This is a genomic window from Peribacillus glennii (genome assembly GCF_003429105.1).
In the GTDB taxonomy this organism is placed as follows: Bacteria; Bacillota; Bacilli; order Bacillales; family DSM-1321; genus Peribacillus; species Peribacillus glennii.
Genome location: NZ_QVTD01000003.1, coordinates 749,727 through 807,397 on the forward strand (window position 1 = coordinate 749,727; position 57,671 = coordinate 807,397).

Sequence of the window (57,671 nt, forward strand, 5' to 3'; positions counted from 1 at the left end):
CGATGAGTGGCTGTATGGGCAGCTTCATTCAAAAGGGGCCAAAAACTGGTATGGAATAAAAAACCCTGAGCTCGATAAAATGCTCGAAGAACAAAGAACGGTCATGGATGAAGACAAGCGGCTTGCCAAAATTCTCGATATCCAAAGATACGCCCTCAAGGAGGTCGTTAATCCAATTCCATTGGTCACTCATATAACCGCCTCGCCAACACAACCATATCTTAAAAATTGGAATACCCATGCTTCCTATGGAATGATTCATATGAAAGAGGTATGGCTGGATAAAAAATAAACAGCTTTCTCGGTCACGATAAAAAATACAGAGACCCCCCGGCCTTGCCTGGGGGTTCTTTCATTCTAATTTTTACCGGCTTCTGTCGATTGAACACTCGTTCAATTTAAGCGAAATAATAAATAACCCCATCCTCCTGCTCGGAAAATATGTCCCCCCTCTCTAATAAATAGTCCAATAAACCAATCGTATCGGATGCGAGCAAGATCAAGGCTCCTTCGTACCTGCCAGGGTACAATTCCCGGACTAATTCGTAGCCGCTCATTCTGCCTTTTTCCAATTTCCCTTTGACCCTCAGCGCCCTTTTATCGATTTTTTTTAATGTTTCGCTTATGAGCTCATGAGGCTTTTCGATGGGTTCGCCATGGCCTGAAAGCGCTATGGCAACCGGGTATTCCAGGCACTTCTTCAAATTATGGACATACTGATTCAGCGGCTTAGAACGTTCTGTTTCCGGATGGATTGGCGCCTCCAGAAAAACCCCTGCCGGTGTATGCTTGATAAGGTGGTCGCCACAAAGCAAAACCTGGTCACTTGCACGGTACAGGGCAATATGGCTTTGCGCGTGTCCTTTTGTCTCAATCACCTGCCAATCCGGCAGCCCGGGAATAGCTATGCCTTCATCTATTTCCCCGGTGATGTATATTTTATTCTTTAAACCCTGATTCCAGTCTTTTAAATTTGCCAGGTCTTGAGATAGCTCCTCCGGTATCCCGAACTCCTTATAAAATTCAGTGAAGAACCGGGTTCCACTAGTAAAATGGCCTTCATCCTGAGTCAAATAAGGGCGGCAATTCACATGGGCATAGATTGGTACGGGGTTTAAGTACACCAATCTATCCAAAAAACCAACGTGGTCATCATGATGATGTGTGAGCACGATTTGTTCGATGTCCATTATCGTCAACCCGCGTTCGTTAAACGCTAAATTGAATTCCTCCCAGGCAGCCTCGATATTCCTCCCACAATCCACCAACGTCAACTTCTCCCCATAAACCAGAAAAACATTAACCGGACCTACCGGCCATTCAGTAGGCAGCTCAATCAAATCAACACCGGTTATCTTTTGAGATGTTCTCAATTAAACCACACCCATCTTATTAAGCTTCTTACATTATTATTATTCTATTATACAACAGAATATTAATTTGTTCCTCTTAAAGAAAACAATGGGTAACATTTTGTAAATGAACTTAAATGGCTGATATAATACAGAAAAAATAATAAGGCATGCATCGAAGAGCGTGAAAGGATTTCACTTTCATACGGAGACAGTGTAACGTTTAAAAGCATCTTTTCCATTATATAAACCGGGAACTCAAACTATCCATTTTGTCAAAAAAGCAGTAATACTTCAATAAGGTCTTCCCTTCACTGGCTCAGACTGCCAGCAATAAATAGTGATGCCTTGAAGAAATATGATAAGTTTGCTAAAAATTAGCGTGTACTGCCTTATTCGAAAGGAGTCTTCACCGTTGATTAAATATCAAGAACTTCACCATGTTGGACTTAATGTCACCAATTTAGAAAAAGCAAAGCGGTTTTACAGTGACATACTTTGTTTGCAAGAATTAGAGCGACCGAATTTTGATTTCGATGGAGCTTGGTATCAAATCGGTCGGCATCAACAGCTCCACTTGATTGTGCTGCCACATTCTGAAACCATTCGCTCTAACAAACAATTAAATACAAAAGAAGGCCATCTTGCGTTAAGAGTGGAAAGCTTTGAGGAAACTTTGCGCTGGTTGAAGGAAAATGATGTCGAAGTGCTGGAAAATACTAAAAGTGTAAGCGGCTTTGCGCAAATATTCTGTGCCGATCCTGATGGGAATTTGATTGAACTTCATGTGAAACAAAGTAACCTAAACTTAGGGTGAACTTTAGGCGATCTGCGGAATAAACTGAATATTGGTTATGAATCAGCCCGTATTTAAGATTGACAATATCAAAAAGGCGGTAAGTCATGATTAAAATTAATCAGCAATGGGTGGATGCCAGCCAGATTCAGTTTGGTTTTTCATCTGGCAGAGCCTCTGAAATCCTCCGGTTCATGAGCAAGTACAGTAATGTGTACGAATTTAAGAATATGGAGCAGCTTGAATTCGAGGTGGCGATTCGGCTTCAAGTGATCGAGGCAGCTCTTGTGCTGCATAAAAGCGGGATCCAATTTTCAACAATTGCCGATACCAAATGCAATCCGGCGTTTTGGAGGCTTACCGCGGAAGGTGCGTGCATCCTCCAGCCTTTCGCTCTGCCGCATGCTGCCATTGAAGATGTTTTCCTAAATGGCAGACTCTACGCTTTTGAATGTGCCACAGCCATCGTAATCATTTTTTACAAAGCAGTTTTGAAACTGATTGGACGTGAACAATTTGATGAACTTTTTAGGGGTCTATATCTTTTTGACTGGGAATACCATCAAAATTTAGCGCTCCGTTTTCATCAAGGAACAGATTACTTGCCTGGTGACTGCTTATACTTCAAAAATCCAGAACATCATCCTAAAACACCGGAGTGGCAAGGAGAAAATGCGATTATGCTTCAGGAAAATCTTTTTTATGGCCACGGCATTGGAATCACTACAAAAGAAGGAATCATCACTGTATTAAATACGAAAAGGAGGCCGAATCCTACCCAATCTGCCTACCTAACCAGGCATATTATCAATCTGGATAGTTCATACTTCAGCAAATACACTATGGTGATGCCCCGAAAAAATTCTATTCCGTCCGAGGAGATTCTCCGGCAATCCAACATGATTGTTTCAAAAATCGGCTCAGCCACATATTTACTTTAAGGGGGTCAGTCCCCCGCCACGTTAATGCATTAACGAACTGGGGGACTGACCCCAAATCGCCCAAATCTATTAAATCGGTCTAAAGTACCTTTTTAAATTTATTGAATGTTCCATCTTTTCAAACATTTATAAAACATTTACAATAGCTATAAGCACCAAATCAATCCTACCCGGGAGGCATGCACTATGAAAATCATGAGTAATGAATTGTTGGTTGTTTCGTATCGTGATGCTGTATCATCGAATAAGGACCAGGATTTGATTAAATACTTAAAGGATGAAATTCAAAGACGCGGATTGAGGCCATTTAAAAACAAATAGTTAAACAACCACCGTCCAAAATGTTGGACGGTGGTTTTATATTCTTAAGGCCCGATAAAAGATCACCCTAAAAAAAGAAAACAGTAGCCCCATACAAAACAGCTGTAATTGCGGCTGCAATCAAGGCAGGCTTCAATTTGAACCTTGCATATTCAATGACAGATAAATTTAATATCCTGGCAATTGTATTTGTATCATCGCTCAAAGGGGATGCAAAGGCACCGAAGGTTCCGCTTGCAAAAACTGCACCTATTACAAGCGGGAGGGAAACGCCCGCTGCCTGGGACATCGAAATTCCAAGCGGCATCAGAATGCCCCAAGTTCCCCACGCCGACCCAATAAAATAAGAAACGGCTGCTCCAAATAGAAACAAGAGCGGCACAACAATTGATGATGGAATCCATCCTGAATGGTCTGTTATGAAACTGGAAAAGCCAAGCTGCTCAGTTACTGAGGAAAGTCCCCAGACTGCTGCCAGCAAAACAATAACGGACATTAACTCATTTCCTCCAGAGATAAAGCTATTCAACAGATCTGCCGTTTTCATTTTCTGCAAGCGGAGAAAAATGAATGTAAAAAGCAATGTGAAAACAAGCGCGAACAGCATGGCATCCATTACATCCGCTTTAATAAATGCAGCAAACATCCCCTTTTCTTTTTTATATCCATCCCACCATGTGAGCAGCAGCGTTAAACTGACAACTAAAATTAAAGGGATTAACAAATTCCAGGGCTTGGAAGGCAATTCCGTGGCGACAGCAGGATCACAGTTATGCCAGTCATCCTCTTGATTTGCTGCTTGTTCCCCAACTTTCCCGGGGTCGCTGTCTTGTGTAGTTTTGGAGTGGTGGAAAAAACTTAAATAAATCCCAAGCAAAATCATTACAAACGAAAAGAAATTATAAGGGATGCTTTTTAAAAAGAGCTTATATGGATCTGCAGCTATTTGCTCATTGGTGATAGCAATGTCCACAATAGAGGTCATATAGCCTACAAAAGCCGTGGCAATCGGAATCAGGACGATGAGCGGGGCAGCTGTGGTTTCAATCACGAATCCTAATTCCTGAGTAGACATCTTTACTTTTTTTAAAAGTGCGCGCATGATCGGGGCAATGGTAACAAAACGAAAACTTGGTGCGGCAAACGTCCCGATTGTAGAGAGGTATGTAAGAATAAGGGCTTCTCTCCTTGTCTTTATACGGGCAGAGGCTTCTTCAACAAAGCCGCGTATCCCGCCTGCTGCCTTGATCATCCCGATCAGCCCAGAAAAAGCATAAAGAAACAAGAGGATTTTTATGTTGTTTGGATCAATAAGGCCCTTAATGAGGAATTGAACCATTTTCTCCATACCGCCTACAAGAGTAGGCTGAAGCAGATAAGAACCTGCCAATAATCCGGCAAACAAACCGGGCAGCACTTGTTTTGTTTTCATGGCAATAGGAATGACGACTAAAAAGGGAATTATGGAAACCCAATCATTTTGCAATTTCTTCACCCTAACTATTTATGGCCTATGATTAGAGTGTGATGGATGGGTAAATTTATGCTATTTTAGGGTAGTTCTTTAATATGAATTAAAAAGATTATTACTTAGTCTCTAATAACACGCTTCAAATTGGGCCGCTTGATAATTAATATTTCATGTCACGGGATAAATTTCCCCGTTCCAAATTCAGAAGCTGAGTCTTCATATCTAACCCGCCCCGATAACCGGTAAGCTGGCCATTTTTTCCTATCACCCGGTGGCACGGTACGGTAATCAAAACCGGGTTCGCCCCTATGGCTGCCCCGACTGCACGAACCGCTTCCGGCTTTTGAATCTGGTTTGCGATATCCGAATAGGACCAGGTCTGTCCGTAAGGAATTTTACAAAGTGCCTCCCATACGGCCTGCTGAAATGGAGTACCGCGATAATCAACAGGTCCGGTAAACTCTTCCCGGGTCCCTTGGAAATACTCTTTTAGTTCTTCCGCATACGGCCTTAATTTTTCATCATCATGAATTAGTGAACTTCCATTAAAACGTTTTTCAACCCAGCCGGAGAGCTCTTCAAAGGATTTACCCAGGGATCCTATATAACATAGTCCCTTTGCTGTTGCTGCCATGTAGATCTCCCACTCTTCATGAACCAGTAGAGAGTAGTAAATAGCCGGCTTATTTTTTATTGTCATTTTTATCACCTGTGTACATTTCTTTATTTCTATTTAATTGGCGATATTCAGTAGGAGTCAGCCCTGTTTTCTTTTTGAATAACGTTGTGAAATAAGATGTATTATACATTCCTACTGCTCCGGCAATTTCCGTAATTGATTCTTCGGAATCGGCCAGGTATTCCACAGCCTTCGTTATCCTCGTTTTCTGTATATATTCAATGGGAGTTACCCTTTTGATTCTTTTAAAAGTGCGTTGCAAATGATAAGGGCTTCCATGGCATATGTCAGCCAGTGATTGAAGTGTCAATTTTTTGTTATAGTTCGCTTCGATGTAATGAGTAATTTGTGTAACCCACTCATGGTCTGGCAAAGGGCCGCCGGTTGGCTTGCAACGTTTACAAGGACGAAAGCCTTCTGTAATTGCTTGCTGGGCATTATCAAAAATAAGTACATTTTCTTTGTTGGGCATTTTGGATTTACAGGATGGCCTGCAAAATATACCGGTGGTCTTTACAGCGTAAAAAAACTTCCTATTGTAAGCTTCATTGTTGAGTATGATGGCTTGCCATTTTTCTTCTGTCAATGTTTCAATTCCATTGCCTGCTGTATGGCCGACAGAAGCATTATAAGGTACTGACTTCATTTTGTTTTTCATGTCCTTACCCCCATCATTAGTATACCGCTTATAATGGCCTAGTGAACATATTCATGAATGTAATGGCAAGATATTAAAAATAGGCGCAGGGTATATTGATATGAGCATAGAAAAAAATGAAAAGGGAATCTTACAATGATTCCCTTGTGTGTTTCATTTATTATTTTGCATCAGCAGAAGTTGGGTTTTCATCAGCATTTCCTCCCCCGGACCCTTCTGGGCTTACTAGACTTTCATGTGAAAATTTACTCCTTTTGTTACATTCATATTCAACATCTCTATCCATTTCCCTTGCTTTTTTTAAAATTTCTTTTTCCATGTCGGGTTCACCTCCCCTTTTAGTCTGTCCGGTCAATCGGCGCTTCTTTCGGAAACAATTTTTAGTTGGAAAACCCGCCGATTGGCGAACCTTTGTGAAGGGGAAGACAGAGGCCTAATTCAGGGGTATATGTGATCGTTTCCCCAGGACATGGCATAAATAGTCTGTGTTCTGCTCTAGGCAGAAAAGAAATCTTTTCTCCAAACAAAAAAAGCTGCCAATGACAGCTTTACTTGAGATCAATGCACACTTTTATAATGCTTTTTATCAGTTAGAAACCTTTACTTCTGTTATTTCCTTTTTATCTTGTGAACCCAATTTTTCCTCAGTTTGGCTGTTAATCGTTTCAGCAGTTGTCAGTGCCTGGCTGTTCGGTTCAGGTGATAATTGATCCGATGGTTTCTCACTGTTTGTTGAAGTGTTTGTGTTATTTCCTGTAAAAGACCTTACCTGGTTCATGATTTTGTCGCGCATTTCCGGTGTGACCATCGACTGAACCTGATTCATCACTTTGTCGCGTGAAGCTTTGTTACGGAATAAATAGACAGCCGCCCCCAAAGCAGCAAGTCCCAATAAACTATTTTTTGATTTAGCCATAAAAAAGTCCCTCCCTATCATATACAACTGTTATTCCCGTTAGGTAAAATTTCTAAACAAAAGATCATTAACCGTTAACAGCTGACTCTGATGCTCAACATGGACAAACTTTTATTCGGATTTTCACTTATGAAGAAAAGGATATTAGCAGCTCAATTCATCTATTGATGATAACTGCAGTTATGCAGTCGCTGTTTTTACCCTAAAAAATATAGCCAAACAAAAGCTCTGTTTCTTAATATTAATTTTCAGTTTCAGCGGGAACCCCGATTTTATTTCCAGTAATTTGCATAAAGCGTTCAGGTGTATCCAACTGTTCAAAACCAAATTTTGAGTATAATGAGTGTGCGTCAAAAGTCGCCAGCATAAACCTTCGAACACCTTGAAGCTCAGGATAATTTATGATTGTTTTGACCAACCATTTTGAAAGCCCCAAACCTCTATAGGCCGGTAATATAAAGACATCACAGAGATAAGCAAGGGTGGTTAGATCAGTGATTACCCTGGCAAAACCCACTTGTTCCCAGCTTTCATTTAAACCTTCTTTATAGATTCCAAAACAAAGCATCGAATTATTTATTGATTTTTCCACTGTCTGGCGTGAAACTCCTTTTGCCCAGTACGAATCATTACAGAGGAAATGAAAAATTGTATCAATATCTAATTGGTTTTTATTTGTAGAAATGATGAAACCATTTTGTTTCCATTCGGTCATTTTGTATACCCCTTGCATTTTTCTAATAATCGACTTGGTGTCAATATGGGTCAGTTCACCGATAATCCGTTAACAAAACCCGCATTTATATAAAAAATTGTTAATCGGCCGCATTTTCTTGCATATACATAGCCTCTGAAAGACGGCCATCTATACCCTGAAAACTCCAAACATACTTAAAGCATGGTCATCCGGTGCATTTGAAGAGTTGCCTCCTGCTTCAATGCCTTATTCACAATCTCATCGACTTTTTCCCGGCTCGCAGCCGAAAGTGCTAAAATCACTTCTGTACTTTTTGTTGCATCAGACACTGCTTTTTTGGTAAAAGTCTTAAACAATGTTCAACAATTAACATTACAAAAATAATCTCGCTCAACCATACAAGCTTCATTTTCATCAGAAAATTGAGGATTAAATTCATAACCAATTTTACCAAAAAAGTCCATGGATTTGTCTAAATCTTTCACTGGTAAGTTGACAAAGATTTTTTTCTGATTTAACTCCAATTACATCGCCTCGCTTTGTATTAACTCGCTACCATTAAAGCATTCCATAATTGTGTCAATAATCCTGCTAACAAAAAATTAATCCCTCTCATCAGAAAACGTGACCTGTTAATCGCTAAAAGGTTTCATCTTCATTTTTTCGTTCCATACTTTGGGATTTTATTCAAGCCTTACAAGTTGCAACCGTGTTAGTTCTTAGATCTTTTTCAAACATAACGATATCCATTGCTCTTATACCATCCTCAAATACTCGGTCTGGATACTTTTTGAAAAAGTCTTTTTTTTATTTCAGCCATGTTAAAACCTGCCTTTTAATAAAATGCCTGGTAGCCTATGCTTGAATTGGCTGTGCCAACAATCATTTTTCTAAATCCCTTTTCTTTATAATATAAATCAAAAGATTTCTTTACTATTATTTTTCCTAAACCATTTCCTCTATATCGCGGATTCAATGCTATATTTTTGAGCTCAACAATCTATTCAGAGTGAAAAGTAAATAAAATGGCTCCAACCACAACAGTTTCAATATAGATTGAAAACAAAGTGTCAAAAGCAACTGTTTTCTCAGTATTCAATCAACCACCTCCTATGTAACAATCTCCAATAAGCGCCTGCACTCGTTTATTCGAAGTACTCCACTCCAAATAGCTTGAATAAAGCCAAAGAGTCTAATGTATATTGAGAGTCACGATTCAGATAAATGCTTGTCCATATGCCCTCCTCATTCCTCTGGGCAAGTTCTGTTAGGTATATATTCGTGATCTCGGGTGTTCTTTCGGGATTCGGGCATTTGACCTCAAAAGTCCTTATCTGTAAGTGAGCTGATTATTTTAGCCATGCCTATTTTGGAAAATACTCCCTGAATAAAATAGCCAGGATTGAAACGGCCATTAAAAATAACCAAATATATACTCCAGATATCTTCTTTGTTAAGGTTCTAAATAAGGTATAAAGGACAATGAAGACTGTTATAAAAACAATAATATTTGCAGGTGAATCAAGAACAAACACATTCAAAAGTTTAAAGTTATGCATTTTACCATCTCCAACCTTTGCATTTCATGAAGAACCCATTTAAGAGCCCCGTTCTGCAATAATTGCCTGTCGATAGAAATCATACATATTATGTAATTTTGAAAATTTTATTTTCAATTTATTCGACCTGCAAATAACAAAATTGTAAATAAACGATGATATTTTAAGTGGTAATATATATGGCAAAATACAAGTATTGGATTTACAATTGAATAGATGCTCATTTGCTTATCAATTGGAACTAGGGGGAGCTAAATTGTTCGGAATCCAGGAGTTCTTACTCAATATGTTGTTTATTATTCTTGCAATCTTTGCCTATCAAATTTTTTGGGCGGATAAAATTAAACAAATCCAAATGATGACCGTCAAACGAAACCGATACATCATTGCACTTCTTTGTAGTATCTCTATTATTTTATGTATTACTTTCCCTGTTTCTCAATCAAGTGGGTATTTTTATGATTTGAGACAAATACCGATATTGATTGGCACTTTTTATGGCGGGTACCATGTTGGATTGATCCTGACAGGAATTATGGTAGTGTATCGATTCTTGCTTGGGGGCAGCGGTTTAATCAATACAATTTTGTTTTACTCTGTATTTATTTCTCTTGCCATCACGGTGCGGCCGATATTTTTGCGTTACAGTTTGAAGAACAAGCTGCTGCTTGTCTCGATCATTGTAGCAAGCATGTCTTTTTTTCCTATCGTTTTAGCACAGTCTTTAAGGTTTGCTCCTGAAACATCCGAACTCTTTATTCTGATATTCTGCAGTGTTTCGATTGCCACAGTATGTTTAGCAATCTATCTTATTGAAAAATTGATTGAAACAGTACGCTTGCGAATGGAATTCCACCAAGCCGAAAAAATGAACGTTTTAGGGGAGCTGACCGCCTCCATAGCCCATGAGATAAGGAATCCAATGACTGCAAGCCGGGGATTTATGCAATTGCTTAAGGAAGAAACCAGAGATGAAAAAAAACAAAGCTACATCGATTTAGCCATTTCTGAAATGGACAGAGCCCAAACAACGATATCCGAGTATCTCTCTTTTGCAAAACCGGAAATGGAAGAATTAGAAAAGATCCAAATTTCTGAGCTTGTATCAAGCGTTCTTTCAATCATGTCTCCCTATGCCGCTTTTCACAATGTGGAACTTATTTCCAACATACAGCCAGGCTTATTTATAAATGGAAGCAAGGGAAAACTGACTCAAAGCCTGGTCAATCTCATAAAAAACGCAATCGAGGCCTCCACAGGCAACGGAAAAGTCGAAGTATTCTCTTTGACAAACGATGCAACTTTGTTTCTCAAAATTTCTGATAACGGAATTGGAATGGAAGAAGAACAAGTGCAACGAATCGGTACACCTTTCTATTCAACAAAAGAAAAAGGAACCGGCCTTGGTCTTTCAGTAAGCTTTCGGCTGATTGAATTAATGGGCGGTACCATTAAGGTAGAAAGCCAGCCGGGGAAAGGAACTAGTTTCACCCTTGCTTTTCCATCAATTCCTGACCATAGTAACCAATGATTTTCTAATCATGGGAATCGGGATGTGGCGCATATATAACCTGGCCCGGAGGAAGGTAATGATGATTTCCACATTCACCACAATCTCTTTATGACTAAATGCAGAATGATATATCACTATATGGACAATGTATTTCTTCGTACAACAACCATTTCTTTTTCACCATACAAAAATCCAAATCTGCTTGTCGAAAAATATTGTTCACTTAATAAGAAGTATAGTAAAATTTTAACATATAAATACAGTATTTAATGTCGAAATTCCCTAAAAATGAAGTTTCCTACTCTTGAAATGTAAGTTAAAATGTTTTTATGAATGTATTCGAATGGGGCGGTTAATTTGAATCTGCAAATTGAGCATGATGATATTGATTTCCACCAATTGGTCGAACGATCTTTAAATTCATTCTGGATTTTAGATAGAAATTGTACAATACTTTATTGTAATAGGGCTTGTTTATTATTGTTAAAGGCGATATCTTCCTCGGATATCCTATATAAACATATGAGCGAATTTCTTCCTTCGGAATTTCATGCCGTCTGCAAGGAACAGTTATCACGAGTATGGAAAAATAAAGCAGAGACAATGGAACTCATAGAAGCAAAAATGATAAGAAAAGATGGCGAAATGATTGATGTTGAGGCAAGGATTGCACCTTATTATTTAAATAATAAGCTATACGCACAAGTATTATCCAGGATATTACCCATCGCAAAACGGCCGAAAAGCTTTTGAATGATCGAGAAAAGTTAGCTTCACTCGGGCAAATATCAGCAGGGAATGCCCACGAGGTCAAAAATCCCCTAACATCCGTCAAAGGTTTTTTGCAACTGTTAAAGGAATCCAACCCTCACCCGTATTTAGATACGATAGAATCGGAATTAAAAAAGGCGCTGGATACGCTGGAGAATTTATTGCATGTATCCAAACCGGACTTACATGAGGAGCCAACAGTTCCGATTTACTTAAGCAACGAACTATATTCTATTTTGGATTTATTCCAGGAAAAACGTTACAATGTCGAATTAGAGATGGATATAAGAGATTCAAAGAAAAGAATATGGGGCAAAAGAAATTTATTCCTCAAGGCGTTATTCAATCTAATAAAAAATGCATTCGAAGCGATTCAAGAAAAAGGAAAAATAAGAATTGAACATTTTTATCACAATGGATTCATTTATATAAAAGTGTGTGATACTGGTATAGGGATTCCGCAGGATAAGTTAAAATTGCTTGGTACACCGTTCTTCACCAGCAAAAGCGAAGGAACTGGTTTAGGCCTGACGCAAGTATACACAACCATTCACGAACATGGCGGAAACATCTCTGTACAAAGTACAATTGGAAAAGGGACCTCTTTTCATTTACAGCTGCCGGCTTATTCAGAAACATAATTGATTGGCCGCGGGCATGATGCACTCCTAGCTGTACGATGCCTTTCTTTTTTTGAAAGGTGTCGCATTACCAAGCTACTCACTTCACTATAGCGGAAGTTCAAATAGAGATAAGATCAAGTCAGGTTTTGTCCCAATAAAGTATGCAACAAAAGCATATATAACGTGAAGGTTATAGAGAAAATGAAAAGGATGATTGGGAGAATTTTATATTTATTAACTTTTTTCAGGGTCATACTAAATATGACTGCAGCAAAAAATGTAACAATATAGTAGAGATAGAAAAAGCCGGATTTGGTAAAGGGCCCTAAGAACAGGCAAAGTTCCGAAAATTGAACAAGAAAGGCTAATATGCACAAAGAAAGCCACTTCAATTGATTTTGGGTTTTACTAATGATTATGATTGATAAAATGATCGAAACGGAAATTAACAGCGAAAGAAGCCATTCATACAGGAAAAACAAAGATTCGTTATACACTGCAAAAAAATAACCAACAGCGGAAAGCGGTATGATCGCTAACAGTAAAAATGAATTCATTTTTAAATATTTCATGTCTTCCAACTTTCTCCCCCGCAGAAATCCATATTTTTCATTTATTTCCGGCATTCCACTGGATTGTTACTCAACTTGTTGTAAGTGGCATCTTTAGCACGATTATGCAAAATATCGTATACAGCCTCTGAGCAAATAGATATGTCTTTATATTCCACAATTTCCCCGCTTCCTGTATGCGCTCTTTGCGTAGTTTTCTTATCTTAGCAGAGATAATTTTCAAAAATTCTTAGACTTGGCGGATTGGGGCATAATCTTATTTTCATATTTCAAATAAAAAGCAAGGATTTTTTTTGCAAACCTTAATCTTGTAACTAGCAAATAAGCTATATATGCTGAAATAAATCCAATGATTGCCCCGGCAAGAATATCAGCGGGGTAATGAACGCCTGCCCAAATGCGGGAAACACCCACACAGAACGCTAGGATTACCCAAAAAGAGCCTAGCCTTTTTCCAAAAAGCCAGAAGCTGGAACAAAAAGTAAAAAAAAGAATGGTATGATCGCTTGGGAAAGAGTTGTCTACAGCTTTTTCGATCAGTTGATTCACATCTGGCAGTTCTGCAAAAGGCTGGTTGTTTGAATGCAGCTTTCCGGCCGCTTTCCCAATGACTTCTGCCAATACGAAGGCAAACAAAGCGCTCATCACCATCATTCTATAATTATCAATTCTGGTGAACCAATAGATCACAACCACCGCACATAAAAGATACACCATATACTCTGCTATAAATACCAAGGGTGGATTCAGGTAAGGATGTTGCTTGCCGAAATCATTGATCGATCTAAAAAATTCGATATTCAAGTTTGTTATATTCATTATTAACATCTCCTTATTCAATCTGATAAAGAGAATATACCATAGTAAGACTTTGTGATATATGAAATCCCTTACACGTAAATTACACGCATGTAAGAAACGAAAACTTCCTGCGTAACAATCCCCATGTTTATTCCCGCCCAAAAGATGAAAAATGCTGACAAAAGTATTTCTGAGGTGTAAATCCACTCACAAGAAGATTGGCACCGGTAACAAAACTGGTCATCAGATGCATGGAAGGCTACAATTTACCACAGTTTCATCCCATCTTCCTACCGACCTATAGTTACCTGAAAATGCATTACCCCCTTGCTAAGAAATGCCTATTTATTTACATTTTTGTTCACTAATTCCACATTCGACGTGAGCAAGAAAATTCCATTGACTTGGTTATAAAATGAACGTATATTATTACAAGTAAATGAATAATTTTTCATTCATTCATACATGGTTTTATTTAATATCACAAAAAACTCCTACTTTTACAACATAGAAGATAACATCCAGAAAGGGGAACTTATTAAGATGGGAACAAATAAAAAATTAGGGTTATGGATTCTTACAGCCCTTGTTGTGGGAAATATGGTTGGATCAGGCATTTTTATGCTTCCTGGTTCTTTAAGCAAGGCGGCAAGTCCGGCTGGTATTTTATCGGCTTGGTTAATAACCGGGTTTGGAGTGCTAATGCTCGCTTTAGTATTCGGTAATCTTGCGATGAGAAAGCCCAACTTGACCGGCGGCCCGCAAATTTACGCAAAGGAATTATTTAAAGCAGGAAGCAATGCTTCCACACTATCAGGATTCATGTCTTCCTGGGGATATTGGTTAGGGAACGTAGCCGGAAATATTGCTGTGATCACTACCTTTGCAGGTTATCTGTCGACCTTCTTCCCTGTTTTATTAAATCAAGCCGAGCTGTTTTCTATTGGCGGCTTTACAATAAAAATCGGTAATGCCTTAACCTTTATTGTTTGCACAATCCTTTTATGGGGAACACATTTTATCATTTTAAGAGGGCTTGACGGTGCCGGAAAACTGAATTTCCTGGCTACTTCTGCAAAAGTAATCGGGTTCTTCTTATTTATTTTGGTTGGTTTATTTACGTTCCAAAAAGCTAATATAACGCCCTTCGTCGCACCTAGGTTGGATGAAGCGGGACAAGCTATCGGTTTATTCGGCCAAATCAATAATGCCGCTGTTACTACTCTATGGGCTTTTATCGGAGTTGAATCCGCAGTTGTCTTTGCATCACGTGCAAAAAAACAAGTGGATGTAAAACGCGCAACTATGCTTGGGTTGATGATTGCACTTGCCATTTATATCGGAATCAGCTCACTAGTAATGGGAATGTTGAACCATGAAGCCCTCGCTGCTTCAGACAAACCACTAATTGACGCTATATCAGCCGTGATAGGTCCTATTGGCGGAAAAGTGCTTGCAGCTTTTGGTTTGATCAGTTTATTTGGCTCCACGATCGGGTGGATAATGCTTAGTGCCGAGGTTCCATATCAAGCGGCTAAGCAGGGCATGTTCCTGCCGGCATTCAAAATGGTAAACAAAAAAGGGATTCCTGTATTGTCCTTGATTGTTACCAACCTAATTGGCCAATTGTTTATCTTTTCCACTGTATCAAATACAATATCAACGGCCTTTAATATTGCGATTGTCATTGCGACACTTGCATACCTTGTACCATATTTGATTTCATCGGTATTTCAACTAAAGTTGGTCATAACCGGGGAAACCTATACAGACAAAAAAAGCCGGATCATCGATGGAGTGATCGGAGTACTGGCTACGATTTATTCTGTATGGGTCATTATCGCAGGCACGGCAGACCTAAATACTTTCTGCCTTGGCATGGGGCTGTTGGCCAGTGGAGTCCTGTTATACAAATGGGTAATTCCTGTAGGAAAAAAAACAACAGAAAAATGAAATTCTATCTGCATAAATATGTTCAAAGGGGTCAGTCCCCCGGTGCGTTAACGCGTGAGAGCACCGGAGGACTGACCCTCAAATCATTTATGGTAAAACAGAAGCACCCATTAAGTAACTATCTACTTCACGTGCTACTTCACGGCCTTCATTGATTGCCCATACGATTAGGCTCTGGCCTCGCCTTGCATCTCCTGCAGCGAAGACACCTTCCACGTTGGTCTTGTATTCACCATATGCAGCTACAACTTTTTGGTTTTTTGCAGTCACGCCAAATTGCTGCAATAACGGCTGTTCTGTACCTTCAAACCCTATCGCGATAAAGACATGCTGTGCCGGCCATACTTTTTCTGTTCCTGGTATTTCATTAAATATATACTGTCCATTTTCATGCTGGACCTTTTCCATTTGAATGGTAAGCAGTTCTTTTATATGGCCATTTTCATCTGCGACAATTTTCTTTGTCTGAATTGAATATTGGCGCGGATCCTCTCCAAACTTTGCTTCGGCTTCCTCGTATGCATAATCAAGGGAAAATACGTTTGGATAAGCCGGCCACATATTCTCAGGAGTCCGTGTTGCCGGCAGCAATGGATGCTTACCAAATTGAACAACGCTCCGGCATTTCTGACGCAATGCTGTAGCAACACAGTCAGCACCTGTGTCACCGCCTCCGATCACGATTACATCCTTGCCTTCCACATCGATAAACTGGCCATCCTCAAAATTGGAATCCAGCAGGCTCTTAGTAGTTGAACTCAAGTAATCCATGGCAAAATGGATGCCCTTCGCTTCCCTTCCCTCAATATCCAGGTTCCGCTGTCTTTGTGCCCCCGTACATAGGATGACGGCATCAAACTGCTTTCGTAATTGTTCAGCTGTGATGTCTTTGCCCACTTCCGTGTTTGTCACAAAATCAATGCCTTCCTGGCTTAACAGCTTGATACGCCGTTCAACAATTCCTTTGTCCAGCTTCATATTTGGGATGCCATACATTAATAATCCCCCAGGACGGTCCGCACGTTCAAATACTGTTACAGTGTGTCCTGCCTGATTTAGCTGGTCAGCACTTGCCAGCCCCGCCGGGCCAGATCCAATAATGGCAATCTTCTTTCCAGTCCGCTTCTCTGGAATGCGCGGTGTAATCCACCCATTCTCAAAGCCTTTATCAATAATCGTCCGTTCAATGCTTTTAATCGTTACGGCCGGATCGGAAATAGCGAGGGTACATGATCCTTCACATGGGGCTGGACATACGCGCCCAGTAAATTCCGGGAAGTTGTTTGTTTTAAGCAAGCGGTCCAGAGCTTCTTTCCATTTGCCCCGATAGACTAAATCATTCCACTCTGGAATCAGGTTGTTAATCGGGCAGCCTGTTGTGATGCCCTGGATTTCCATGCCCATATGGCAAAAAGGTGTGCCGCAATCCATGCACCTTGCTCCTTGCCGGCTTAGCTTTTCATCGGAGAAAGGAGCTGAATATTCTTTCCAGTCGTTTAGGCGCGTGAGAGGGCTTCGCTCTTTTGACTTCTCACGTGCGTATTCCAAAAATCCTGTTGCTTTTCCCATTTCCTTCTCTCCTTCCTGTTTACAATACTGCATCCAGCTGTTTTACAGCCGTTTTCTTTTCCTGGTTTGCATTTTCCTGAAAAGCGCTCATTATGGCTGCTGAATCTGTTAATCCTGCATCCTTTTGTTCCTTGATCCGTTCTGTCATCCGTTTATAGTCCTTCGGAATAATTTTAACGAATTTGCTAATAAGATCCTTCCAGTTCTCTAGCACATAAGAAGCTTTTGCACTATCTGTATACTGATAATGCTTAACGATCATTTTATGGACTTCGTTAATTTCCTGTACATCAGCCAGCGCTTCAAATTCAATCATCTCTTGATTGGATAACCGCTTAAATTGTTCCTGGTCATCGGTAAATACGTAGGCTATTCCGCCAGACATACCGGCCCCGAAGTTTTTGCCCGCATCACCCAATACCACGACCCGGCCGCCGGTCATATATTCACATCCATGGTCGCCAATTCCTTCGACTACCACATTGGCTCCGCTGTTCCGGACAGCAAAACGTTCACCTGCACGTCCATTGATATACGCTTCACCGCTTGTAGCGCCATAAAGAGCGACATTGCCAGCAATAACATTCTCCCCTGATACAAGCTTGGATTCCTGGGGCGCTGAAACAATTAGCTTCCCGCCTGATAAGCCTTTACCAATATAGTCATTTACATCACCTGTCAAACGGAGAGTCATGCCCTTTGGGACAAACGCACCAAAGCTTTGTCCCGCTGATCCGGTAAAGCGAAGGGTGATTGTATCTTCGGGCAGCCCTTCTTCCCCATAACGTTTGGATATTTCACTTCCGACTATCGTTCCAACCACCCGGTTGACATTCGTAATCGGGAATGAGACATCAACTGGCTTCCCGTCCAGCAAAGCTGGCTGCACAGACGGCAGCAATTCCTGAATATCAAGGGACTCGCTGATTTTATGATTTTGTGGTGTTTTAAAAGTACGGGCTCCCTCAGGCTTGAATAATAGAGCAGTCAAGTCCAAATGCTTTGCCTTCCAGTGTGCTTTTGCACGCTCGCTTACCTCAAGGACATCCGTACGGCCCACCATTTCTTCAATGGTCCTGAATCCTAACTCTGCCATAAGCTCGCGTACTTCCTGCGCCACGAAACGCATGTAGTTGACAACATGATCGGCAGTGCCGGTGAATTTTTCACGAAGCTCAGGATTTTGGGTCGCAACCCCGACCGGGCAAGTATCCAAGTGGCAGGCGCGCATCATGACGCAGCCCATGACGACGAGAGGCGCTGTAGCAAAGCCAAATTCCTCTGCCCCCAGCAGTGCGGCCATGACAACATCCCGGCCTGTCATCAATTTGCCGTCCGTTTCAATCACAACTCGGTCACGCAAGCCATTGATCATCAACGTTTGATGTGCTTCCGCAAGCCCAAGCTCCCATGGCAAACCTGTGTGCTTAATGCTTGTTTTAGGCGACGCACCAGTTCCGCCATCATATCCGCTGATTACAATTACATCTGCAGCACCTTTGGCAACACCTGCTGCTATGGTCCCTACACCTGCTTTAGAAACAAGCTTTACACTAACGCGAGCATCACGATTGGCATTTTTTAAATCGTGGATCAACTGGGCCAAATCTTCAATCGAATAGATATCATGATGCGGAGGAGGCGAAATGAGCCCAACACCTGGTGTTGATCCGCGTACTTCAGCTACCCAAGGATACACTTTGTTACCTGGAAGCTGGCCGCCTTCACCCGGTTTAGCCCCCTGGGCCATCTTGATCTGGAGCTCATCAGCGTTGACAAGATAATGGCTCTTCACACCAAATCGCCCGGATGCAATTTGCTTAATGCCGCTCCTTCGGCTGTCGCCATTTTCATCACGTGTATAGCGGGCCGGATGTTCCCCGCCTTCGCCGCTGTTGCTTTTAGCGCCTAACCGGTTCATGGCAATCGCCAATGTCTCGTGCGCTTCCTGGCTCAGTGACCCAAATGACATCGCACCTGATTTAAATCGGCGTACAATGGAATCAACGGATTCCACTTCGTTAAGCGGCAAAGCTGTCCGTGAGCTGTCAAAGGTGAACAAGTTGCGTAAAAATCCGATTCTCTCTTCATTCGCCATTTCGGAATATTGTTTATATAAATCATAATCCCCTTTACGGGCCGCCCATTGAAGCGTATGGATTGTCTTTGGATTGAACGCGTGATGCTCACCTGTTTTTCTCCATTGAAAATCGCTGCCTGCTTCGAGCGTATCATGGATAAATTCGGTATATGCAGCTTGATGGCGAATCGATGCTTCCTCTTCGATCGTTTCCATTTCGATTCCGCCAATCTGTGAGGCTGTACCGCTGAAATACTGTTCTATAACGTTGGCACTAATCCCCACAGCCTCAAAAATTTGGGCGCCGCGATAGCTTTGTACCGTTGAGATTCCCATTTTAGACATTACTTTTACGACGCCTTCCGTAATGCCTTTCACGTACTTGCTTACCGCTTCTTCATAACTTACGGACAAGTGGCCATCCAAAACAGCCTGTTTATATGTTGCATAAGCAAGATACGGATTGATAGCATCCACTCCATACCCAATCAAAGCTGCAAAATGATGAACTTCCCTTGCTTCGCCTGACTCGACTATGATACTTGCTTTGGTACGGTTCCCCAGGCGTATCAGGCGCTGGTGCAGCGCGCTGGCAGCCAATAACACAGGAACTGCAGCTTCACATTTATTTATATAGCGATCGGTTAATATTAGAAGGCTGGCACCTTCCTCAATCGCTTGTTCAGCTTCTTGGGAAATTCGTTCAAGAGCACTCTCCAGGTTTTCTGAAAATAAAGTGTTGATGACCTTGCATGTAAATCCATCCACTTTATTAGCTTTTAATTGTGCCAATTGGACATTTGTCAAAATTGGCGTTTCAAGCTGAATCCGGCGGCAGTTTGCTTCATTGGGGTGAAGCAGATCGCCTTCCGCCCCTAAATAGCTCACCGTTGATGTTACGATTTGTTCGCGTATGGCATCAATAGGGGGATTGGTTACCTGGGCAAATGATTGCTTGAAATAATTGAACAGTGACTGGGGACGATCCGACAGCACTGCCAGCGGAGTATCATTTCCCATCGATCCGAGCGGGTCCTTGCCTTCAGTGACTACCGGGATTAAATATTTATGCACATCTTCGAACGTATAACCGAATGCTTTTTGGCGGACAAATAAATCAGGAACTTCCTCTTCTTCAATTTTTCCGCTGCCGTCAGGCAAGGTAACCAGCTGTTCCTCAAGCCACTGCTGATACGGGTAGGCTCCAGCCATCTCAGATTTAATTTCCTCATCCGAAATAATGCGCCCTTGTTCTAAATCAATTAATAGCATTTTCCCCGGGCTCAACCGGTCTTTATATAACACATTATCCGGATCAACCTCCATCACGCCGACTTCCGAGGAGAAAATAATATAATCATCTTTCGTAACATAATATCTTGCCGGACGAAGTCCATTCCTGTCTAAAATGGCGCCGATTTGCCTGCCGTCCGTGAATGAGATGGCAGTCGGCCCATCCCATGGCTCCATAAATGTGCTGTGGTATTCGTAAAACGCCCTTTTTTCCTTTGAAATATGCGGATTCTCGCTCCAAGGCTCGGGGATTAACATCATGGCTGCATGGGCAGGCTTTCGGCCGGCCAGCACAAAGAATTCCAAGGCATTATCTAAAATGGACGAATCGCTGCCATCCATGTCCAATATTGGTGCGACTTTTTGAATGTCTTCACCAAAGGCTTCCGATACAAATTGCTTTTCACGCGCCTGCATCCAATTGATATTTCCCCTGAGTGTGTTGATTTCGCCATTATGGATCAGGTATCTGTTCGGATGTGCCCTTTCCCAGCTAGGGAAGGTATTCGTACTGAAGCGGGAATGCACTAAAGCAAAAGCCGACTTAAACGACTCGCTCTGAAGGTCAAGATAAAACTCATTCACCTGGTCAGGTGTCAATAATCCTTTGTAGACAATTGTCCTGCTTGACAGGCTGGCAAAGTAAAAACGCATTGAGCGTTCAATTGCCCATCTCTCCGCTTGCTTCCTGATAATATATAACTTACGTTCAAATGTTAAATCATCTTTGATTGCCGCATTTGCGCCGATAAAAACCTGTCGGATTACAGGAGCAGTTTCTTTTCCTACTCTTCCAATTTTTCTGATATCAACAGGCACGTTTCTCCATCCAAGAAGAACCTGGCCTTCCTGTTCAATATACTGATTGATACTGGCTTCGATTTGCGATTGCTCATCCGCATCTTCTGTAAAAAAGAGCATCCCTACACCGTAACGGCCCTTTTCAGGCAATTTGATTTCCGGACAGTATTTACGGAAAAATTGATCCGGGATTTGAACCATTAGTCCTGCGCCATCCCCTGTATGCGGGTCGCTTCCCTGTCCGCCGCGGTGATCTAGTTGACAAAGCATCTTCAGTCCTTTTTTCACGATTTCATGCGTTGCATTTCCTTTTATATGCGCGTATAATCCGATTCCACATGCATCATGTTCAAATTCAGGACGGTAGAGACCTTGCGCTTTTGGTATTTGATTGTATGTCATATTTTATCTCCTCCCGTTTATTTCAATTTTCACCGGTAAATTCACTTAATTATTATTCTAGGTTTTCAGATTAATATAAACAATATATAATATAGATTATTATAATCTCGAATCAATATAATTGATGGGAGGATGGATGATGGAGCTGCGTCAATTACGGTATTTTATCGAGGTCGCTGAGCGCCAGCATGTGACTGAGGCTGCCGAGCATCTGCACGTGGCACAATCCGCAATCAGCCTGCAAATAGGCAAGCTTGAAGCGGAGCTGGGCGTGAGTTTATTTGAAAGGACAGGAAGAAACGTTAAATTGACACATATCGGAAAGATTTTTTTATCGCATGCGAAAACCGCCATAAAAGCCATTGACTATGCAAAGGAGAAGGTAGATGAATATCTGGATCCTGACCATGGGGCAATTAAAGTCGGTTATCCGACAAGCCTGGCAAGCTATTTGCTTCCAACCATTATTTCAGCCTTTAAGGAACAAAAGCCAAACGTTTCTTTCCATTTGCGCCAGGGGTCTTATTCCTCATTAATGGAAGCTGTAAAAAATGGAGATATCGACTTGGCTTTTCTTGGTCCCGTCCCGACAGATGAACCCGGTATTGAAGCACATATTTTATTTACAGAAAACATTTCGGCCCTTTTGCCGAATAGCCACCCCCTGGCCGAAAAAAAGAGTTTGTCCCTGGGCGAATTACGGAATGATAATTTCGTATTGTTTCCACAAGGATATATTCTGCAAAAAATCGTGGTGCAAGCATGCAAACAAGCTGGCTTTTTGCCGAACATCACCTCCGAAGGCGAGGATATGGATGCCATCAAAGGGCTTGTATCTGCGGGCATTGGTGTTAGCCTATTGCCTGACAGCACATTTTACGACTCCATTCCCCGATTCACGGTAAAAATACCTATTGATAGCCCGCAAGTCAGACGGACTGTGGGCATTATTATACCGAAAAACAGGGAACTTGCCCCTTCCGAGAAGATTTTTTATGAATTTGTTAAACAGCATTTCTCATTGTTGGAGCAATACCAATAGAAAGCGGTTTTTTTGGAAGGGAAGCTCTTTTCCCCCAACAGGTATTTCCAGCTATATTATTATAGAAGTAACAGGTTTGATCACCTCCTGTTTCCATAAAAAACGGCATCTAACGAATGTTAAATGCCACAGATTATTGCTATCATTTTTTTAACTCTACGGTTATTTTACGACAGCCGCCCCATTCAAGAATGATCCGATCGAATCATATACATCTTTTATATCATCCCTGGAATCCATGATCGCGAAAAGGTTAAAGAATCCATGAATCTGGTCTTCTTCCCTCCTGACCACCGTTTCAACGCCAGCTTCACGCAATTTTTCTGCATATAGCTCCCCTTCATCACGAAGCGGATCAAGGCCCGCTGTGATAACGAGCGCTGGAGGCAATCCGCTTAGATCCGGCGCATTGATCGGGGCTGAATAATGTTGATTCGGAAGTCCATCATTTTGAACATACAGCTTGCTGAAAAGGCCCATTGCTTCGGTAGTCAAAAAGTAACCGCTTCCATTTTCTCCATAAGAGGCATATTTGCCAGGTTCATAGCGATCCGTTACAGGATAAAGTAAAACCTGTTTGATTATTGACGGTCCTCCTTGGTCTCTTGCCATCATCGACACAACCGTTGCCAAATTCCCTCCGGCGCTGTCGCCTGCTACAGACATTCTTGCTTTGTCGCCATTCAATTCTTCAGCATGGTCATATACCCATTTGGCCGCAGCATAACAGTCATTAGGTGCAGCTGGAAACGGATGTTCCGGCGCCAATCGATAGTCGACGGCTACAAGGATATGCTGGGATGCCTTCACAATGCTCCGGCAAACAGAGTCATGGCTTTCAAGGTCCCCATAAACAAATCCGCCGCCATGGAAAAACACGATCACCGGGAATGGCCCGCTTCCTTCCGGAGTATAGATGCGAACCGGGATTTCACCTTCAGGCCCTGCGATCGTCCGGTCCTTTACTTGATGGACAGCCTCCACTGTCGTTTTAGGCACATTTTGGTTCCGCGAACGGATATCTTCCAAAGTCGGCGTATATCCTTCCGGGTAAACTGGCAAAAGATTCTCCAAAAAAAATTTCATTTTAGGATGTATCGCCATCCACTATTCCTCCCCCTCTTATACTAGATGCCATGCTATTAATCCTTCCTGGATGCCCTTCGCCGTCAGCACGCTAATATCTGACATTCAATTTATATATTCTGTTATTTTCACAAAATTCCTCTTTGCAGGCCGGAAATACCATTCAGACAATCCATTTTTAAAATTGCATGACTTTAATATATCACCTTGTATTTCTTGATGTGTCATGTAAATTTCTTGATATAATCTTTATTTTCTTTATAAGTCAGTCGAATTCTTGATGAAATTTATTCCATAGGGTTAACAATTACAATCAAAATATCAAACTATGAAAAAAAGGGAGGCAAAGATGAAAAAAATTATTGACGCTCATATCCACCTGGACCGATATGGCTTAGAATCCGTGAATGAATATTTTAGTGCTGACGACACCCTTCAACTTGTGATCACGGTGTCCAAGGACTTCAATTCATGCATGAATAACCTTCGATTATGTTTAAACGACCGGAGAGTTCAACCCGCCTTTGGTTTTCATCCGGAACAGGATTTGCCCTCTGACCGCGAGCTTGAAGACCTGTTTAATTGGATGGCTGCCCATCAGGATTCCATGGTTGCTGTAGGTGAAGTCGGCCTCCCTTATTACAAAAAGAAAGACTCCGGGGGAAGTCCTCTAAACAATGAAAAATACATTGACATGTTAGAAATGTTTATCCTGCATGCCAAACAATGGAACAAACCCATCGTCCTGCATGCAATCTATGAAGACGCACCAATCGCCTGCAGCCTGTTGGAAAAACATTCGATATCCGATGCCCAATTTCATTGGTTTAAAGGAGATACAAAAACGATAGAAAGAATTGCATCTAACGGACATTATATTTCTGTCACCCCCGATGTGGTTTACAAACAGAAAACCAGGGACCTCGTGTCGGCTTTCCCGATTGGCCAAATCATGGTTGAGACAGATGGGCCGTGGCCCTTTGAAGGCCCTTTTCAATATAAGAAAACCCACTCCAGCATGATTCATAAATCTATAAAAACAATTGCAAGTATTAAGAAATTGGCCATAAATGAAACATATCAGCTGCTATATCAAAATACGTTTGCCTTCTTTTCTTTAAATTAAAGCTCAGGTTATTGCCCTTTCGAAAGAGCTTACTTTAGAACAATATCAAACAAGTTGTATGTGGATGCAGGTTAAGGAATCCACTTTCAGGATTTTGTCCCTTATTCTGCAGTTGGGATTAGGAATCTAGCCGATTGGCTTCGCCAATCCAGGCGAAACAAATCTGATGTTTAAGCGAGGTTCCATTTTGTTCCGACATTTATTTAATTTATGAAATACAAGGTTTTGTTGCAAAATTCCAGCTTTAGCAGATAGCTAAGTAAAACGCGATATATTGGAGATAATAACTTTCGAGGTGATCGACATATGAAAATGAGTCGTGCCATTGAGATAGTAAATTCTGAAGAAGAGATCTCAGTCCAGTATCATGGAATACCGGTGTGGATCGAAGGGGTGGATGAATTGTCAAACCTGGCAACTGTGCATGCCAGGGGAACCCATGATGTGAAGCGGGTGGTTACGGTTGCTGATTTAGATGAAGCATAAATAGAGCGGAAGGAGATCTCCGCCCTATTTGCCAATGGTTTGGCCCATGCTTATTTAGACTGTTTTTCAAAGATTCTATAGGTTACATTTATAGGTCATAGCTGTCCGGATTTGTTCCAGCCCTTCTGTTTTCGTTTAAGGCGTCGATTCTCGACATGTCTTCAGAACTTAATTCAAAGTCAAAGATGCTTGCATTTTCAACAATCCGCTTTTCGTGAATTGATTTTGGGATCGTCACCACTCCGTTTTGTAAATCCCAGCGCAAAATCACTTGAGAAACGGTTTTATTATATTTTCCGCCGATTTCCTTTAATGTTTTGTTGTCTAAAAGCTGTCCACGCATCAGTGGAGACCACGCCTCAAGCTGAATTTTATTCTTCTTGCAGTATGAATGCAGCTCCATCTGGGTTAATCGGGGGTGGTATTCCACCTGATTGACCATTGGTTTGACCTGTGAATCAGCCAACAAATCCTCTAAATGATGAATGTGGAAATTGCTTACGCCAATGGCGCGGACACGCCCTTCTTTATAAAGTGTTTCAAGCGCTTTCCATGTTTCTTTATACTTTTCCTTTACAGGCCAGTGGATCAGATATAGATCTAAATAATCCAAGCCAAGTTTATTTATACTTGCATCAAAAGATTGTAAGGTCGTCTCGTATCCTTGGTCTGTGTTCCATACTTTTGTCGTAAGAAAGAGCTCTTCACGCGGAACTCCAGATTCCTTGATCGCCTGTCCGACACCCTCCTCATTCTTATAAAATGAAGCTGTATCAATACTCCGATATCCATGATTTACCGCTGCTTTCACCGCATCAATGACAGTTTTTCCTTCCTCTACTTTATAAACTCCCATACCAAACCATGGCATTTTTACACCGTTATGTAATGTTGTGCAGTCCAGAATGCTGCTTACCATTTCATTAACCTCCTGCAGGTGACACCCTTTTTATCATCTTATTTTCTCACAAATCTTTTTAAAAGAAAAATCCGTTCTTATGAACCCTTTTCTTTGTAAAAAGTCAACGTTTGATAAATAAAAAAACGCGGAAGATTTCCGCGCTTTCCTGGTTTTTTCTATGCTTTTAAGCCTGTTATCGGTTCATCTTGGATATCGCTTTCCCCGCCTATTACTTCTTTATTTTCATTATGATAGTAGGAGTACCGTTCCTGTACAAAAAATATCGATATGGCTCCAAGCACCGCAAAAATGGCAATTACCGTGAAATTCATCTCAGCCGGCAAATTCATGGTCAGCAAAATTCCGACAAAAGTAGGCGCTACAATCCCGCCGACTCTTCCAAAAGCCATTGTCGCTCCGATTCCTGTAGATTGCATGGAAGGAGGATAATACTGAGAGACAAAAGCGTTGCTAATATTTTGAACACCGACAGAGGCCGCACCAATTACTCCGATCAAAAGATAAGCAACTAATGTATTGTTTGTCAGACCGATTGCCGACAGAGCAATCGCACCGCAAATGTATAAGGGAATCATAACTTTTTTAAACCCCCATTTGTCAGTTAACCGGCTAAAAGCGATTGTTCCTACGATTGCACCGACGTTCATCATGGCCACGAAAATCAAACTGGAGCCAAGACTGTATCCGGCCTGAAGCATTAATTTCGGAAGCCATGTATTCATCGCGTAAATCAGCAGAAAACAACTGAAACAAGAAATCCAAAACATGATGGTGCTCAGGGCACGTTTTTTCTCAAATAATTTAACAAGCGGTGAGCCTGGTTCAATGGATTGTCGACGTGCAAACCTGGTATTTTCCCCGATTTGTAAGGATGGATCCATTTTAGTTAGTATCTTTTTGATTTCCTGATCCTTACCTTTATCCAAAAGAAAGCTCACAGATTCGGGAATGGCCTTCAAGATGAAAGGCAACAGCAATAAAGGCAGTGCGGCAATCCAAAAGATCGGCTTCCATCCCATTGAAGGCAAAATGGACCTGCTAACAAGGGCTGCAGCGATTGCGCCTACCGAATATCCGCAAAATACAAAGGACACCATTACATTCCTTATGCGTTTTGGCGCATATTCAGTCGTTAGTGCTATAACGTTTGGCATAACACCACCCAGTCCTAGGCCGGCGATAATACGAAATACCGTAAATGTAACCGGGCCATCGGCAAGCCCTGATAATGGAGTGAAAACGCTAAAGAGAACCGTACAAAACAGAATGACCTTCTTTCTGCCGATCCTGTCTGCCAACAATCCAAACAATACCGCACCCAATGCGGTGCCAATAACGGTATAGCTACCGATTGCTCCGGCTGTTACAGGGGACATTGACCATTCCTCAATTAACGATGGAACGACGGAACCGTATATCACGACATCATAACCATCAACAAGAATGATCAAAAAGCACCAAAACATTAACGAGAGATGAAAAAAACTAAAACGGCTGCGATCAATGGTTTCGCCCGCGTTGACTATATTCATGTCAGCACCCTCTTTTAAAATAGTAAAAAAGTAAATGTAATGAACGATATGAAAACCTGCATTTGCGGCTAATCGAAATCAATTACGACTGGCCGCCAGTTCAATCACTTTCACTTAAACGCTTCAAAGCACTAAAGCGAAAATGTAAAAAAAGACTAATTGCACTCAAAATCCACCACTAATGTATCTTCTAATCCTATTTCTTTTAAAAATTTTACAATCTCTTGGTGTGCTGGATGCGGGCCATAATTTTCCAACGAGGCTCTGTCCTCAAAACGAACCGTCAACCCTACCTGGTATCCTTTATTCCTGCTTGAAAAATTACTGCCCTGCCTGATGTCCATAATGCCGGGAATCACTACTTTCAGAGCCAATGTTTTTTGAATCAGTTCTTGAATTTGTGTTTCACTTGGTTCTTCTAAAAACTTGATAAGTACAATATGCTCCACCATATCTCCATGTTCTCCTATCTGTTGTTAAGCGTTTGGCGATCAAAGCCGGCTATTTGTTTATATTTATTAGAGATGGTTTCCAGCTCTTGATGTGAAATGATATCCGATAAATTTTCAAATCCCATTGGGGCTAGTTCCTCAACAATCTGCATGACCTGTTCAGGACCATTTTGCCGGTTACTCCTTACAATGGAAGAAGTGGGTTCGATGCGCTCTTGTTCATAAGCACTTAATGCAAGCTCTGCATTCGGCTGTTCAACAACGGCCTTGCCTAAGGCATCAGCGTCCAGTATCGCCTGTGAGGCCCCATTTGATCCGATTGGATACATCGGATGAGCCGCATCCCCAAGCAGGGTCACTCTCCCAAACGTCCATTGTGGCAATGGATCGCGGTCAACCATTGGAAACTCGTAAACGTCTTCCGATTCCTCTATGAGCTTAGGAACATCGAGCCACCCAAAATTCCATTTGGAAAACTGCGGTGCAAAAACTTCTTTATTGACTTTTCGATTCCAATCACTCCGCGCAGGTGCATCCCCATCCACTGACAGCTCTGCAATCCAGTTAACAAGTGAACGGCCGGCTGATGCTGTATCGGGACAGATCGGATAAGCGACAAACTTCTGGTCCTGATATCCTGACATTATCATCGACCTGCCTGTTAAAAAAGGTTCAGCTTCCGTGACACCCCGCCATAAAATACGGCCGCTGAATTTAGGAAGCCCTTCATTTGGATAGAAGTATTTACGGACAACAGAGTGAATGCCATCGGCTGCTATCAAAATATCTGCACGATAGGAACCAAGGCTCTCCCCCGTTTTTCGATTCTTAAAATGAGCTTCTACACTGTCGTCAAAAAGTTGGAAGGAAGACAGATGGTGGCCTGTTATAACAGCTTCTTCCCCCAATTGTTCTTTTACAGCCTTAAGCAGCAGCATTTGCAAACGCCCCCGGTGAATCGAGTATTGGGGCCATTTATAGCCGGCGTTCAATCCCCTTGGTTCCTGCCAGATTTGTTGGCCGAATTTGCTGAAATAAATCAATTCAGCAGTTGGCAAACCTGTCCGCTTCAGTTCTTCAGTTAATCCCAATTCCGTTAATACACGTACTGCATGTGGAAGAAGGTTTATGCCAACCCCCAGCGCCTTGATTTCTTCCACACTTTCAAATACACGCACTGACACGCCAACGCGGTGAAGTCTAAGAGCAGTAACAAGCCCTCCGATCCCCCCGCCGACGATAATTGCCGTTTTTACTGTAGACATCTGACTCTCCTCCATACCAGTTACAACAAATTTCGATGATTTTTCATTTTTCTTAATTATTACATAAAATTTATTTTTATCAACAACAATTATCGTGAAAGATTTACATATATAGATAATTTATTTGTATTAATCGCTCGTTGCACGGCCGTATGGCAATAAAACAAAAAAACGGCAACGGAACGCTGCCATTCATATTATCTTGCTAAATAATAAATAATTGTTTACCTTCAGCTATTACATCAGCTTAAAATCATATTCCGAGCGAGCTCAGGAAAATCAATAAAAGGATTACGGTTTCCCTGCAATTCATGGATGGCAAGATTGCGATGCTTTTCGTAAACAGAAACCGGAAAACTCTTATGCCATTCCAGCAACAGGGAAACATTCACCATTTCATGATGGATAGTATTTGTATATCGCATCAAAAAATAGAGCGTAGCCCGTGCAACGATACCTTTTCCGTATTCAGGCTCGAACTTGCCCTCCTCTGCCTTTCCGCATCCATCCTTGATTGCATGAGCAGGCTCATAATCTAGAAAATCGTAGTATGGAAAATTGCTGCGCCGGCTATTACAGCCTGGTTCACAGGCGAAGAGGTGATGCAAGTCCCCTCTCATCGGGTCCTTTCTGCCGAACCAGGATTGGGGAACGACATGCTCACAGTTTAATAAGTTTTCTCCTGAAAAGGCATTAATCAACCCTTTTGCCTGTCTTTCATGCAGCCTAATATCATGCTGGATGGCTTCAAGGGGTTCCATGCCTTTACCTGAATATAGGCTTTTCAATGCGCCATCCTCATGCAAATCAACCCATGGATATAAATATTGGTGCGGTGTGTATTTCAATTCATTGGAATGGGTTTTCACCAACAAAGAATGAATGTTGTCTGACAACCTGTGATCTGTAAAGGAAATATCCTGATAATATTCGTTCCGGTTTTCCATATCCGTGTATTCTTCATAATAGGGACGGTTTTCCCGGTATTCGTTCAACTTGGCCTTTGCTGCCAGAAATTCTTCTGATAACCGCTCCAGACTTTCCATTACAGGCTCAATACCTTGGCGCTTACTTCCTTCGTAAACAAATCCGCCAGGTGGTCAGTCACCGTTAAGTATAATAGTCCGTTCCCTTCAAGCTGTGGAGAATTTCCAAGCGGAACGGTCCTCTTGATCAATTGTGCATACAATTCCGGGACAGTCAGGCTTCTCTCAAAGCCTTTGTTGGAAATGTCTTTGATGAGCGCGAGTGCTCCAGAAACATGCGGGGTTGCCATTGAAGTCCCTCTTAAGGTCGCGTATTTTCCATTTATATAGGTTGAAAGAATGTCTTCTCCCGGCGCCACTAAATCTATTTCATTATTGGAATTTGTGAATTCGGATGAGCGCCGTTCAAGGTTAATAGCACCAACACTGATCACTTCGTTATAGCAGCCCGGGTAACCCAATTCATCTGTCGAATCCTGCCCGTCCCCTTCATTTCCTGCAGCACAGACAACAAGGATATTATTCGCGATCGCTTTTTTGATGGCATCGTGCAGTTCAGGCACATCAACTGGCCCGCCCAGGCTCATCGAGATAATATCCGCTTTTTGTTCCACGGCATAAAGGATGCCATCAATGATCCATTCATATTGGCCAGAACCATTTTTATCGAGTACCTTTACGATTAATAAATCCGCTTCAGGAGCCACACCTACGACTCCTGTATCATTTTCTACAGCAGCAATCGTCCCGGCCACATGAGTCCCATGTCCATTGTAATCTTTATAAATATCCGGGTTCCCCCCGTCATCGCCGGTAAAATTCCTTCCGCCGGCAATCCGTTCTTTCAGGTCAGGATGTGTTGTATCACATCCTGTATCCAAAATGGCGACCGTCATTCCTTGCCCTTTCGACCTCTCCCAAATCTTTGGTGCCTGGATGAGCTCCACCCCTTGCGGAATTTCAGTTACCTCCTCGGTCTCTTCCAAGACCTGAAAGGGGATTAACCGCATTTTATGCTCCATTAGTACTCCCTCCTGACAGGTTCTATTTAGGCCAATCATGGTGTTACAAATAGTGTAACAATTCAGATTTCTTTTTAACAGCTACATTTGGAGCATTTTATCGCAGCGCCAGGATACCTGCTATATAAGGCAACAATTTGCTGTTTTTTACCTGGTTTTGAAGAAAACCATCTTCTTTTGATAGCTTTTGTCATATGGCAGGAAAATGATGAAAGGTTTGAAGAATATACATTTCAAACGAATGTAATATCTTTACCAAATAAAGGCATGGAGAAAGGACGGACAAAATGACTAATAATCAAATTCAGCGCGCATATTCAATTAAGGATGTTTCCAAGAAAATCAGCATTCCTACCGGGACGATCAGGCAGTGGGAGAAGGACTTGCAGGGACTTCTTTATATCCCGCGTTCGAAGCAGGGGGCAAGATTCTACACGGAAAAGGAAATTACCCTCCTGGAGAAAGTAAAAGAAATGCGGGCCAATAACCTTAGTAAAGATATGATCCGAATGCTGTTGGACAAACATTTAAACGAGGGTTCGCAGGCGCCTTCCGAAACATCCAAAACCTCAGCCCCGGGCGATGAGGATAAGTCTATCGTACCTGTGCAAAATGCCGTTCCATCTGTTCAAACGCCAAATATTGATGAATTGTATGCCGCCATGGAAAACTATAAACAGCATATGCTATCTGAAATAAAAAATGTAATCCAAACGAGCCAGACGGAAATGATGGAAGATGTAAAGAAAGAAATTTCACAGGGGACACTGCAAACGGTTCAAAGCCTGTCCAAATCGATTCAAAGATCCAATGAAAAACGAGAGGCGGAGGCCGAGGAAATCGCGCAGACCATCACAAAGGCGTCAGAACATACTTCCAAAACGTTCGGAACCCTTTCAAAGGATATTGCGAAAGCTTCGGAAACTACTTCTTTAACAATTGAAGCGCTGTCTGAATACATTGCGCAATCATCGGAAGATACGTACGATAAAATTGCCAAACGTCTTACCGACTCTTCCCGGACAACATCAAAAGACTATAAAATCCTGGCTAATAAAGTGGCACAGGATGTAAAAGCCGCACAGGCGGATATACGGACTGTATCTAAATCACTGCATGAAGACCAGGAGCTATTTGTCGATGCCATGAACCAAAATTTAAAAGAATTGACCCAGGTCATCCGCGATAGGGAAGAAGCGTTCCAGGATATGGTGTCAAGCTTTAGGGAAGTGGCCGCCGCCAAAAAGGAGAAAAAGTGGTGGAAGGTGTTTTCCTGGTAAAAGGTGTTAGACCTGCCCTTCACCTGTGATGGGCAGGTCCAAATTCTATTTATCTGGTATTTACGCATTTTGGCTCCTGTCCCGTTCAGCTTTTTTCAGACCTTTCAGAACCAGGCGATACGGACGGTCTACGAGTTCATTTATCATTTCCTCCGGAATACTGCCATCAATCTCCAAAGTATTCCAATGTACCTTGTTCATATGATAGCCCGTTTTCACAGCCGGATTTTGTTCATGTAAATGTTCGCTTATTTCTGGCTGGCACTTTAGTGTTATCGAGACACGGCTATCCGATTCGGATATTAATGCAAACATCTTCCCTCCTATCTTCATAACATGAATGTCGTCCCCAAAAGTAAAATCTTCAATTGCCGATTTCTTCTGTAGGCAAAACTCCCCGAGTCTCTGTAAATGCAAGAATATTCCTCCACTCACTTAAAATCCGGCGAATATTTGGTAACCCTTTAAACTATATTACATCACCTACATATATACGGAAATTCGCAACAATTTTAACAGATAAGGTTCCTTCCTGAAACAGTTGTTTTTGAATCATGGTAAAAGTCAGGCAGAAATAAAAAAATGGAACTAGGAGGCTTCCTTTTCGGATAGCCTCCTAGTTTATCATGATTTGGCCCTTTCCAAATTGCGGCCAAAAACATGCTTCATCTTTTTATATGTTAACAAGAAGTACCCCAAAGTGAGCAGAATGAACACTGCAAAGAAGATCCCGAGCCTACCGATATTGTGCCATACGAAATCATAATTGCCTGTTGAAATAATGTTCCTGAATCCTGCTACGGAATAAGTCATCGGCAAATACTGGCTGATAGCCTGGAATAGTTTTGGCGTCAATTCGATCGGGAAGGTTCCCGCACTGCTGGTCAGCTGCATGATTAAGACAAGAATGGCTACGAAGCGTCCCGGGTTATCAAAAGCGGTCACCAGGAATTGAATGATGGCCAGATACGTCCAACTCGTCAATATACTAAATAGGATTAAGTAAGGTACACTTTTCACTTCAAGTCCCAGCCATTGCAATAGTGCAAAATCCGCAAGCAAAGCCTGGAATACTCCTACGGTAAGCATGACACCCCATTTCCCTGCAAACCAGTTGAAACCGTTATTTGGCGTAACAGCCGGGTTTCGCAAAGGAAAGATGATGGACAGCACCAATGCGCCTATATATAAACTGAGTGACAGAAAGTAAGGGGCAAATGCAGTGCCGTAGTTTGGTACTTTATTAACCCGGTTTTCTTTCAAATCCACAGGCTTGGCAAACATGTCATATACGTCGTCATTGGCTTTTACATCCTCAGCATCCTTTGCCCCATCTTTAAGCTTGTCGCTTAGTTCCTTAGAACCATCTTCAAGCTTACTCATTCCATTTTCGAGATTGGCTGAACCATGTGACAGCTTATCCATGCCTTTTTCAAGCTTTGCCGAACCTTCCGATAATTGTCCCATTCCTCCGGCAAGTTCCGTTGACCCCTCTGATAGCCTTCCAGTACCGTCAGCAAGCTGTTTTGAACCTTCCGCAAGACGGGCTGTCCCATTTTCCATCTGTCCGGATCTTTCTGCAAGTCTGCCAAGGCCTGAAGTTAAGGCACTGCTTCCTTGTGACAATTGATTCAGATCCATTTGGGCTTCGCCGATTTTATCCCCGAAACTGGATAAGCCCCGAATGAGCTCGTCCTGCCCTGATTCTAGCTCACTGGCACCTTTGGCGAGTTTTTGCTGTCCGGCGGCCAATCCGTCAATCCCGTCGCTTAAACCCATCTGCCCCTGTTCCAATTTAGCCGCGCCATTCTTGAATTGGCTTGAACCGGCAGCGGCAATTTCATTTGCACTTGAGGATAGTTGGCCAACTCCCGCTGCTACACCTGTGCTGCCTTGATATATAGGCTCAAGCCTTGCAATTAATTGGTCGATTTGGGCTTTTTGTTGCGCATCATTTGTTATTGATCTTTGTTCTCTTAAATGTTGGAGCACATCTTTTAAGCCTCCGCTTACTTCAGCTGCTCCATATTTAGTCTCATTTGCTCCCGCACTCCACTGATTTAAATTTCCTGCCAGCGCGTTAGCCTCTTTTGCCATTAGATTGGCACCTTCTGTGATTTGAGGAAGCTTGCCCTGGATATCCGCAAACCCTTTAAGAGACTCTTCAACCCCGTCCGAAAGCTCGCCTGCACCAGCCTGGGTTTCCTTTGCTCCCTCAAGCAGGTTTGTTTGGCCATTCTTCATTTGGCCAAGCCCGGTACTGAATTGCTTCAACCCTTCATCTAAATCCTTGGAACCTGCCGATGCCGAGTTCAACCCGTTTGAGAATGTAACTGATCTCTCGGCAAGCGTCTTCAGGTTACTCTGTATTTCCTTGGCGCCGGAATGTGCGTCTCCAGCTCCTTTGCTAACTTGATCTGCACCGTCGCGCGCTGCTCTGATTCCATTATCTAAATCACCCGTTCCTTTTTTCGCGGAATCAATTCCTTCATGCAAGCCGCCGGTCCCGTTTTTCGCTGAATGAATGCCTTTATTAAGGTCGCCAGCCCCGCTGCCTGCTTCCCCAAGGCCTTTAGAAACATCCTTAATGGTAGTAAACATCGATTCTGCATATGTTTTGGTTACAGCTGCGGAAACTTCCTCCTTCATTTTCTCGACCGCAGCATCGCCTATTTTCGCAGAAAGGTAGTTTGTTCCCTCATTTGGCGTGTAAATCAAGTTCAAACTCTTTGGCTTATCGTCCTGCAATGTTGTAGCGTTCTTGGAAAAGTCCTTCGGGATTTCAATTTTAAGATAATACATTTCATTTTGAAGTCCCCGGTCAGCATTTTTTTCACTAACGAAAGAATAATGAAAGCTTTCTTTATCCTTCAATCTTTCGACCAAATCATCACCAATGGCCAGCCTCTTCCCTTTATATTCCGCCCCTTCATCGTGGTTGACTACGGCAACTGGCATCCTTTCCACATGAGCGTATGGATCCCAGAATGCCCACAGGTAAACGGCACTATATAACAAAGGGATGACAAGGATTCCAAAAATGGCGACCAACAGCTTTTTGTTATTGAATATCCCCAAAAACTCCCCTTTTAAAGATTTAAACATAATGAAAAAATTCCCCCTTTTTATGCGGCTCATCGAATGAATAATTGACTATTTTGCTCAAACGGTCATTTTTATGATAAAAACAAGGACCATCAACTAGATAATCCTTTCATCAAGTAGAACTTGATAATGTTAGCAATTTGTTCCGAAGATAGTGGTTCGTGATTTCGTTCCCAGTCAGAAACAAGTGAAACATAGGTCTTTAACAAAAGAAACGATGTGATTTCCGAATCGTTTTGGATAATATACCCTTTTTGGGTTGCCGCATCTATCTTGCTTTTTAGATAGCTGATGATTTCATCTTCTATGTGGTTCAGCATATCCAAAACGGCAGGGGTTCCGATTTCCTTTTCTTCCTGCAACAGCTTGATCATCAAAACATGTGTGGTCCGGAACTCGAGCAGCTTTGCCAGCACCTGTTGGACGTTTTCTGAAAAGGACTTGTCCGGCCTGATTGTCGCTTCTGCCTGGGCGATCATTTCCTTAACCAATGTTGACACAATCTCTTCAAACAACTCTTCCTTATTCGTAAAGAAGGTATAAATAGTACCTTTCCCCACATTCGCAAGCTTGGCCACCCGGTCCATTGTTGTTGCCTTGAATCCGAACATCGAGAAGGATTTAGTTGCAGCATCAAGGATTAACCTTCTTCGGTCAACTGCCATAATCCACACCTCTGACTAAAAATCAAATTTGGTCACTTTCATTCTTTTGTATTCTATCATACACTTTTTTGATTAACAATAATATATAGCTTGTTTATTAATTACTCACCTGTTATTTCGCTTTGCTCCAGCTCCTCCCAATAGCCACACCGTCTGTTGCAAGTCAAAATCATATTCACGTCAATCATCATATTCCCACCTTGCAGGAATTCTATATCTTCTTTTACATCCTCCACAAGCTTTCCGCCACATTCCGGGCATTTTTTTGTTTCCATTTCGCACCTCTCCTATTATCGTTTTAACACCATTTTACGATTTATGCCTATTAAATTTTTCACAGGGTCTACCCTGACACAAATGCCCATGATCCCGAATATCCTATCCAAAATGAAAAATGGGCGGTGGTGAATTATGAAATTGCCGGTGGTTTTGGCAGGCCCCTTCCTTCGCCGGACAGAGTCCGACCAGGTAAATATTTGGATTGCCTGCAGTGAAGAGTTTGAGATATCTGCTGAATTATTTCTGATAAATGCGGATAACAGAGAGTACAGCTACAAACCTGTTTATATACACACTTTTGTAAAATCAGTTCCGCTCGGTGACAAGCTAATAGCCAATCTCATAAAATTAACGCCTGGCAGCGGTACATTTCCTTTGGACCGGCTGCTTGGCTATAATCTTCGTTTCACAAAAACCCGGGTCTCCTTTGATATGGGAAGCCTAGGTTTATTGACTCCGGGTGCCAAGGACTCCCTTGTATATGGACACCTGAAATATCCCTCATTTTATATTACCGAGAGAAAGGATTGCAGGCTGCTGTATGGCTCTTGCCGCAAGCTTCATGGAAAGGGTGATGATGCTCTTGCAGGTGCCGATTTGCTGCTTCAGGACCATTGCCTCAATTTGGAGGAAAGGCCGGAAGCTCTGTTTCTTATGGGAGACCAAATTTATGCGGATGATGTAGCAGGACCGGTTATGCCTTTTATCACGAAGTTTGGAGAAACCCTTACAGGCCGGAAAGAGAATTTGGTTAAGATCGAACCGCGTCTTGGCAGGGACCCCTACAAAACAGCCCTTGATGGTATTTATGGAAGGCAGCGAATTGCATCTGATCTATGCAAGTTTTCTTCAAGAAATTCATCGAACCATTTGCTTCGGTTCGGTGAGTATGCATCCATGTATTTGCTTGCTTTTAATCCAGATATTTGGAGGCTTGCTGAGAGAGAAGGCTTCCTGGCAAGTTTTGAAGAATGGATGAAAAGGAATCCCGTTCTCTCCTCCGGAAAGAATACGCATACCATAAAACGGGCCTATGATAAACAGCTTAAGGAATTAAGAAAGTTTGCAGCCTCATTGCCGCATGTCCGGAGAGTGATGGCAAATATTCCTTCCTATATGATATTTGATGACCATGACATCACCGATGATTGGAACATTACCTCCCAATGGCGCCAGGATGTTTGGCATTCTCCTTTAGGGAGGCACGTAATCTCCAATGGGCTGACAGCCTACTGGGCTTTCCAGGGTTGGGGGAACCATCCGGATTCATTCGATGATACTTTTACTGACATGATTTCTTCCCATTTAAGCTCTAAAAATGAAAAAAAGGAATCAAGGCTTAACTGGGAAACATCGATGTGGAGCTTTGATCGCTGGACTTATACAGCGCCAACCTATCCGCCGGCAGTTTTTCTTGATACACGCACACAGCGCTCCTTTCCTGGAAAAGATCGTACAATGAACCTTGAAGGGCCGCAGCTCATCAATGAACTTGGCTGGCTTCAGGCTAAATATGCACTGTTGGAATGTGGATGGAATGCAGGAGACCCTTTGATTGTTGTATCATCTGTTCCTTTCTATGGCATCGGCTTATTTGACTCAGCGATGAAAAAGGCAGCCTTTCCGCTTATGCTCGCACGAATTCCAGTACAGACAACGTTTGATATGGATTCCTGGAAATACAACGGAAAAGGGTACGAGAGCTTCCACAAATGGATCATCGACATTGATCCCGCATACTGCTTGATTTTATCGGGAGATGCCCATTATGCCTACATGGCAACATCAGTTGCACTCTATCTGGACGGGGATAAAAAAACGCTCTATCAACTGACAAGCAGCCCGTTGAAAAACATAACCTTGACAGGCATAACCAGCGAGCTGGTAAAGGCTGCATTACAAATCAACTTAAATAAAAACGGGGCAAGAAGATTCATCCGGGATAAAACCAAAACCTATCATGTCGAGCTAGACCACGATTTCTCCCATGAAACCGTTGCAAAAGAGTTAATCGATTATCACACCCTCGAAGATGGATCCATCATGGAAACGGAAAATAACCTGGGGTTTATTATGATTTCACCTGACAAAATGGAAGCCTCAATCGTTAAATTCAATAGGAAGACGATTGATTCCAGAAAGTTTACTAAATAGATACAAAAAAGCACCCTATAGAGAGACCTTTTTTTAAAGTGTCTACTCTATAGGGTACATATTAGTGCAACCGACTCTTTTTTCATATAACATGTATGAAAGATATTAGTGGCAAATTCCTCTGCTTTTCTATCACGCGTGATAATAAATAGTTAAATGGTAGATTTTCACCACAACTGCTTTATGTGACATCGAAGGCTGTATGATTTGTTCTCTAAGCATGAAAATAGTGAATACTGCGGATACCATATAAAAGATAAGGAAGAAGGAATTCGAGAAAACATTAAAAAGATGCCAGGTATTAGTTTCCTATTGGTGCCGATCTTTCAGGAAGCCATTCTGCAAGATAATCTGGAAAATGAGGGGTAATGTTTATTGTGGTATGGCCTCCCTTTAAAAGCCTGTACATTTTATCCTGGCTCGAAACTAGCTCCATCACTGGCTTGACCATCGTTTCAGGAATTAAAGCGTCATCTTTTCCCGCTACGACAAGCAAATTTGCTTTAATATTTGTTAATAACGCTTTTTTATTTTTTATCAAAAGATGGCCTTTAAGAAATTTATTGTCTCTAACCAAATCATTCAGCATTTGTTTCACCGCAGCGCCAGCAAAAGGGACATGGCCATTCGTCCACTTATTGAATCGGCGCCATTTTGCCACATACTCCCGGTCATCCGCTTTGGTTAGCAGTGAAAGATAACTGGAAAAATGTATTGGGGACAGAAGTAAACTTAGTCCCCGATTTACAAGGAAGCCGGGAACGGTTTGGATGACATCGAGTATCTCGTCAAAACTGGCATCACCTTTGCGGAGAGCCTCGGCCCATTGGTCCATTTCCGGAGAATGGCTGAAATCAATCGGCGGAGTAGAAAGAATCAAATTTTTAATCGGTTCTTCAGCCATGGAAGCGTACATTGCAGCAAGTGTACCTCCAAGACATACCCCGAATATAGTAATTTCTTTTGCGCCGGAATGTCGCAATGCCCTCCTTACTCCTGTTTGTATATAATTAACAATATAGGTTTCCAGGCTGATATCCCCGTCTTCATAACCAGGCGGGCCGAAATCCAATAAATACACTTCAAAACCTTCGTTCACAAAATGCTCGATCAAGCTGCTCCCTGGTCCAAGGTCAAGTATGACAGGCTGATTGATAAGGGAATAGACAAAAAAAACCGGGACTCCATATTTCTTTTCTTCTGGCGGATAATACCACAGTATCGCTTTATTCTTCTTCCATACCGGTTCTCTTCTGGTTACCCCCATTTTTGGCAATGGGTTTTTAAGAGCCTCAAACGCCAACTGGAGTTTAGATACGGATGAACCTTCTTCATTGTCCTTTTTCCGTTTTTTCATGTTATGATTCCATTCCTTGGCGCAAGGAGTTGAGTATTTTGTGCAATCTTGCCCGTTTTTCAGCTTTTCTATCCCTTTTAATAGTAGCCGGGTTGGTATCACTGTAATCTTGTGATATATGGCCGGCTCTGAGCTGAGATAGCATCTCCTCTATTTGGTCGATTTTTTCCTCCAGCTGCACCTGCATTTTTGCCACATTTGCAACATCCCTCTTGGTTGGAAAGTTACCAAGGGCAGATAGAGTTTCCATTGAGTCTTGCAGCTGCTTAAAAATTTTGGCGGAAATTTGTGATTCCATGCTTGCCTGTTTGATGATGGTTCTTTTATTCAGCAAATCCTTGATTTTTCTATTCCATTCTCTTTCCATCTTAAACCCCATCTTTCTAAGAGATTCATAATAATCATCATGTTTTTTCATTGTTTCCATATAAATGATCCTTTCTATTTTTTAATTTGAAACTATGCACAATACAAAAGCCAAACAAGGAATTGTTCTGCAGTTATGGTCGTATTAACCTAAGCAAATGAACGGAATCACACCTTTATAAATAAACCATAATCGATAACAACCATTTGGTGGTCATGCGTAAACGCCACATTTCCCAGTCTTAGATCGACTGGAACAATCCTGTTCATCAAAAATTTCATTGTCAAGTCACTCAGGCTCCGGACGTTTCTCATTCTCATGGGAACCTTACGGTCGATCTTCTGCATGACGACCCAACCTTCTCCTGCTTCCAATACCGGACAGAGATACTGACGGATATTTAAATCGGAGTTGTGAAACAGTTCGAATTCTCGATAATTGCTTAACAACCCTATATCTGATAGGGCAATTTTCAACACATACCCATTCGCGAGGTTATAGACAATCCTGTTGAAACCATGTCCGATCATTTCATAGGGTAGCGACAGCACACTTTGGGCCAATTTCATTTTTTGCGTCGGGGTACGGAGGCGGTTTTCTTTTATTTTGGATATCCATTCTTCAATGGATTTGATCTCTGTGCTGGTTAAATATAGACTCTCGTTGGATTGGAAGTTCCCCTTTTTATTTTTGTATATTTGTATTCATCTCCTTTTCTAGCATTTCTTAAAGTGCGAGTTAAACACTGTAAACTGAAATTGGCATTTATTACGGTTTGCTTTAAAGGTGTTATTTTTCACTGTAATTTCTATACTGGTTTGTCTACTTTTTAGCTACTTAAGTTTTGTTCTTCTTTCTTTCACTATCATCCTTAGTCCACTTCTGGGCCTGAGAGTGATTGAGGGATATGGGATTACTGGATGGTGGTCAGGAGGAAGTTTCACTTTGAAACGCCGCGTGATCGTGGCGAGGACAAGTACTGCTTCCATAAGGGCAAAATGATTGCCGATACAAACCCTCGGCCCGCCTCCAAATGGAAAGTAAGCGAATGTGGGAATCGTTTTTACAAAGTTATTTTCGAAGCGTTCTGGACGAAAGGCTTCCGGGTCAGGAAAATATTCCTGCTTATGGTGCATTACATATTGAGACACCATAATTGTGTCGCCTTTTTTAAAATGATATCCTCCTATGACGACATCCTCATCTGCTTCCCGCCCTATTACAAACGCAGGGGGATAGATCCGCATGGATTCCCAGATAACATTCTGTGTGTATGGTAAATTGATAAAGTCCCCTGGTACCGGATTACGGCTGCCAATCACGCTATCAATCTCGTCAAAGAGTTTCTTTTCAGCTTCAGGGTGCTGTGAAAGCAAGTACAGAGTCCAGGACAGAGCATTGGCAGTGGTTTCGTGCCCAGCCAGAAAGATCGTCATAAGTTCATCCCTCACTTGCGTATCGGTCATCCCGATGCCATCCTCCTGATCGCGGGCTGCCATTAAAATTCCAAGCATGTCCTCATGAACAACACTTTCCTGTCTTCTATTTTCTATAAAGCGGTAAACTGCTGCATTGAGTTCATCTATTGCCTTTTTCAATTCACGATTACTTTTTGTCGGAATCCATAATGGAAGATTTATGATTGTTCTCATCCGTTTTATTGCCATTCTCATTGCCGTTTCTATAGGCTCGCCAACGATACTGTATCCTTCCTTCAGGTCCATGCCGAACATCGTTTTTGATATAATGGCCAGTGTGATATCCATCATATCCTGTGTAATGCTTCGCTCTTCCCCATCATTCCAATTGGACAAATGCTCAGCTGTAACCTCAATCATATCCTGGCCATAGTTGTTGATATGAGATCTTTTAAATGCAGGCTGGATGAGCCTTCTCTGCCGCATATGGGTATCTTTTTCACTGGTCAAGAGCCCTTCACCGAGTATAGGTTTGAGTGCATGGAAATCTTTGGATTTAACAAAGTATTTTTGTTTTGTCACAAGCACCTCCTTGATCATTTCAGGATCTGATATGAGGTACACATGCTTAAAAGGCCCAAAACGCATTTTTGCCACTTGTCCATAATTCGCAGCTTTTCTCAAAAAACCGAGCGGATCTTCCTGAAAATCCTTTAAATGTCCGGTAATCAATCTTCCATTTGGGACGGAAGGAATTTGGATTCGGGTATTTATATCACTCAAATGACCATCCCCCTTCTTTATATTTTTATTGTTTCCGGTTATGTTATGAACAAATAAGTAAACTGGCTTGTACTATAATTTAAAAAAATAAAAAATTATTTAAGGAGGGGAAAGACCCGTTTACCTCGACTGCCTTTTTCTTTTCAAGACAAAAAGACTGCCGCAGCAGTCTTTTTAACAGGGATACACAAATCTAGTTGTTGGCAGTGAATTGTTTTATTATAGATATTCTTCTACTTCATTTCTGATGAACACCTTTCCAGGATTCAGGATATTATCCGGGTCAAGGGTTGCTTTTATCGCTTTCATGATATGTAGAGAGCTCGCCTTTTCCTTTTCCAGGAACTTCATTTTGCCGATTCCAATCCCATGTTCCCCCGTGCAGGTCCCTCTGTGCTGTAAGGCATAATCGACAATCTCATTATTCATATTATGGAACCGTTCCATTTCCTCCAGGTCATTTGGATTCACCCCGAACAGCGCATGGAAATTCCCGTCCCCTACATGTCCCACAAGGGCTGCATCGATTCTATATTTTTCAATGACTTCCCTTGAATAGCTAATCGCTTTGGCAAGTTCAGATATTGGCACGCAAACATCGGTAGAAACCAGGAGTTGATTCGGCCGGATGCTTACCACGGCAATGGCTGCTGAATGGCGCGCATCCCAAAGCTGGGCCCTCTTTAATGAGTCGCGCTCATATTCAAATTCCAGGCATCCTGCTTCCTCCATCAACTGTTCAATGAATGTTATTCCGTTATCCACTTCTTCCTTGCTACCGCTATATTCAAGGAATAGTGTCGGCCTCTCCTGATAGGATGTCCCTTTGTAATGGTTGACGGCCTCTATCGTTTTCGGATCAACGAGTTCAATTTTACCGATCCTCACTCCTGATTGGAGGACCATTTCGGCTGCTGAACCGGCGGCAACGACATCTGTAAAATAAGCCTTAGCCGCAATTGTCTCCTCCGGTATGCCTGATAGTTTAAGAGTAATTTCCGTGAATACGCCAAGGGTCCCCTCAGAACCTACGAAAAGCTCGGTAAGATTATATCCTGCTGAAGATTTAATCGTCTCTCCCCCCGTAGAAACAAGATCCCCATTTGCAAGGACAGCCCTTAGCCCAAGTACATTCCGTTTCATCGTGCCATATGCGACTGCACTTGTTCCGCTCGCGTTCGTTGCCGCCATGCCGCCAATTGTCGCATCGGCACCTGGATCGACAGGGAAAAACAACCCATGCTTTTTCAAATGCAGGTTCAATTGTTTTCTCGTGACTCCCGGCTGTACTTTCACTAAAAAATCCTCCGGATGGACGGACACGACCTTGTTCATTAAAGTGAAATCAAGGCTGATTCCCCCCTTTAAGGGGATGACGTGCCCTTCCAGACTGCTTCCTGCCCCGAATGGAACAATCGGGATTTTGTTGGCGGCAGCATATTTTACAACCTCAACCACTTCTTCTTCCGTGGTGGGAAATACAACCACATCCGGGAGTTTGCCTGTATGGTAAGTCAATCCTTTACTGTGCTGCTCTAGAACCGTTTCATTTATGCTGACCCTTTCCCGGTCGTTGATGATTTCTAACAACTCCTGATAAAGCATGCTTCCACTCCCTATACACCAAATTTTCAAATCTATTATTCCAACCATCTAATTATATATAATTTTCAGACATATTTTCTATTACATTATTATCCTGGCCATTTTTTTCTTTACAACTTGCTAAATACGCTGGCTTTTTGGAGGAAAAGCAGAGGCACATTTGTAAGTTTCGGGTAGGAAAATATTAAACGGTCCTATCAAAGAAAAAAGGAGATGCCCTGCATCCCCCATTAGAATGTTACGGTTAAATTCCCGTTGGCCAGCCTGCAAGACGCCGTTCACTTTTCTGCCGTTTCGAGCTTTGGATGATTTCAAGTGTTTCGCAAATGAATTTCCGCGTTTCCCTCGGATGGATGACATCATCAATCTGATGCTTCGCAGCCGCCCTATAGGGAGAACTATCAAACGACCAGGTTTGCAAAAGTTTTTGGCGCATTTCCTTGGGATCCTCAGCTCTTGAAATTTCACGGCCAAACACAACATTTATGCCTACTTCCGGTCCCGTAAAATTAATTTCGGCAGTCGGCCATGCGACCACGATGTCAGCACCCATCCCAGGCCCGCACATATTTCCGTATGCCGCCCCAATGCTCTTGCGGATCACAATGGAAATCTTCGGAACAGTGGACTGGGCCAGCGCTTGGTTCCAGACCATGATTTTCGTAGGCATTTTGGCTTTTTCTGCCTCACTGCTGATCCGGAAGCCAGGTGTATCATGCAGAAAAATAAGCGGGATGTGATACGAGTCGCAAAGGCAGATAAATTCAGTCGCTTTCTGGCACTCCTGCGGCCCCGGCGCGCCAGCGTAGGAGTTTGGCTGATTGGCGATGATGCCAACCGCCTGACCATTCATATGAGCTAAAGAAGTAATTAATGCTTTCCCGAATTTGGGCTGGTATTCAAACATTTGCCCGTCATCCACAATCACTTCCATTATTTTTTTCATATCATAAACCCGTTTGCTCTCTTGCGGCAAGATGGAAAGCACCTCATCCACCATTCTGTACGGATTATCCCCGGTCAGTCTTATTCCGGGACGTTCTTCTGCATTCTGGGGCATGTAATCGAAAAAGCGCTTCAACTGCTGGATGCATTCTTCTTCCGTAGCACCATCATGATCAATCTGGCCGGTATATCTATTATGGACATCTATACCCCCGAGTTCTTCGGCCGGCATTTTCTGCCCATTTGCCAATTCGAGCATTCGTGGACCGGCTATTGCCATGCATGTGCCGTGAAGCTGGGTAACGAAATCTGAAGAAACAGCCAACCAGGTCGGCCCGCCAAAGCTGTCGCCAAGAATAGCTGCCATTGTCGGCACCTGGCGCTGATGGGTAAGCATTTCTCTTGGGAACAGCATGTCGCTGATTCCATCCGCTCCCATTCCGTCCGGCATTCTCAGTCCTCCTCCTTCATGCAGGAGAAACATCGGGAGGCCATTTTGAATCGCAAATTCATGGATTTTTTTTGATTTGCGGATATGCACATTTCCTTCAGTAGCCGCAAATACGGTTTTGTCGCCAGCCTGGACTACCGCTGGCCGCCCGCTCACCTTCGCTATCCCCGCGATCAACCCGTCTCCATAGCTTTTATGCTCCACACCATTCACATCTGAAGTGTTGAGCATGCCAAACTCCCGGAACGTGTTTTTATCGACAAGCTTTTCGATCCTTTCCCTCGCTGTCAATAACCCTTTGCCATGCTGGATATTTATTTTATCTTGTCCGCCGCCAAGCAATGCTGCACTCTTTCTTTCTTCCAATTCATCCAATAATATTCGGTTCTTCTCCATTGTTGCATCTCCTTTTAAGAAAAATCACTCCCCGCAGTTCTGCGGGGAATGAACCTTTTGACTGTAGTTATGTCATTCGTCTTTCAATAGTTTTCGTAGAACTTTTCCAGATGGCGTAGCAGGCAATTGTTCGATAATTTCTACATATCTCGGATACTTATAGGCAGCCATATGCCCCTTTGCCCATGATATGATGTCTCCTGGTGTAATGCTGTCTTTATCCGATTCATGGAGGACGACAAATGCCTTTATGGTTTCCCCGCGCATGGGATCAGGCACCCCAATTACCGCAGACTGTCTAATTGCTGGGTGTTCATTAAGCAATGCCTCGACATCCTCAGGAAATATACTATAGCCTGAACTCTTGATCATCTCCTTTAACCGCCCCTGGAAAAAAAGATAGCCGTCCTGATCCAGATAGCCGATATCCCCTGTATATAGCCAGCCGTCCTTTAACGTTTCCACAGTTGCTTCAGGCCTGTTCAGGTATCCTTTATAGACTCCCGGATTACGGACCACGATTTCGCCGGATTCTCCTGCGGGAACTTCTTCGCCATTTTCCAGAGACAGGATTTTCATTTCCGTGCCGATGATCGGAATTCCGCATGAGCCGTATTTAATCCTCTCTCTGGGCATGAACGTGTCGCAAGTGTGGGTCTCACTCAGGCCATAAGCTGCTTCATACATCAGGCAGCCTTTAGTTACCGCTCGCCATTTTTCCGCAAACTTTTGCGTAACCTGAAGGCCAAAGCTTGTAGCCAGGTTTACTTTCAAGCTTGAAAAGTCACGGTTTTCAACGCCGGGTATTTGCAGGACTGCCCCGTTCATAGGTGCAACGCTATACCAAGAGGTTATTTTATACTTTTCAATGGTGTCCATTGTGGAAACGGGATCAAACCTGGTAAACAGGACACATGGATTTCCTGTATAAATGGGAGTGTTCAGCCCCATCAGCATCCCTGCAATATGGCATAGAGGGGCATGAGCCATAAAACGTTCTTCTCCTGTAAGGCCATTGGCCTGGACAGAGGCCGCCGTTTTGAATAATGCATTTCCATACGTCAACATAGCACCTTTTGGCCGCCCAGTCGTGCCGGAGGTAAATACCATCAGGCCAACATCGTTCCACAGATCAATTTCTGCATGTTGGGTCAGAAGTGGGCTTGAATGAATGATTCGATACATATCTTCTGCTGTTTGGATGGTTCGTTTTGGTTGGCGGAATTCTTCGGTGAGCGGGAATTCGGGTGTTTCAGGCAGATAATCGCAATAATTGGCTGTGACAATCAAAGGGGATGACCCACTTTTTTCAGACGCCTTGCAGGTCGTTTCATAAGCCTCTTCGCTGGTGACCATAACTGAAATCGAGGCCTCTTGTAGGCAATATGCCAGTTCACTTTCCTTAAACATGGGATTCAGCGGAACCACAATACCGCCCAGCTGCTGTATGGCATAGTGTGCGATAATATATTGCGGGCAATTTTGAAGATACAGGGCGGCATAACTTCCTTTTGTAAATCCTTTGCCTTGCAGGTAGCAAGCAAATCGATTTACATGGTCGAGCAACGTTTTCCATGTAATTTCAGTACCGTAAAAATAGTAGGCAATTTCGTTGGATTTGTTGGTGGCATAATACTCAAGATATTGATAAAGCGGCATTTCCCCATGCAAGTAATTAATTTTATCAGGCAAGCCGGCTGGCCAGTACGGTCGGACTTTTTGTACCATGAACAATCCCCCTTTTAATTATGATAAGAAAATCTATGAAAATGAGTGGTCAATCCGAAGGAAGGGTAGAAAATATTGATAATCGCATCACATTCTAACCGGTTAGTATCTGGTAATTAAAAAATCTGCCGGTCTTCTTTTAAAGAACAACCAGCAAATTATTATGAAGCGCTTACGAGGAGGCTACTTTACAACGGACGATTTTACTTTGTCTGTCTGTATGCCCAGATTTTCGATTGCCTCATTATATTCCTTTTCAAGCTCTGCAATGATGCCTTCTGCCGTATCGATTTCTGTAATCGCACCGACACCGTGTCCGGCCGACCATATATCCTTCCATGCTTTCACGTTTTTGTTTTCCTTTTGCATATGGTCGAAGTCAACTTGCTCTTTCTTCTGGAGCAATGCAGGGTTCAGTCCCGCTTTTACAATGCTTGGAATGAGCATATTTGCGTTTACGCCTGAAAATGCATCGGTCAGAATGATATCGTCCTGGTTTGAATCAACAAGCATTTGGCGGTACTCATCGTTTGCAAGGCTTTCTTTTGCCACGATAAATCGTGTACCCATGTAAGCAAGGTCTGCCCCGGCAGCCTGTGCAGCGAGGATGCTCTTTCCAGTTGAAATTGATCCGGCTAGAATGATGATTCCATCCCAAAATTGGCGTACGCTGTCTACAAAAGCAAAGCTATTCAGGTTACCGGCATGGCCGCCGGCACCGGTTGCAACGAGAATCAGCCCGTCAGCTCCCGCTTCCGCAGCTTTCTTCGCCCATTTAATATTGCTGACATCTGAAAAGACAAGTCCCCCATAGCTATGTACGGTATCGACAACAGCCCGCGGGCTGCCCAGTGACGTGATCACCAGCTCAGGCTTGTGTTTTTTAATCAATTCAAGTTCTTCCTGCAATCTGCTGTAGGAGCTATGTACGACCATATTCATGGCCCAAGGCGCAATTTTGCGCTCCGGTTCTTTCGCCCGCGCCGCTTCCAGGTTATCATTCAATTGGCCCATCCACTCATCAAGCACTTCAATTGGACGCGCATTCGGTGCCGGAAATGAACCAATCACCCCGTTCAAGCAGACTGCTTCCACAAGCTGCGGGCCGGATACTAAAAACATAGGAGCTGAAATGGCGGGCAATCTAAGCTGGTTCCACCACTTCTCAGGAATTGTATTTCCCATCTAAATTCCTCGCTTTCGATACTGAATTTTCAGAAAATGAATCACTATTCAATCATACTCCTGCATTGGGAATTCTTCAAGTTTTTCCTGCTCTCCAAGGAATTGAGCAACAACAAAATTATAAAAAATCCCGCTTTGCTAACCTTTGTTTCAGAAACATAGATACTCGAGTTCAGGCCCTCGGGATGTGTGACAAATAGATGTTGCCAAACAGTCTGTGTTCTGCTTTTAAGGTTCGGAGGGATTTGTATTTTTCTACCAAAAAGAAACCAACCCGCTAAAGCGAATTGGCAGTCTTTGAAAATTTTATTTACATATCCATTCCCCGGATATGGTTTCGGCTTTTAGCTGTGCTTAATGTTCAAGCACCCACTTCTTAATGGCGTTTGCGACTCCGTCATTTTGGTTCGTATCGGTCACCCAGTCAGCTGTTTCCTTCACGATGTCCTGGGCATTGCCCATTGCAACGCCAAGCCCCGATTCCTTGATCATGGCAATGTCATTCAGGCTGTCACCGACTGCCATGACGTTTTCCATCCCGAACCCAAGAAAGCCGCAGACCTTTGCGATTGCCTTTGCTTTATTAATTCCCAGTGCATTTGCTTCAATGTTGACAGGGCTGGAATTACTGACTTCAAGCTCGCCATTTTCCTTTAGCAAGGTTAAGATTTCTTGCCTGATTGCGTCGTCGTCAATGTTAAACCCAAACTTCAACCACTGATAGGAGCGAATGTCTTCAGGCATTCCGTCCCTCCAGACCTTTTCGGTACTTGTTGCCCAAAAACCGGTTTGATGCTTCTGGCTTAACCCCCACATCCATTCGATCAGTTCATGGCTGATCATGTTCCTCTCTACGAGCTCGCCATTCGGATCGAATATTTCACTGCCGTTAACGGTGATAAGGTACGATGATAAGGCAAGCGATTTAGCAATCTCATTGCAAGTGGCATAGGCGCGCCCGGTACTGAGCACTACCTTGACACCTTTTTGCTCCGCATCTTTAATGGCCGCCCTGTTTCCTTCAGAAACCTTGCCTTCTTCATTCAATAACGTGCCATCCATATCAAGCGCGATTAATTTTATTTCTTTTCCAGTCTTGTTATGTACCATTTTACTACCTGCCTTTCTTGTGCCGACCATACTTATAATGTAACAAACTTAAGGGAGGAAAGGATAATGGGATGCTTGCTCAAATTAAGCTACATGGGATACTAAAATGGTTGTATAAGCAAGAATTGTTGATATTTAGCCGGTATTATTGACATTACCAACCAAATTGTTGATATTCAGCCGGAATTGTTGGTATAAGCAAGAATTCGTTGATATCTAACTGGAACTATTAATAAATGCAAGGAATTATTGATATCCTCCCTTTTTTCATAATGCGGTCAGTACAACACCTATCGCTATCAAGGCCACCCCGATGCCATTTAGCATGCTTAATTTTTCCCCGAAAAAAATGACAGCCAGAATGGTCGCGATTACGACGCTAAATTTATCGATTGGCGCCACCTGGGAAACCTTGCCTACCTTTAATGCAAGAAAATAAAATAACCATGATGTCGCACCGGCCAACCCGCTTAAAATAATAAACAAAAACGTCTTCTTCTCCCCAATGATTTCAGGCATCTTACTTAAATTGCCCTCATAAGCAACCACACCTATTAAAAAAATCGCCATGATAATAGCCCTAACCGCTGTCGCGGTATTGGCGTCGATATTTTGCAGCCCCACCTTGCCGAAAATACTGACCATTGCCGCAGAAACAGCAGCCAAAATAGCGTACAAAAGCCATGTAGACATGCAACCTCAATCTCCTTCATTAAAAAAATCATTCTTTTAATCATTTAGGTTGCTCCTTCCTGCAAGATATTATAATGGTTGCCTCCATTTCGTTAACACATTAAAGCACTGGGGGACAGGCCCCCGATTTGGCCCCTGATATAAAAGAAAACACCCGGACCCATAACCTGGAAGGTCAATGATCCGGGTGCAAGCCTCTTATTAATCTCTTTCGTGCATTCCGTGCTTCTCCCGCGGTATGTGCTGGTAAAGCTGATCTTCAGGGAGCTGGGTGTTCCGTTCAAGCGGTTCGGTATCCTGGCCCATTCCTTTTAGGAAATTGAGCAGCAGTGATACGGACCGGTTAATTTCAGGATCTTTCAAGGCCCTGGCCATGTCGAAATAGCCGATTTTATCGTCTGTTTCCTCTGTTTGTGCGACTCTGGCAATGCCGGAGTTAATTTTTAAGATAAAGGGTTCAAGCTGTTTCACGTTCAGCGTACCAAGCGTCCCGGCTAAGAGCAGCAGATTTTTCAGCATATTCGCTGTTTCGGGTGTATCAGCTGTTTTGACCAGGACATGCAGGACCTTGTCCCCCTGGCCGAACAGCCCCCTCAATAAAGTCAGGAAACCGCGATTATGCATATGCTTGAGTACCTGAAGGGATTCAAGAATGGCCTCCTTATTCTCAAGCAGGGCATTTTCCACCTCAAGAAGATCTTTTTTCCGTTTGTCCTCTTCGGAGTATTCCAATTTTTGAATTTGTTTAATCGCCTTAGCCATGCTGCTTCCGCCCCTCCCTTACTGCATCTCCAGGAAAAACATAATCCTTTCGGGCCCATTTCTTTTGAACCTGTACACCTATTTGCGGCTGCGGATTTCCATTTCGGTGATTAATTTCCCGCATCGGGCTCGTACCTTCATATTTAAGAATCTCCATTTTGGCCATTGTTTCTTTGTAAGCAGGCGTGTCGGTATCTTTATCGGAAAAACTGCTTGTTAATAAGTTGACGGCCGCTTCTCCTGAATCGTTCATTGGCAGATAAACCTCATTGCCCTGGACACGGTCTGTAACCAGAGTTTTCACTTTCACATTTCCATAAGGAGAGGTCAGCCTTACGAGCGTTCCATCCTTAATCCCCCTCTCCTCTGCCAGCTCAGGGGAAACTTCCAGCCAGATTTCCGGTGTTTTCATGGATATGCCCTTGGATCGGTATGTCAGGTTTCCTTCATGGAAATGTTCAAGCAAGCGTCCGTTGTTTACATGAATATCATATTCGTCTCCGAAATCAATTGGTTTGGACCATTGAACCGGATAGAGGATCGCCTTGCCGTCCGGTAAAGGAAAAGTACCGTCTGCAAACAGAAGCGGTTGATCCGTTCCATCCGCGTTTACCGGCCATTGCAAAGTATTATACCCCTCAAGCCGGTCGTACCTGACACCCGCATAAATCGGTGAAAGCGAGGCCGCTTCCTCCATGATTTCTGAAGGATGCCCATAATTCCAGCCTGCACCAAGGCGGTTTGCTACTTCCATAATGATCTGCCAGTCGGGCTTGGATTCGCCCAGCGGATCAAAAACCTGATAAAGCCTCTGAATACGGCGTTCCGTATTTGTAAACGTTCCTTCTTTTTCAAAGCTTGGGCTAGCCGGCAGGACAACATCCGCATACTGGGCAGTGGCAGAGAAAAAGATATCCTGGACTACAAAGAAATCGAGCTTTTCATAGGCAGCATGTACGTGGTTGATATTGGAATCGACAAGTCCCATTTCTTCACCTTTAACATACATCGCTTTTAGGACACCCGCATGGATGCCTTCTATCATTTCATGGTTGTTCATGCCAGGCTTTTCTGGAATCTTGACTCCCCAGCCTTTTTCATACTTAGCCCGTACTTTTTCATCGGCGATTCTTTCATATCCTGGCAGGCGGTCAGGCATGGAACCGAAGTCACTGGCCCCCTGAACATTATTATGTCCGCGCAATGGGTAGGACCCTGCTCCAGGCTTGCAGTAATTCCCAGTTACCAAAAGCAGATTAGAAATTGCTGTACTCGTATCACTGCCCCCGATATGCTGGGTGACACCCATGGCCCAAAGTACACATGTACCTTCTGCCTCATGAATCGCTTCGGCAATTTTAATCAGGTTCTCTCTTGTAATTCCTGTTGCTTCCTCGGCATATTCCAACGTAAATGGCTCGAGGCTCTTTTTATATTTTTCAAAGCCATTGACCCGCTGCTGGATGAAATCATGATCGGTCCAGCCCTTGTCAATGATGTATTTCGTCACCGCTGACAGCCAAACCATGTCCGAACCTGCTTTTGGATGAACAAATAAATCGGCCCGTTCTGCCATTTCATGCTTCCTGATGTCCGCGACAATCAGCTTTTGCCCCCGCAGTTTATGCGAACGCTTGACCCGTGTGGATAAAACTGGATGAGATTCTGAAGTATTCGAACCTACGATTAAAACGAGCCCGGCTTTTTCTATATCTTTGATTGTACCGGAATCGCCGCCATATCCAACCGTACGGAACAAGCCAACTGTTGCGGGAGACTGGCAATATCGTGAACAATTATCGACGTTATTCGTACCAATTACTCCGCGGGCAAGCTTCTGCATAAGATAGGATTCTTCGTTCGTACATTTGGAGGAGGTTATGAATGCCAGTGAATCCGGGCCGTATTCGCTTTTGATTTCTGTAAACTTACGTTCTACCAAGTTAAGCGCTTCTTCCCATTCAGCTTCACGGAAGGTGTCTCCCTCACGGATTAACGGTTTGGTCAGGCGATCCTCGCTGTTTACGAAGTCCCAGCCAAATTTGCCTTTTACACAAGTAGAAATCCCGTTTGCCGGTGCTTCCGCCTGAGGCTCAACTTTCAGGATTTTGCGGTCCTTCGTCCATACATCGAAGCTGCAGCCGACTCCGCAATAGGTACAAACCGTTTTTGTTTTCTTGATCCGTTCATCACGCATTGCTGACTCCATGTCGGAAATTGCAAGGATCGAACCGTATCCGGTTTCCACTCCTTTTGTGATTTCAATCATCGGGCGCAAAGTCTGTTTTGCAATGTTCGTTAAATAACCTGCCTCGCCGACCATTCCTTTTTCCATCATGGCGTTACAAGGGCAAACAGTAGAGCAATGCCCGCAAGAAACACATGACGATTCATTAATAGGCACATCATTGTCCCAGATGACCCGTGGCCGTTCCCGCTCCCAGTCAATGGTAAGCGTTTCTGTAACCTGTACATCCTGACAGGCTTCCACGCATCGTCCGCAAAGGATGCACTGGTCGGGGTCATACCGGTAAAAAGGATGGGAGTTATCTTCCTCATACGGTTTATGATCATACGGAATACTCTGGTGATTGATTTTCATTTCCTTGACGGTGTTATGTATCTCGCACCCTCCGTTGTTATAATCACAAACCGTACAATACAATTCATGGTTATATAAAATTTTGTCCATCGCCATTACCTGTGCCTTGTTGACCTCGGGCGAAATCGTGTTGACAACATCCCCATCGCTTAAATTTGTGGAGCAGGACCTGACAAGCTCTCCGTTTACATTAACGATACATGTATCACAGGTCTCGATCGGACCGAGGCTCGGATGGTAGCACACACTTGGCACTTCAATAGAGCTTTCAGAGAGCATTTGAAGGACTGTCTGGCTGCCGGTGATTTCCATCTCCACACCGTTTACATTAATCTGCATCTTTTCTTCCAAAAAAAACTCCCCTTTCATAATAATCAGCACTAACAAATCGGCTTCTATCATTTCCCTACCCTGCGAGTTCAAATGTAAAACCTTCCGGCCTATTAACAAAAAAAACTCTCTTGCCAAAATCTTTTTATAGTAATATGTATGATTAGCAATCTTTGAAATGTACATAGATCAATAACACTGTTCAAAAAAAGAATACAAAACAAAAAAACCCGATCCCTGAATGTATAATTATTAAGGGACCGGGTTCGTTACTATTTATAAGTTATAAAATCATTTTATAACGGAAGCAATGTAACTTTTTCTTTCGCTTTTAGATTTTCAACCATGTCCAGCCACTCTTGCGGCTTCTTCGGAAGGACGGAATAATAAGCTGTTAGGAAATTCACGATCAGCTCTGCCGGGATTTGTGAAACTTCATCATTTTGGGGCATGAAACAAAAATCCAGCCCGGATACAGCTTCCCCATCATTTTGCCAGGATGGGTGCACATAAGGGAAGTCCAAGCGTTTGTATCCGAGATGTGACAGCACTTCCCTGCGCACATATGGATTCATTGGCTGGACGCCTCCGAAATCATGCTTCTCGGCGGAGAGATAAGGGTTATAGATTTCGGCAAACATGCCAAACAGCTCTTTTCCATTACTCTTTGCCAGTGTTTCTAAATCACGCTGCCTGTTCTGTGCAAGAAAACGTCCAATGCTTAAACCGGCTTCACCTACAATCGTAAAATCGGTCATGGCAATATTCCAATCAGGATAATAGCGGTATTCGGTTGCCCCTACTACCTTTTCTTCATGAACGGCAACGAAAACACGGATGCCAGGATCCTCCAACGGCTCCTTCCAAAGCTGAAAGTCCAAAACTTCTTCCGGGGGAAATACATTCTTCATTAAATCATGCATTTTTCCAAACAATGGATCTCCAATATTGGTAATTCTGATATATTCCATCAAGCATCCACCTTTTTTCTAAGGAATTTATTTAAACGGGTTTTTCCATTCCATAAGCACGCTATAACCGCATGATTCTTCATCATCTAGATAATTTTCCACAATCGTTACAGGTGTTCTGCCGCATTTTAGTAAAAAGCTTATTACCGGGTCCTTAAGGTTCCCGGACACTACTTTGCCTAAATATTCATCAGCACTGAGCTCTGCGGCCAATCTATGGTATCCCGGCATCCGTCCTCCGCCAAGCAATCGGTCCAGCTTCTTTTCGATTACAACATGATACATCGACTGCATCATAAGCTGACCCAGACCAAATTTCCGGTATTTCGGCCTGATGCTTATATCAACAATATACAGCGTGTTTCCTTCTGGGTCATGATTACGGATATAACCTGAATCTGTAATCTCATCCCACGTATGAACCGGGTGGGCAGGATCGAAATTGACACAAAGACCTGTCAAAGATCCTGCCAGTTCCCCGTTTATCTCCAGGCATAGCGCACCATCCGGGAATAAGGTTACATGGTTTTGCAATTGCTCTTTATTCCACCATAAATCGGATGGGAAAGGCGGTGGAAAGCATTCCGCCTGGATGGCGATCAGTTCATCAAAATCCCCTTCATGGTAATTGCGAACGACAGCAGGGATAGGTTTTCCATCGTCAAACACAAATAATTCCTTCCGGTACGGCATCTGCATCACCCTTAGATTTTTTCAGCTTCTTCCCAATCTGGATATAAATCAGTCCGGCGGTCTCTCCATGTCGTCACGGACCCTTTTTCACGGACTTCATACAACAAGCTTAAATCAAGGTCTGCAGTCACTATCATATCGTTGTTTAGCTCTCCTTCCACCATGATGCCTTTTGGCGGGAAAGGAATGTCATTCGGCGTAACGACGGCAGCCTGCCCGAAATTCGCACGCATGAAATCTACTGTTGGCAGAGAACCGATCGTTCCGGTAACAACGACATACACCTGGTTTTCAATCGCGCGCGCATGGGAGGTGTAGCGGACCCGATGGAAGCCATGGCGGTCATCGGTGCAGGATGGACAGAAAATAACATCTGCCCCCTTAGCTTTGGCCATACGTACAATTTCCGGAAACTCAATGTCATAACAAGTGAGGATGGCAATTTTTCCTTTTTCGGTTTCAAAAATATTCAGTTCTTCACCGGGGGACATATTCCATTCATGAACTTCGGTTGGCGTTATGTGGAGCTTGGCTTGCTCCCCAATCCTTCCATCTGGATAAAACAGGTGCGCTACATTGTATAAGCGGCCTTGTTTTTGGATCACATGGGTCCCTCCGATAATATGCATGCCGGTGTCTTGGGCAAAGTTTGAGAACAGCGTTTTATATTGTTCGGTGAATCCAGGGAGCTCATTGATTGTCAACCTTGTTCCCTGATCACTGCCTATTGACAATAGCTGAGTCGTGAAAAATTCTGGAAACAGCACAAACTCCGATCCGTATTCCTGGGCAGTTTTTATATAATGTTCGCATTGCTTCGCGAAATCTTCAAATGAATGTATGGTGTGCAAGTGGTATTGAACAGCGGAAACACGGTATTTCAATTCAAAACTCCCCCTTAATCCTCTATCTTTTCAAAGCGTATTGTTGGTCATTTTGTACCAGCTAAATATTAATATATAACAGGTATGCCGAGGTTTGTAAAGGGGTTTCATTGCCTTTTTTATGAAAGGATAAAAATTGTAAAAAATGCCCGTTTATTGGTGTAATCTAGGATTTTCTTTGAGTTCAAATTTAAAAGAGGAAGGGGCATGTTCCTGGTTTT

At 42.8% G+C, this 57,671-nt stretch carries 50 protein-coding genes and 1 pseudogene (1 of these 51 only partly in view); 13 read left to right on the forward strand and 38 right to left on the reverse strand.

The window, feature by feature from the left end:
- Positions 1-292, forward strand: the 3' portion of a protein-coding gene (locus tag D0466_RS05030) for an ABC transporter substrate-binding protein (protein WP_117321442.1). Its footprint begins 1,331 nt before the window's first position; only the last 292 of its 1,623 coding nucleotides appear in the window; the start codon falls outside the window, past its left edge; it ends in the stop codon at positions 290-292.
- 106 nt (positions 293-398) lie between these two features.
- On the opposite strand, the gene D0466_RS05035 is transcribed toward D0466_RS05030, so the two are convergent.
- Entirely contained in the window at positions 399-1,373 is a 975-nt protein-coding gene (locus D0466_RS05035) for an MBL fold metallo-hydrolase (RefSeq protein WP_117321443.1), read from the reverse strand.
- Positions 1,374-1,767: 394 nt separating this feature from the next.
- On the opposite strand from D0466_RS05035, the gene D0466_RS05040 reads away from it, so the two are divergent.
- From D0466_RS05040 to sda, 3 genes are all read left to right on the forward strand, one after another.
- Complete coding sequence (locus tag D0466_RS05040; protein ID WP_117321444.1) at positions 1,768-2,169, forward strand: VOC family protein; 402 nt, start codon at positions 1,768-1,770, stop codon at positions 2,167-2,169.
- 86 nt (positions 2,170-2,255) lie between these two features.
- Positions 2,256-3,089 carry a protein-glutamine gamma-glutamyltransferase gene (locus D0466_RS05045; protein WP_117321445.1) on the forward strand — a complete coding sequence of 278 codons (834 nt, stop codon included), beginning with the start codon at positions 2,256-2,258 and terminating at the stop codon, positions 3,087-3,089.
- 186 nt (positions 3,090-3,275) lie between these two features.
- Positions 3,276-3,410, forward strand: a complete 135-nt coding sequence (gene sda, locus D0466_RS05050) for a sporulation histidine kinase inhibitor Sda (RefSeq protein WP_117321446.1) — start codon at positions 3,276-3,278, stop codon at positions 3,408-3,410.
- A gap of 67 nt (positions 3,411-3,477) precedes the next feature.
- Here sda and D0466_RS05055 read toward each other — a convergent pair whose 3' ends face one another.
- The 8 genes and pseudogenes from D0466_RS05055 to D0466_RS23590 form a co-directional block, all read right to left on the reverse strand.
- On the reverse strand, positions 3,478-4,896 hold the full coding sequence (locus tag D0466_RS05055; RefSeq protein ID WP_117321447.1) for a Na+/H+ antiporter NhaC family protein: 1,419 nt from the start codon (positions 4,894-4,896) through the stop codon (positions 3,478-3,480).
- 145 nt (positions 4,897-5,041) lie between these two features.
- A complete protein-coding gene (locus D0466_RS05060; protein WP_117321448.1) occupies positions 5,042-5,581 on the reverse strand; it encodes a methylated-DNA--[protein]-cysteine S-methyltransferase in 540 nt (179 codons plus the stop codon).
- Positions 5,565-6,206 carry a bifunctional transcriptional activator/DNA repair enzyme AdaA gene (locus tag D0466_RS05065; protein ID WP_233522583.1) on the reverse strand — a complete coding sequence of 214 codons (642 nt, stop codon included), beginning with the start codon at positions 6,204-6,206 and terminating at the stop codon, positions 5,565-5,567. Before D0466_RS05065 ends, D0466_RS05060 begins: the two co-directional genes overlap by 17 nt.
- 172 nt (positions 6,207-6,378) lie before the next feature.
- Entirely contained in the window at positions 6,379-6,537 is a 159-nt protein-coding gene (locus tag D0466_RS22105) for a hypothetical protein (RefSeq protein ID WP_158555835.1), read from the reverse strand.
- A gap of 267 nt (positions 6,538-6,804) precedes the next feature.
- Entirely contained in the window at positions 6,805-7,134 is a 330-nt protein-coding gene (locus D0466_RS05070) for a hypothetical protein (RefSeq protein ID WP_117321450.1), read from the reverse strand.
- Positions 7,135-7,375: 241 nt separating this feature from the next.
- Positions 7,376-7,849 (reverse strand): GNAT family N-acetyltransferase, encoded by a 474-nt coding sequence (locus D0466_RS05075; protein WP_117321451.1) that lies wholly within the window; start codon positions 7,847-7,849, stop codon positions 7,376-7,378.
- Between the two features lie 100 nt (positions 7,850-7,949).
- Positions 7,950-8,295 (reverse strand): annotated as a pseudogene (locus tag D0466_RS05080) (VOC family protein).
- A gap of 371 nt (positions 8,296-8,666) precedes the next feature.
- On the reverse strand, positions 8,667-8,831 hold the full coding sequence (locus tag D0466_RS23590; RefSeq protein ID WP_407675621.1) for a GNAT family N-acetyltransferase: 165 nt from the start codon (positions 8,829-8,831) through the stop codon (positions 8,667-8,669).
- 815 nt (positions 8,832-9,646) lie between these two features.
- On the opposite strand from D0466_RS23590, the gene D0466_RS05090 reads away from it, so the two are divergent.
- The 3 genes from D0466_RS05090 to D0466_RS22820 all read left to right on the forward strand — a co-directional run bounded on the left by D0466_RS05090 (position 9,647) and on the right by D0466_RS22820 (position 12,315).
- Positions 9,647-10,921: an ATP-binding protein gene (locus D0466_RS05090; RefSeq protein ID WP_117321453.1), complete on the forward strand. Its 1,275-nt coding sequence runs from the start codon at positions 9,647-9,649 to the stop codon at positions 10,919-10,921.
- Positions 10,922-11,236: 315 nt separating this feature from the next.
- The gene (locus D0466_RS22815; protein WP_233522542.1) at positions 11,237-11,656 is read left to right on the forward strand and encodes a PAS domain-containing protein; all 420 of its coding nucleotides are present in this window, start codon (positions 11,237-11,239) and stop codon (positions 11,654-11,656) included.
- Positions 11,653-12,315: an ATP-binding protein gene (locus D0466_RS22820; protein ID WP_233522543.1), complete on the forward strand. Its 663-nt coding sequence runs from the start codon at positions 11,653-11,655 to the stop codon at positions 12,313-12,315. The genes D0466_RS22815 and D0466_RS22820 overlap by 4 nt, the downstream gene beginning before the upstream one ends.
- A 773-nt stretch (positions 12,316-13,088) precedes the next feature.
- On the opposite strand, the gene D0466_RS05105 is transcribed toward D0466_RS22820, so the two are convergent.
- Positions 13,089-13,688 (reverse strand): undecaprenyl-diphosphatase, encoded by a 600-nt coding sequence (locus D0466_RS05105; RefSeq protein ID WP_117321454.1) that lies wholly within the window; start codon positions 13,686-13,688, stop codon positions 13,089-13,091.
- A 525-nt stretch (positions 13,689-14,213) separates the two neighbouring features.
- Between D0466_RS05105 and D0466_RS05110 the strand changes: the two genes are divergently transcribed.
- Positions 14,214-15,623 (forward strand): amino acid permease, encoded by a 1,410-nt coding sequence (locus D0466_RS05110; RefSeq protein WP_117321455.1) that lies wholly within the window; start codon positions 14,214-14,216, stop codon positions 15,621-15,623.
- Between the two features lie 87 nt (positions 15,624-15,710).
- Here the strand turns inward: D0466_RS05110 and gltD are convergent, their stop codons facing one another.
- Together gltD and gltB are read right to left on the reverse strand one after the other, a co-directional pair.
- The gene (gene gltD / locus D0466_RS05115) at positions 15,711-17,192 is read right to left on the reverse strand and encodes a glutamate synthase small subunit (protein WP_117321456.1); all 1,482 of its coding nucleotides are present in this window, start codon (positions 17,190-17,192) and stop codon (positions 15,711-15,713) included.
- 19 nt (positions 17,193-17,211) lie between these two features.
- On the reverse strand, positions 17,212-21,768 hold the full coding sequence (gltB, locus tag D0466_RS05120; protein ID WP_117321457.1) for a glutamate synthase large subunit: 4,557 nt from the start codon (positions 21,766-21,768) through the stop codon (positions 17,212-17,214).
- A gap of 139 nt (positions 21,769-21,907) precedes the next feature.
- On the opposite strand from gltB, the gene D0466_RS05125 reads away from it, so the two are divergent.
- The gene (locus tag D0466_RS05125) at positions 21,908-22,810 is read left to right on the forward strand and encodes a LysR family transcriptional regulator (RefSeq protein ID WP_117321458.1); all 903 of its coding nucleotides are present in this window, start codon (positions 21,908-21,910) and stop codon (positions 22,808-22,810) included.
- 162 nt (positions 22,811-22,972) lie between these two features.
- On the opposite strand, the gene D0466_RS05130 is transcribed toward D0466_RS05125, so the two are convergent.
- Positions 22,973-23,896: an alpha/beta hydrolase gene (locus tag D0466_RS05130; RefSeq protein WP_233522544.1), complete on the reverse strand. Its 924-nt coding sequence runs from the start codon at positions 23,894-23,896 to the stop codon at positions 22,973-22,975.
- 349 nt (positions 23,897-24,245) lie between these two features.
- Between D0466_RS05130 and D0466_RS05135 the strand changes: the two genes are divergently transcribed.
- Complete coding sequence (locus D0466_RS05135; RefSeq protein ID WP_117321460.1) at positions 24,246-25,022, forward strand: TatD family hydrolase; 777 nt, start codon at positions 24,246-24,248, stop codon at positions 25,020-25,022.
- Between the two features lie 306 nt (positions 25,023-25,328).
- Positions 25,329-25,508, forward strand: a complete 180-nt coding sequence (locus tag D0466_RS05140; protein ID WP_117321461.1) for an H-type small acid-soluble spore protein — start codon at positions 25,329-25,331, stop codon at positions 25,506-25,508.
- Between the two features lie 88 nt (positions 25,509-25,596).
- Here the strand turns inward: D0466_RS05140 and D0466_RS05145 are convergent, their stop codons facing one another.
- The 6 genes from D0466_RS05145 to D0466_RS05170 all read right to left on the reverse strand — a co-directional run bounded on the left by D0466_RS05145 (position 25,597) and on the right by D0466_RS05170 (position 31,687).
- Complete coding sequence (locus tag D0466_RS05145) at positions 25,597-26,427, reverse strand: aldo/keto reductase (protein ID WP_117321462.1); 831 nt, start codon at positions 26,425-26,427, stop codon at positions 25,597-25,599.
- 158 nt (positions 26,428-26,585) lie between these two features.
- Positions 26,586-27,962 carry an MFS transporter gene (locus D0466_RS05150; RefSeq protein ID WP_117321463.1) on the reverse strand — a complete coding sequence of 459 codons (1,377 nt, stop codon included), beginning with the start codon at positions 27,960-27,962 and terminating at the stop codon, positions 26,586-26,588.
- 155 nt (positions 27,963-28,117) lie between these two features.
- Positions 28,118-28,414, reverse strand: a complete 297-nt coding sequence (locus D0466_RS05155; RefSeq protein WP_117321464.1) for a Dabb family protein — start codon at positions 28,412-28,414, stop codon at positions 28,118-28,120.
- Positions 28,415-28,428: 14 nt separating this feature from the next.
- Entirely contained in the window at positions 28,429-29,679 is a 1,251-nt protein-coding gene (locus tag D0466_RS05160) for a flavin-dependent oxidoreductase (protein WP_117321465.1), read from the reverse strand.
- Between the two features lie 242 nt (positions 29,680-29,921).
- Complete coding sequence (locus tag D0466_RS05165) at positions 29,922-30,725, reverse strand: endonuclease I family protein (protein ID WP_117321466.1); 804 nt, start codon at positions 30,723-30,725, stop codon at positions 29,922-29,924.
- Positions 30,725-31,687 (reverse strand): S8 family peptidase, encoded by a 963-nt coding sequence (locus D0466_RS05170; protein ID WP_117321467.1) that lies wholly within the window; start codon positions 31,685-31,687, stop codon positions 30,725-30,727. The genes D0466_RS05165 and D0466_RS05170 overlap by 1 nt, the downstream gene beginning before the upstream one ends.
- A gap of 287 nt (positions 31,688-31,974) precedes the next feature.
- Between D0466_RS05170 and D0466_RS05180 the strand changes: the two genes are divergently transcribed.
- Positions 31,975-32,967 (forward strand): MerR family transcriptional regulator, encoded by a 993-nt coding sequence (locus tag D0466_RS05180; RefSeq protein WP_117321469.1) that lies wholly within the window; start codon positions 31,975-31,977, stop codon positions 32,965-32,967.
- A 60-nt stretch (positions 32,968-33,027) separates the two neighbouring features.
- Here the strand turns inward: D0466_RS05180 and D0466_RS05185 are convergent, their stop codons facing one another.
- From D0466_RS05185 to D0466_RS22110, 4 genes are all read right to left on the reverse strand, one after another.
- Entirely contained in the window at positions 33,028-33,384 is a 357-nt protein-coding gene (locus D0466_RS05185; protein ID WP_117321470.1) for an MmcQ/YjbR family DNA-binding protein, read from the reverse strand.
- A 207-nt stretch (positions 33,385-33,591) separates the two neighbouring features.
- Positions 33,592-36,072: a YhgE/Pip domain-containing protein gene (locus tag D0466_RS05190; protein ID WP_117321471.1), complete on the reverse strand. Its 2,481-nt coding sequence runs from the start codon at positions 36,070-36,072 to the stop codon at positions 33,592-33,594.
- Positions 36,073-36,164: 92 nt separating this feature from the next.
- Entirely contained in the window at positions 36,165-36,737 is a 573-nt protein-coding gene (locus D0466_RS05195; protein ID WP_117321472.1) for a TetR/AcrR family transcriptional regulator, read from the reverse strand.
- Between the two features lie 101 nt (positions 36,738-36,838).
- Positions 36,839-37,012, reverse strand: a complete 174-nt coding sequence (locus tag D0466_RS22110) for a hypothetical protein (RefSeq protein WP_158555836.1) — start codon at positions 37,010-37,012, stop codon at positions 36,839-36,841.
- A 136-nt stretch (positions 37,013-37,148) separates the two neighbouring features.
- Between D0466_RS22110 and D0466_RS05200 the strand changes: the two genes are divergently transcribed.
- Entirely contained in the window at positions 37,149-39,170 is a 2,022-nt protein-coding gene (locus D0466_RS05200) for a metallophosphoesterase family protein (protein WP_117321473.1), read from the forward strand.
- A 301-nt stretch (positions 39,171-39,471) separates the two neighbouring features.
- Here D0466_RS05200 and D0466_RS05205 read toward each other — a convergent pair whose 3' ends face one another.
- The 15 genes from D0466_RS05205 to D0466_RS05275 form a co-directional block, all read right to left on the reverse strand.
- A complete protein-coding gene (locus D0466_RS05205; protein ID WP_117321474.1) occupies positions 39,472-40,527 on the reverse strand; it encodes an alpha/beta fold hydrolase in 1,056 nt (351 codons plus the stop codon).
- A gap of 1 nt (position 40,528) precedes the next feature.
- Positions 40,529-40,945, reverse strand: a complete 417-nt coding sequence (locus tag D0466_RS05210) for a hypothetical protein (protein WP_158555837.1) — start codon at positions 40,943-40,945, stop codon at positions 40,529-40,531.
- 116 nt (positions 40,946-41,061) lie between these two features.
- Entirely contained in the window at positions 41,062-41,424 is a 363-nt protein-coding gene (locus D0466_RS05215) for a hypothetical protein (RefSeq protein ID WP_233522545.1), read from the reverse strand.
- A 303-nt stretch (positions 41,425-41,727) separates the two neighbouring features.
- Positions 41,728-43,095: a cytochrome P450 gene (locus tag D0466_RS05220; protein WP_233522546.1), complete on the reverse strand. Its 1,368-nt coding sequence runs from the start codon at positions 43,093-43,095 to the stop codon at positions 41,728-41,730.
- Positions 43,096-43,314: 219 nt separating this feature from the next.
- A complete protein-coding gene (locus D0466_RS05225; RefSeq protein WP_117321477.1) occupies positions 43,315-44,700 on the reverse strand; it encodes an FAD-binding oxidoreductase in 1,386 nt (461 codons plus the stop codon).
- 244 nt (positions 44,701-44,944) lie between these two features.
- Positions 44,945-46,492: an acyl-CoA carboxylase subunit beta gene (locus D0466_RS05230; protein WP_117321478.1), complete on the reverse strand. Its 1,548-nt coding sequence runs from the start codon at positions 46,490-46,492 to the stop codon at positions 44,945-44,947.
- Between the two features lie 72 nt (positions 46,493-46,564).
- On the reverse strand, positions 46,565-48,220 hold the full coding sequence (locus D0466_RS05235; RefSeq protein WP_117321479.1) for a class I adenylate-forming enzyme family protein: 1,656 nt from the start codon (positions 48,218-48,220) through the stop codon (positions 46,565-46,567).
- Positions 48,221-48,403: 183 nt separating this feature from the next.
- On the reverse strand, positions 48,404-49,405 hold the full coding sequence (locus D0466_RS05240; protein WP_117321480.1) for an NAD(P)H-dependent flavin oxidoreductase: 1,002 nt from the start codon (positions 49,403-49,405) through the stop codon (positions 48,404-48,406).
- A gap of 354 nt (positions 49,406-49,759) precedes the next feature.
- Positions 49,760-50,515, reverse strand: coding sequence for a Cof-type HAD-IIB family hydrolase (locus tag D0466_RS05245; protein WP_117321481.1), 756 nt, complete (start codon positions 50,513-50,515; stop codon positions 49,760-49,762).
- Between the two features lie 267 nt (positions 50,516-50,782).
- Positions 50,783-51,208 carry an EamA family transporter gene (locus D0466_RS05250; protein ID WP_117321482.1) on the reverse strand — a complete coding sequence of 142 codons (426 nt, stop codon included), beginning with the start codon at positions 51,206-51,208 and terminating at the stop codon, positions 50,783-50,785.
- Positions 51,209-51,409: 201 nt separating this feature from the next.
- The gene (locus D0466_RS05255) at positions 51,410-51,970 is read right to left on the reverse strand and encodes a DUF1641 domain-containing protein (protein ID WP_117321483.1); all 561 of its coding nucleotides are present in this window, start codon (positions 51,968-51,970) and stop codon (positions 51,410-51,412) included.
- The gene (gene fdhF / locus D0466_RS05260) at positions 51,963-54,941 is read right to left on the reverse strand and encodes a formate dehydrogenase subunit alpha (protein ID WP_407675605.1); all 2,979 of its coding nucleotides are present in this window, start codon (positions 54,939-54,941) and stop codon (positions 51,963-51,965) included. Before fdhF ends, D0466_RS05255 begins: the two co-directional genes overlap by 8 nt.
- 257 nt (positions 54,942-55,198) lie before the next feature.
- A complete protein-coding gene (locus tag D0466_RS05265; RefSeq protein ID WP_117321484.1) occupies positions 55,199-55,873 on the reverse strand; it encodes a GNAT family N-acetyltransferase in 675 nt (224 codons plus the stop codon).
- A 27-nt stretch (positions 55,874-55,900) separates the two neighbouring features.
- Positions 55,901-56,566 carry a GNAT family N-acetyltransferase gene (locus D0466_RS05270; protein ID WP_117321485.1) on the reverse strand — a complete coding sequence of 222 codons (666 nt, stop codon included), beginning with the start codon at positions 56,564-56,566 and terminating at the stop codon, positions 55,901-55,903.
- An 11-nt stretch (positions 56,567-56,577) separates the two neighbouring features.
- Entirely contained in the window at positions 56,578-57,450 is an 873-nt protein-coding gene (locus D0466_RS05275) for a carbon-nitrogen hydrolase family protein (RefSeq protein ID WP_117321486.1), read from the reverse strand.
- Positions 57,451-57,671: the final 221 nt, after the last annotated feature.

Bases quoted from the DNA above. Each gene is read 5' to 3' on its own strand.
- D0466_RS05240 (WP_117321480.1), bottom strand. From the start codon at position 49,405: ATGGGAAATACAATTCCTGAGAAGTGGTGGAACCAGCTTAGATTGCCC.
- D0466_RS05215 (WP_233522545.1), bottom strand. From the start codon at position 41,424: ATGATCGGACATGGTTTCAACAGGATTGTCTATAACCTCGCGAATGGG.
- D0466_RS22110 (WP_158555836.1), bottom strand. From the start codon at position 37,012: ATGGAAACAAAAAAATGCCCGGAATGTGGCGGAAAGCTTGTGGAGGAT.
- D0466_RS05180 (WP_117321469.1), top strand. From the start codon at position 31,975: ATGACTAATAATCAAATTCAGCGCGCATATTCAATTAAGGATGTTTCC.
- fdhF (WP_407675605.1), bottom strand. From the start codon at position 54,941: ATGAAAGGGGAGTTTTTTTTGGAAGAAAAGATGCAGATTAATGTAAAC.
- D0466_RS22105 (WP_158555835.1), bottom strand. From the start codon at position 6,537: ATGGAAAAAGAAATTTTAAAAAAAGCAAGGGAAATGGATAGAGATGTT.
- D0466_RS05170 (WP_117321467.1), bottom strand. From the start codon at position 31,687: ATGGAGCATAAAATGCGGTTAATCCCCTTTCAGGTCTTGGAAGAGACC.
- D0466_RS05065 (WP_233522583.1), bottom strand. From the start codon at position 6,206: ATGAAGTCAGTACCTTATAATGCTTCTGTCGGCCATACAGCAGGCAAT.
- D0466_RS05045 (WP_117321445.1), top strand. From the start codon at position 2,256: ATGATTAAAATTAATCAGCAATGGGTGGATGCCAGCCAGATTCAGTTT.
- D0466_RS05135 (WP_117321460.1), top strand. From the start codon at position 24,246: ATGAAAAAAATTATTGACGCTCATATCCACCTGGACCGATATGGCTTA.
- D0466_RS05230 (WP_117321478.1), bottom strand. From the start codon at position 46,492: ATGGAGAAGAACCGAATATTATTGGATGAATTGGAAGAAAGAAAGAGT.
- gltB (WP_117321457.1), bottom strand. From the start codon at position 21,768: ATGACATACAATCAAATACCAAAAGCGCAAGGTCTCTACCGTCCTGAA.
- D0466_RS05075 (WP_117321451.1), bottom strand. From the start codon at position 7,849: ATGACCGAATGGAAACAAAATGGTTTCATCATTTCTACAAATAAAAAC.
- D0466_RS05235 (WP_117321479.1), bottom strand. From the start codon at position 48,220: ATGGTACAAAAAGTCCGACCGTACTGGCCAGCCGGCTTGCCTGATAAA.
- D0466_RS05205 (WP_117321474.1), bottom strand. From the start codon at position 40,527: ATGAAAAAACGGAAAAAGGACAATGAAGAAGGTTCATCCGTATCTAAA.
- D0466_RS05145 (WP_117321462.1), bottom strand. From the start codon at position 26,427: ATGGTAAGCAGCATTCTGGACTGCACAACATTACATAACGGTGTAAAA.
- D0466_RS05060 (WP_117321448.1), bottom strand. From the start codon at position 5,581: ATGACAATAAAAAATAAGCCGGCTATTTACTACTCTCTACTGGTTCAT.
- D0466_RS05105 (WP_117321454.1), bottom strand. From the start codon at position 13,688: ATGAATATAACAAACTTGAATATCGAATTTTTTAGATCGATCAATGAT.
- sda (WP_117321446.1), top strand. From the start codon at position 3,276: ATGAAAATCATGAGTAATGAATTGTTGGTTGTTTCGTATCGTGATGCT.
- D0466_RS05160 (WP_117321465.1), bottom strand. From the start codon at position 29,679: ATGTCTACAGTAAAAACGGCAATTATCGTCGGCGGGGGGATCGGAGGG.
- D0466_RS05140 (WP_117321461.1), top strand. From the start codon at position 25,329: ATGAAAATGAGTCGTGCCATTGAGATAGTAAATTCTGAAGAAGAGATC.
- D0466_RS05150 (WP_117321463.1), bottom strand. From the start codon at position 27,962: ATGAATATAGTCAACGCGGGCGAAACCATTGATCGCAGCCGTTTTAGT.
- D0466_RS22815 (WP_233522542.1), top strand. From the start codon at position 11,237: ATGTATTCGAATGGGGCGGTTAATTTGAATCTGCAAATTGAGCATGAT.
- D0466_RS05265 (WP_117321484.1), bottom strand. From the start codon at position 55,873: ATGGAATATATCAGAATTACCAATATTGGAGATCCATTGTTTGGAAAA.
- D0466_RS05250 (WP_117321482.1), bottom strand. From the start codon at position 51,208: ATGTCTACATGGCTTTTGTACGCTATTTTGGCTGCTGTTTCTGCGGCA.
- D0466_RS05225 (WP_117321477.1), bottom strand. From the start codon at position 44,700: ATGCTTTATCAGGAGTTGTTAGAAATCATCAACGACCGGGAAAGGGTC.
- D0466_RS05245 (WP_117321481.1), bottom strand. From the start codon at position 50,515: ATGGTACATAACAAGACTGGAAAAGAAATAAAATTAATCGCGCTTGAT.
- D0466_RS05110 (WP_117321455.1), top strand. From the start codon at position 14,214: ATGGGAACAAATAAAAAATTAGGGTTATGGATTCTTACAGCCCTTGTT.
- D0466_RS05210 (WP_158555837.1), bottom strand. From the start codon at position 40,945: ATGAAAAAACATGATGATTATTATGAATCTCTTAGAAAGATGGGGTTT.
- D0466_RS05200 (WP_117321473.1), top strand. From the start codon at position 37,149: ATGAAATTGCCGGTGGTTTTGGCAGGCCCCTTCCTTCGCCGGACAGAG.
- D0466_RS05165 (WP_117321466.1), bottom strand. From the start codon at position 30,725: ATGGAAAGTCTGGAGCGGTTATCAGAAGAATTTCTGGCAGCAAAGGCC.
- D0466_RS05155 (WP_117321464.1), bottom strand. From the start codon at position 28,414: ATGGTGGAGCATATTGTACTTATCAAGTTTTTAGAAGAACCAAGTGAA.
- gltD (WP_117321456.1), bottom strand. From the start codon at position 17,192: ATGGGAAAAGCAACAGGATTTTTGGAATACGCACGTGAGAAGTCAAAA.
- D0466_RS05270 (WP_117321485.1), bottom strand. From the start codon at position 56,566: ATGCCGTACCGGAAGGAATTATTTGTGTTTGACGATGGAAAACCTATC.
- D0466_RS05255 (WP_117321483.1), bottom strand. From the start codon at position 51,970: ATGGCTAAGGCGATTAAACAAATTCAAAAATTGGAATACTCCGAAGAG.
- D0466_RS05195 (WP_117321472.1), bottom strand. From the start codon at position 36,737: ATGGCAGTTGACCGAAGAAGGTTAATCCTTGATGCTGCAACTAAATCC.
- D0466_RS05130 (WP_233522544.1), bottom strand. From the start codon at position 23,896: ATGAAATTTTTTTTGGAGAATCTTTTGCCAGTTTACCCGGAAGGATAT.
- D0466_RS05190 (WP_117321471.1), bottom strand. From the start codon at position 36,072: ATGTTTAAATCTTTAAAAGGGGAGTTTTTGGGGATATTCAATAACAAA.
- D0466_RS05070 (WP_117321450.1), bottom strand. From the start codon at position 7,134: ATGGCTAAATCAAAAAATAGTTTATTGGGACTTGCTGCTTTGGGGGCG.
- D0466_RS05125 (WP_117321458.1), top strand. From the start codon at position 21,908: ATGGAGCTGCGTCAATTACGGTATTTTATCGAGGTCGCTGAGCGCCAG.